At 48.1% G+C, this 57,671-nt stretch carries 51 protein-coding genes and 1 tRNA gene (2 of these 52 cut by a window edge); 27 read left to right on the forward strand and 25 right to left on the reverse strand.

Annotation, left to right across the window (positions count from 1 at the left end):
* The 4 genes from ASJ33_RS05940 to ASJ33_RS05955 form a co-directional block, all read right to left on the reverse strand.
* Window positions 1-25 carry the 5' end (the start) of an NAD(P)/FAD-dependent oxidoreductase gene (locus tag ASJ33_RS05940; RefSeq protein WP_023652469.1) on the reverse strand. 1,283 nt of this gene lie to the left of the window's left edge, so the window shows 25 of its 1,308 coding nt (coding positions 1-25); it begins with the start codon at window positions 23-25; its stop codon lies beyond the left edge, outside the window.
* Window positions 22-639: an imidazole glycerol phosphate synthase subunit HisH gene (gene hisH / locus ASJ33_RS05945; protein ID WP_023652470.1), complete on the reverse strand. Its 618-nt coding sequence runs from the start codon at window positions 637-639 to the stop codon at window positions 22-24. The genes ASJ33_RS05940 and hisH overlap by 4 nt, the downstream gene beginning before the upstream one ends.
* Before the next feature lie 15 nt (window positions 640-654).
* Complete coding sequence (locus tag ASJ33_RS05950; protein ID WP_010936826.1) at window positions 655-1,086, reverse strand: 4Fe-4S dicluster domain-containing protein; 432 nt, start codon at window positions 1,084-1,086, stop codon at window positions 655-657.
* Window positions 1,087-1,217: 131 nt separating this feature from the next.
* Complete coding sequence (locus tag ASJ33_RS05955; RefSeq protein WP_023652471.1) at window positions 1,218-1,799, reverse strand: manganese efflux pump MntP family protein; 582 nt, start codon at window positions 1,797-1,799, stop codon at window positions 1,218-1,220.
* Between the two features lie 117 nt (window positions 1,800-1,916).
* Here ASJ33_RS05955 and cysK point away from each other — a divergent pair, with 117 nt between their 5' ends.
* Window positions 1,917-2,879 (forward strand): cysteine synthase A, encoded by a 963-nt coding sequence (gene cysK, locus ASJ33_RS05960; RefSeq protein WP_023652472.1) that lies wholly within the window; start codon window positions 1,917-1,919, stop codon window positions 2,877-2,879.
* 80 nt (window positions 2,880-2,959) lie between these two features.
* Here the strand turns inward: cysK and ASJ33_RS05965 are convergent, their stop codons facing one another.
* Window positions 2,960-3,454: a hypothetical protein gene (locus ASJ33_RS05965; protein WP_236886584.1), complete on the reverse strand. Its 495-nt coding sequence runs from the start codon at window positions 3,452-3,454 to the stop codon at window positions 2,960-2,962.
* Window positions 3,455-3,632: 178 nt separating this feature from the next.
* On the opposite strand from ASJ33_RS05965, the gene ASJ33_RS05970 reads away from it, so the two are divergent.
* Genes ASJ33_RS05970 through ASJ33_RS05995 form a run of 6 tightly spaced genes read left to right on the forward strand, consistent with a single transcriptional unit; the run spans window position 3,633 to window position 8,935 of the window.
* Window positions 3,633-4,454, forward strand: coding sequence for a radical SAM protein (locus tag ASJ33_RS05970; protein ID WP_012882224.1), 822 nt, complete (start codon window positions 3,633-3,635; stop codon window positions 4,452-4,454).
* Between the two features lie 49 nt (window positions 4,455-4,503).
* Window positions 4,504-5,427 carry an adenosylcobinamide-phosphate synthase CbiB gene (gene cbiB / locus ASJ33_RS05975; RefSeq protein WP_041331116.1) on the forward strand — a complete coding sequence of 308 codons (924 nt, stop codon included), beginning with the start codon at window positions 4,504-4,506 and terminating at the stop codon, window positions 5,425-5,427.
* A gap of 33 nt (window positions 5,428-5,460) precedes the next feature.
* Window positions 5,461-6,009 (forward strand): cob(I)yrinic acid a,c-diamide adenosyltransferase, encoded by a 549-nt coding sequence (locus ASJ33_RS05980; protein ID WP_041331118.1) that lies wholly within the window; start codon window positions 5,461-5,463, stop codon window positions 6,007-6,009.
* A complete protein-coding gene (locus ASJ33_RS05985) occupies window positions 6,009-6,791 on the forward strand; it encodes a carbon-nitrogen hydrolase family protein (RefSeq protein WP_023652476.1) in 783 nt (260 codons plus the stop codon). The genes ASJ33_RS05980 and ASJ33_RS05985 overlap by 1 nt, the downstream gene beginning before the upstream one ends.
* Window positions 6,792-6,824: 33 nt before the next feature.
* Entirely contained in the window at window positions 6,825-8,264 is a 1,440-nt protein-coding gene (locus ASJ33_RS05990; protein WP_023652477.1) for a polysaccharide deacetylase family protein, read from the forward strand.
* 8 nt (window positions 8,265-8,272) lie between these two features.
* Window positions 8,273-8,935, forward strand: a complete 663-nt coding sequence (locus ASJ33_RS05995; protein WP_023652478.1) for a hypothetical protein — start codon at window positions 8,273-8,275, stop codon at window positions 8,933-8,935.
* Here ASJ33_RS05995 and ASJ33_RS06000 read toward each other — a convergent pair.
* Complete coding sequence (locus tag ASJ33_RS06000; protein ID WP_041331120.1) at window positions 8,932-9,753, reverse strand: PrsW family intramembrane metalloprotease; 822 nt, start codon at window positions 9,751-9,753, stop codon at window positions 8,932-8,934. The genes ASJ33_RS05995 and ASJ33_RS06000 overlap by 4 nt on opposite strands.
* Before the next feature lie 152 nt (window positions 9,754-9,905).
* Here ASJ33_RS06000 and ASJ33_RS06005 point away from each other — a divergent pair, with 152 nt between their 5' ends.
* On the forward strand, window positions 9,906-10,637 hold the full coding sequence (locus ASJ33_RS06005; protein WP_041331122.1) for a hypothetical protein: 732 nt from the start codon (window positions 9,906-9,908) through the stop codon (window positions 10,635-10,637).
* Window positions 10,638-10,731: 94 nt separating this feature from the next.
* On the opposite strand, the gene ASJ33_RS06010 is transcribed toward ASJ33_RS06005, so the two are convergent.
* Window positions 10,732-11,475: a response regulator transcription factor gene (locus ASJ33_RS06010; protein ID WP_023652481.1), complete on the reverse strand. Its 744-nt coding sequence runs from the start codon at window positions 11,473-11,475 to the stop codon at window positions 10,732-10,734.
* A gap of 217 nt (window positions 11,476-11,692) precedes the next feature.
* Window positions 11,693-14,368, reverse strand: coding sequence for a bifunctional acetate--CoA ligase family protein/GNAT family N-acetyltransferase (locus tag ASJ33_RS06015; protein WP_023652482.1), 2,676 nt, complete (start codon window positions 14,366-14,368; stop codon window positions 11,693-11,695).
* Window positions 14,369-14,851: 483 nt separating this feature from the next.
* On the opposite strand from ASJ33_RS06015, the gene ASJ33_RS08365 reads away from it, so the two are divergent.
* The gene (locus ASJ33_RS08365) at window positions 14,852-19,744 is read left to right on the forward strand and encodes an Ig-like domain-containing protein (RefSeq protein WP_080775291.1); all 4,893 of its coding nucleotides are present in this window, start codon (window positions 14,852-14,854) and stop codon (window positions 19,742-19,744) included.
* Between the two features lie 114 nt (window positions 19,745-19,858).
* Here the strand turns inward: ASJ33_RS08365 and ASJ33_RS06040 are convergent, their stop codons facing one another.
* Both ASJ33_RS06040 and ASJ33_RS06045 read right to left on the reverse strand, forming a co-directional pair.
* Window positions 19,859-20,266: a Fur family transcriptional regulator gene (locus ASJ33_RS06040; protein WP_023652485.1), complete on the reverse strand. Its 408-nt coding sequence runs from the start codon at window positions 20,264-20,266 to the stop codon at window positions 19,859-19,861.
* Window positions 20,267-20,382: 116 nt separating this feature from the next.
* The gene (locus ASJ33_RS06045) at window positions 20,383-21,201 is read right to left on the reverse strand and encodes an alpha/beta fold hydrolase (RefSeq protein ID WP_041331124.1); all 819 of its coding nucleotides are present in this window, start codon (window positions 21,199-21,201) and stop codon (window positions 20,383-20,385) included.
* Window positions 21,202-21,419: 218 nt separating this feature from the next.
* On the opposite strand from ASJ33_RS06045, the gene ASJ33_RS06050 reads away from it, so the two are divergent.
* From ASJ33_RS06050 to ASJ33_RS06065, 4 genes are all read left to right on the forward strand, one after another.
* The gene (locus tag ASJ33_RS06050) at window positions 21,420-21,815 is read left to right on the forward strand and encodes a MarR family winged helix-turn-helix transcriptional regulator (RefSeq protein WP_236886585.1); all 396 of its coding nucleotides are present in this window, start codon (window positions 21,420-21,422) and stop codon (window positions 21,813-21,815) included.
* 41 nt (window positions 21,816-21,856) lie between these two features.
* Window positions 21,857-24,082 (forward strand): ABC transporter ATP-binding protein, encoded by a 2,226-nt coding sequence (locus tag ASJ33_RS06055; protein WP_041331126.1) that lies wholly within the window; start codon window positions 21,857-21,859, stop codon window positions 24,080-24,082.
* Window positions 24,079-25,992 (forward strand): ABC transporter ATP-binding protein, encoded by a 1,914-nt coding sequence (locus ASJ33_RS06060; RefSeq protein ID WP_041331128.1) that lies wholly within the window; start codon window positions 24,079-24,081, stop codon window positions 25,990-25,992. The genes ASJ33_RS06055 and ASJ33_RS06060 overlap by 4 nt, the downstream gene beginning before the upstream one ends.
* A 77-nt stretch (window positions 25,993-26,069) precedes the next feature.
* Window positions 26,070-26,369 (forward strand): 4Fe-4S dicluster domain-containing protein, encoded by a 300-nt coding sequence (locus tag ASJ33_RS06065; protein ID WP_023652490.1) that lies wholly within the window; start codon window positions 26,070-26,072, stop codon window positions 26,367-26,369.
* Between the two features lie 285 nt (window positions 26,370-26,654).
* Here the strand turns inward: ASJ33_RS06065 and ASJ33_RS06070 are convergent.
* The 3 genes from ASJ33_RS06070 to ASJ33_RS06080 form a co-directional block, all read right to left on the reverse strand.
* Window positions 26,655-26,731: transfer RNA gene (locus ASJ33_RS06070), tRNA-Val, on the reverse strand.
* A 47-nt stretch (window positions 26,732-26,778) separates the two neighbouring features.
* On the reverse strand, window positions 26,779-27,426 hold the full coding sequence (locus tag ASJ33_RS06075) for a biotin transporter BioY (RefSeq protein WP_041331130.1): 648 nt from the start codon (window positions 27,424-27,426) through the stop codon (window positions 26,779-26,781).
* 48 nt (window positions 27,427-27,474) lie between these two features.
* Complete coding sequence (locus ASJ33_RS06080; protein ID WP_010936875.1) at window positions 27,475-27,711, reverse strand: hypothetical protein; 237 nt, start codon at window positions 27,709-27,711, stop codon at window positions 27,475-27,477.
* A gap of 143 nt (window positions 27,712-27,854) precedes the next feature.
* On the opposite strand from ASJ33_RS06080, the gene ASJ33_RS06085 reads away from it, so the two are divergent.
* Window positions 27,855-28,106, forward strand: coding sequence for an EF-Tu/IF-2/RF-3 family GTPase (locus tag ASJ33_RS06085; RefSeq protein ID WP_011929242.1), 252 nt, complete (start codon window positions 27,855-27,857; stop codon window positions 28,104-28,106).
* On the opposite strand, the gene ribE is transcribed toward ASJ33_RS06085, so the two are convergent.
* The 5 genes from ribE to ASJ33_RS06110 all read right to left on the reverse strand — a co-directional run bounded on the left by ribE (window position 28,103) and on the right by ASJ33_RS06110 (window position 32,470).
* Complete coding sequence (gene ribE / locus ASJ33_RS06090; RefSeq protein ID WP_010936877.1) at window positions 28,103-28,570, reverse strand: 6,7-dimethyl-8-ribityllumazine synthase; 468 nt, start codon at window positions 28,568-28,570, stop codon at window positions 28,103-28,105. The two genes, ASJ33_RS06085 and ribE, sit on opposite strands and share 4 nt — an antisense overlap.
* A 28-nt stretch (window positions 28,571-28,598) precedes the next feature.
* Window positions 28,599-29,810 carry a bifunctional 3,4-dihydroxy-2-butanone-4-phosphate synthase/GTP cyclohydrolase II gene (locus ASJ33_RS06095; protein ID WP_041331132.1) on the reverse strand — a complete coding sequence of 404 codons (1,212 nt, stop codon included), beginning with the start codon at window positions 29,808-29,810 and terminating at the stop codon, window positions 28,599-28,601.
* Window positions 29,811-29,842: 32 nt separating this feature from the next.
* On the reverse strand, window positions 29,843-30,460 hold the full coding sequence (locus tag ASJ33_RS06100) for a riboflavin synthase (protein ID WP_041331133.1): 618 nt from the start codon (window positions 30,458-30,460) through the stop codon (window positions 29,843-29,845).
* A 2-nt stretch (window positions 30,461-30,462) separates the two neighbouring features.
* Complete coding sequence (gene ribD / locus ASJ33_RS06105) at window positions 30,463-31,551, reverse strand: bifunctional diaminohydroxyphosphoribosylaminopyrimidine deaminase/5-amino-6-(5-phosphoribosylamino)uracil reductase RibD (RefSeq protein ID WP_236886586.1); 1,089 nt, start codon at window positions 31,549-31,551, stop codon at window positions 30,463-30,465.
* 154 nt (window positions 31,552-31,705) lie between these two features.
* A complete protein-coding gene (locus ASJ33_RS06110; RefSeq protein ID WP_023652497.1) occupies window positions 31,706-32,470 on the reverse strand; it encodes an SIMPL domain-containing protein in 765 nt (254 codons plus the stop codon).
* A gap of 121 nt (window positions 32,471-32,591) precedes the next feature.
* Here ASJ33_RS06110 and lepB point away from each other — a divergent pair, with 121 nt between their 5' ends.
* From lepB to ASJ33_RS06125, 3 genes are read left to right on the forward strand one after another with little or no spacing between them, the layout of a single operon-like run.
* A complete protein-coding gene (gene lepB, locus ASJ33_RS06115) occupies window positions 32,592-33,152 on the forward strand; it encodes a signal peptidase I (protein WP_023652498.1) in 561 nt (186 codons plus the stop codon).
* A 2-nt stretch (window positions 33,153-33,154) separates the two neighbouring features.
* On the forward strand, window positions 33,155-33,718 hold the full coding sequence (gene pyrE, locus ASJ33_RS06120; RefSeq protein WP_012882244.1) for an orotate phosphoribosyltransferase: 564 nt from the start codon (window positions 33,155-33,157) through the stop codon (window positions 33,716-33,718).
* A 27-nt stretch (window positions 33,719-33,745) separates the two neighbouring features.
* Window positions 33,746-34,273: a Holliday junction resolvase-like protein gene (locus tag ASJ33_RS06125; protein WP_023652499.1), complete on the forward strand. Its 528-nt coding sequence runs from the start codon at window positions 33,746-33,748 to the stop codon at window positions 34,271-34,273.
* On the opposite strand, the gene mutL is transcribed toward ASJ33_RS06125, so the two are convergent.
* Window positions 34,270-35,970, reverse strand: coding sequence for a DNA mismatch repair endonuclease MutL (mutL, locus tag ASJ33_RS06130; RefSeq protein WP_041331134.1), 1,701 nt, complete (start codon window positions 35,968-35,970; stop codon window positions 34,270-34,272). The genes ASJ33_RS06125 and mutL overlap by 4 nt on opposite strands.
* A 92-nt stretch (window positions 35,971-36,062) precedes the next feature.
* On the reverse strand, window positions 36,063-38,279 hold the full coding sequence (locus ASJ33_RS06135) for an ATP-dependent helicase (RefSeq protein ID WP_041331135.1): 2,217 nt from the start codon (window positions 38,277-38,279) through the stop codon (window positions 36,063-36,065).
* 267 nt (window positions 38,280-38,546) lie between these two features.
* Here ASJ33_RS06135 and pyrR point away from each other — a divergent pair, with 267 nt between their 5' ends.
* The 6 genes from pyrR to ASJ33_RS06170 are packed head-to-tail and all read left to right on the forward strand — an operon-like array spanning window position 38,547 to window position 46,602.
* Window positions 38,547-39,095 (forward strand): bifunctional pyr operon transcriptional regulator/uracil phosphoribosyltransferase PyrR, encoded by a 549-nt coding sequence (gene pyrR, locus ASJ33_RS06145; protein ID WP_010936888.1) that lies wholly within the window; start codon window positions 38,547-38,549, stop codon window positions 39,093-39,095.
* Between the two features lie 2 nt (window positions 39,096-39,097).
* A complete protein-coding gene (locus ASJ33_RS06150; RefSeq protein ID WP_041331139.1) occupies window positions 39,098-40,093 on the forward strand; it encodes an aspartate carbamoyltransferase catalytic subunit in 996 nt (331 codons plus the stop codon).
* 2 nt (window positions 40,094-40,095) lie between these two features.
* Window positions 40,096-41,379: a dihydroorotase gene (locus ASJ33_RS06155; RefSeq protein ID WP_041331140.1), complete on the forward strand. Its 1,284-nt coding sequence runs from the start codon at window positions 40,096-40,098 to the stop codon at window positions 41,377-41,379.
* Between the two features lie 38 nt (window positions 41,380-41,417).
* On the forward strand, window positions 41,418-42,512 hold the full coding sequence (gene carA, locus ASJ33_RS06160) for a glutamine-hydrolyzing carbamoyl-phosphate synthase small subunit (protein WP_041331142.1): 1,095 nt from the start codon (window positions 41,418-41,420) through the stop codon (window positions 42,510-42,512).
* Window positions 42,513-42,567: 55 nt separating this feature from the next.
* The gene (carB, locus tag ASJ33_RS06165) at window positions 42,568-45,807 is read left to right on the forward strand and encodes a carbamoyl-phosphate synthase large subunit (protein ID WP_041331145.1); all 3,240 of its coding nucleotides are present in this window, start codon (window positions 42,568-42,570) and stop codon (window positions 45,805-45,807) included.
* A 9-nt stretch (window positions 45,808-45,816) separates the two neighbouring features.
* Window positions 45,817-46,602 carry a dihydroorotate dehydrogenase electron transfer subunit gene (locus tag ASJ33_RS06170; RefSeq protein WP_041331146.1) on the forward strand — a complete coding sequence of 262 codons (786 nt, stop codon included), beginning with the start codon at window positions 45,817-45,819 and terminating at the stop codon, window positions 46,600-46,602.
* 71 nt (window positions 46,603-46,673) lie between these two features.
* Here the strand turns inward: ASJ33_RS06170 and folE are convergent, their stop codons facing one another.
* Genes folE through ASJ33_RS06190 form a run of 4 tightly spaced genes read right to left on the reverse strand, consistent with a single transcriptional unit; the run spans window position 46,674 to window position 50,919 of the window.
* Window positions 46,674-47,243 carry a GTP cyclohydrolase I FolE gene (gene folE / locus ASJ33_RS06175; RefSeq protein WP_012882254.1) on the reverse strand — a complete coding sequence of 190 codons (570 nt, stop codon included), beginning with the start codon at window positions 47,241-47,243 and terminating at the stop codon, window positions 46,674-46,676.
* 33 nt (window positions 47,244-47,276) lie between these two features.
* Window positions 47,277-48,323: a threonine synthase gene (gene thrC, locus ASJ33_RS06180; protein WP_023652509.1), complete on the reverse strand. Its 1,047-nt coding sequence runs from the start codon at window positions 48,321-48,323 to the stop codon at window positions 47,277-47,279.
* 8 nt (window positions 48,324-48,331) lie between these two features.
* A complete protein-coding gene (locus ASJ33_RS06185; protein ID WP_041331149.1) occupies window positions 48,332-49,633 on the reverse strand; it encodes a homoserine dehydrogenase in 1,302 nt (433 codons plus the stop codon).
* 20 nt (window positions 49,634-49,653) lie between these two features.
* A complete protein-coding gene (locus tag ASJ33_RS06190; protein ID WP_023652511.1) occupies window positions 49,654-50,919 on the reverse strand; it encodes a peptidylprolyl isomerase in 1,266 nt (421 codons plus the stop codon).
* A gap of 305 nt (window positions 50,920-51,224) precedes the next feature.
* On the opposite strand from ASJ33_RS06190, the gene ASJ33_RS06195 reads away from it, so the two are divergent.
* The 4 genes from ASJ33_RS06195 to prmC all read left to right on the forward strand — a co-directional run bounded on the left by ASJ33_RS06195 (window position 51,225) and on the right by prmC (window position 56,313).
* The gene (locus ASJ33_RS06195; protein ID WP_023652513.1) at window positions 51,225-52,310 is read left to right on the forward strand and encodes a nucleotidyltransferase family protein; all 1,086 of its coding nucleotides are present in this window, start codon (window positions 51,225-51,227) and stop codon (window positions 52,308-52,310) included.
* 24 nt (window positions 52,311-52,334) lie between these two features.
* A complete protein-coding gene (gene acs, locus ASJ33_RS06200) occupies window positions 52,335-54,293 on the forward strand; it encodes an acetate--CoA ligase (protein ID WP_023652514.1) in 1,959 nt (652 codons plus the stop codon).
* A 119-nt stretch (window positions 54,294-54,412) separates the two neighbouring features.
* A complete protein-coding gene (gene prfA, locus ASJ33_RS06205; RefSeq protein WP_041331151.1) occupies window positions 54,413-55,480 on the forward strand; it encodes a peptide chain release factor 1 in 1,068 nt (355 codons plus the stop codon).
* Window positions 55,480-56,313 (forward strand): peptide chain release factor N(5)-glutamine methyltransferase, encoded by an 834-nt coding sequence (prmC, locus tag ASJ33_RS06210; protein WP_041331153.1) that lies wholly within the window; start codon window positions 55,480-55,482, stop codon window positions 56,311-56,313. The genes prfA and prmC overlap by 1 nt, the downstream gene beginning before the upstream one ends.
* A gap of 78 nt (window positions 56,314-56,391) precedes the next feature.
* Here the strand turns inward: prmC and fusA are convergent, their stop codons facing one another.
* Window positions 56,392-57,671: the 3' portion of an elongation factor G gene (fusA, locus tag ASJ33_RS06215; RefSeq protein ID WP_041331155.1), read on the reverse strand. 772 nt of this gene lie beyond the right edge of the window; only the last 1,280 of its 2,052 coding nucleotides appear in the window; the start codon falls outside the window, past its right edge — the gene reads right to left on this strand; its stop codon occupies window positions 56,392-56,394.

The raw sequence follows: 57,671 nt of genomic DNA on the forward strand, positions 1-57,671 counted from the left end.
CTACAATCAAATAATCGGCTTTCATTTTTTATCTCCCAGAGCCATCTTAAAAAAGTTTTGATATAACTTTAAGCCGTAGCTACCGCTCTTTTCCGGATGGAACTGGGTAGCGATAAGGCGTTTACTGATAACCAGACTGCAAAAATCCACTCCGTAGTCTGTGGTTGCCCCTATAATATGTTTGTCAGCAGGGCTGGCATAATAACTGTGGACAAAATAAAAATCAGCCCCGTCAGGTATACCCTCAAATATGGGGTGTGAAACCCGCTGCTTGAGCTGATTCCAACCCATCTGGGGTATCTTTACCCCGTCAGGCAGGCGTTTTACTTTGCCTTTCAAAATACCAAGACACTTTGCTTTATTCCCCTCTTCGGTGGAGTCAAAAAGCACCTGCATACCCACGCATATAGCCAGCAGGGGGATATCTCTCTTTACCAGCTCTTTTATAGCTTCATCCAGCCCCTTTGCCTTCAGCCCGGCAACCGTATCAGCCGCCGCACCCACTCCGGGCAGGATAACTGCCTGAGCAGAAAGAAGCTCCTTTGGGTCTGAAGTCAGGGTAAACTCATATCCCAAAGCATATATGGCATTCGCCACACTCTTTAGGTTACCCCCTCCGTAATCAACAAGCGCAATCATCGTTTTACCAGCCTTTTAGCCGTCAACCAGCCCCAAGGCTTCATTTGGGCAGTTAGCTACACAGGCGGGTATTTCTTTACCGCCGCACAGATCACACTTGAGAATCACATGGTTTGCCTTGTCTTTTATAAGAGCACTGTTCGGGCAGGCCACAATGCATGTCCAACAGCCGATACATCTTTCAGGATCACTGGACACAATACCCGTTATAGGGTCACGGGTCATAGCCCCGCTGATGCAGGAATAAGCGCACCATGGCTCGTCACAGTGACGGCAGGGAACGGAGAAACTTATCTCACCCTTGCGTTCAACCCGTATTCTGGGTTTCTGATTTTCCTTTTTGACGGCCTTTATAACGTCATGGGAGACTGAGTGTTCGGTCTGACAGGCTACACGGCACAGGCCGCAGCCCATACAAAGTTCTTCTTTAATTTGTACCCTTTTCATACTTACCCCTACATACGGTATATAACTTCCGTATTTATATAAATTAGCACTTAGATAATCGCTTGTCAAATATCTGGCAAGCTAAATCAATGTAATTAATACATTATTATTTCGCAATCATTTCGCCTGTATTACACCAGTAGTTCCCAGCCAAGAGTATGTTCTGCTAGTATTTTTAAGCCTATTAAGACCAGCACCAACCCGCCTGCTATACCAACCCAACGGCTGGCAAAATGGCCGATACGGTTGCCCAGTTTAAAACCCATAAAGCTAACCGCGAGCGAAACCAAACCTATCAGCAAAGCCGCAAGCCCGATATTGGCATCTTCAACTGCAAACGCCAATCCGACAGCCAGCGCATCTATTGAAGTAGCCACCGCCACACCCAGTAAACCAAGCCCGCGGGTTAGGTCAAGCTTTACCAGCTTTTGGTCATCTTCACCCTGCACAGCTTCATATACCATGCGTACACCAATAACTGACAGCAGACCGAAAGCAATCCAATGATCAAAGGCAGATATAATATCTATGACACTCAGGCCGGCAAAATAGCCGATAGTAGCCATCCCAGCCTGAAATATACCGAAAGCACCGGCAACCCGCCACATGACATGGCTTTTAATGTTTGTATGGGTACATGCTATGCCGATTGATACGGCAAAACAATCAGCCGAAAGTCCCAGCGCAATAAACATAACCGATAATAAGCTCATAATGAAGTAGTAGTATAACACGCATTAGGCTATTTTTAAAACATTCTTGACAAACCTGGGTTCATGCCCGACAATCCTATTTATACTAGTTTTAAATATTGGTCTAAAGGGGTCCGTATGGAAAACAGAGCATCTGAACCCAATACCCGCAAGGGATGCGGTATTGCCTCAAATATTACGGAACTTATCGGCAACACACCGCTGGTTCGCTTAAACAAGATAGGCAGCGGGCTGAAAGCCGAAATCATACTGAAACTGGAATCGTTCAATCCCACTCACAGCGCCAAAGACCGTCCGGCTCTGCATATGATAGAAAAGGCGGAACAAGAAGGTAAGCTCTCACCCGGAGGCATCATAATAGAATCAACCAGCGGCAATACAGGTATAGCATTAGCCGCCGTTTGTGCCGCTAAAGGTTACCGTCTGATGCTTACCATGCCTGAAAACTTTTCGGTTGAGCGACGGCGTCTACTCCGTCTGCTGGGAGCTGAACTAGTGCTTACCCCGGCAGAATTAGGTATGCAGGGGGCGATAGAAAAAGCATCTGAATTAAAAAGCAGATTGCCGCAGGCCTTCATTCCAAACCAGTTTGAAAACCCGGCTAATCCCGAAAGCCACTACCGAACCACTGCTGAGGAAATTTGGCGGGATACCGACGGCAGGATAGATATATTGGTAGCAGGCGTAGGTACGGGCGGCACTTTAAGCGGCACAGCCAGAGGATTAAAGGCCGCCAAACCATCTATACAGATAGTAGCGGTAGAGCCGGCTGAATCACCTGTAATTTCCGGCGGGAAACCCCATTCTCACCTTATCCAGGGTATAGGTGCAGGCTTTATACCCCGCATACTGTCACTTGAACTGATAGACAAAGTTATACGTGTACCCGGTGAAGAAGCCGTAAAAATGGCACTGCGTTTAGCTAGCGAAGAAGGTATCATGGCAGGCATTTCATCCGGGGCAGCACTCTGGGCGGCACTGGAAACCGCCAAACAAGCTGAAAACTCCGGCAAACTTATTGTTGCCATTATGCCTGATAGCGGAGAACGCTATCTCTCCAGCCTGCCTCTTGGTGACTAGATGCATCTTTATATGTGTGTTAAAAATTGAAGGGGTATTTACACCCCCTTCAATACGATAAACTTCCCGACAGGCACTTTTCATCCTAAACCGAATATGCCTTTTTTTATATCCAGCTTATCCCCCAGAACAGCTTCAAACAAACCTACCATTTCCTTGCTGGTACCATCAATAAAATATTCCTGTTTCCCGCTTGCAGTTTCAATCTTTATCTCGGTAGTGTCCGCCAGATTTTCATCGCCTGTTTTTTTCTTTACAATTACCTTTGAAATATTATCAAGCTGCAGCTGGAAATTCTCTTTGCTCTCCTCCAGTATAGACTCGACAGGCATATTATAGTACTTTTGATAAAGAGTAAATCCGCTTTTTATCTGGTCACCCCAGCGGGCAAAAAAACCTTTCCCTGCTTCTTTAGCGTTTTTCTGGGCTTCAGCAGCAGCATCTTTTACCATCTGGCTAGTCATTAAAGCAAATATAAAGCTCTGGTCTGTAACCACCAAAGAGTATGTATCCCATCTTCCCCATGACTTGGACTTCTTAAAATTAGGTACTACACCAAGGATTTTTTCTTCCACAGGGCACCTCATACAAAAAGATTATCCATTTATAATAACAACCCCTTTCCCTTTTGCCAATACTTGCACAAAATGCATCTGAAAATCATTTAAAATTGTATATTTTCAAAACTCCAAAACTATTTCGGGGGAATATTGTGCTATAATATTAGATAATTTTTTGTAGGAATATATATTTATGACCGCAAATTCTCATACACCACGTATTATGCCTAACCGCCAAGCCAACCCGGAAATGACCAATGTTTATCATATAGCCTATGCTCCCGGCATAAAAAAAGCCTATCTGTTTCATTGGAACTGCAACTTGAAATGCCGCGGCTGTCTATGCAAAAAAGAAATCAACTGTCTGGCCCTGGAAGAAAATCTGGACGTGGTCTCACGTGACCCCCATTTGTCACCACCCCGTGGTCCGGAATCGTTCCTGAGTTTAGACGGGATTATGGAAACCCTGCGCAAAGTAGAGCTCAAAGAAGTTCTATTTGAAGGGCAGGAAGCGACCATAGACCCCCATTTCGAAGAAATATGCCGCCGCCTTAAAGCCGAGTTTGGCGTCTATATAACCTTAAACACAAATGGGTTGAAACTGCCTGATCTTTCCAACATAGACGAGGTAGTTTTCAGCCTCAAAGCGGTTACTCCGAAACTCTATCTGGATTACACCGAAGTATCCAATACTAAAATGCTGAAAAATTTTGAAGCTATTTTCCGTTCGGGCAAAAAGCTTAGAGCCGAAATGGTATTTATACCCGGTTATATAGACTTGGCTGAAACAGAAGCTATTGCCAAGCATATTGCCAGTCTCAGCCCGAATATTCCCCTGAGGATAGATGCATATTTTGAATGCGGTGATAATACATGGCGAAGAGCTACTCAGGAAGAAATGAGCCAGGCAGTAGCTCTTGCAAAAAAATATCTCAGCACCGTTACCTGCACCCAGCAAACCACTGACAATCTGGATAAAAAAGACCTCTTTTTTGAGGTAAAACGGCTATTCTAAGCAAACTACCCTTTTAAAAATGTTAATCAGGTATAAATATTAGCTAACTGTGGAAACTGTATATATAATTGTACTTGCCATTGCTTTAGACTTGGTACTGGGTGAATATCCCGCACCTCTTCACCCGGTAGTTTGGCTTGGCAAATTCATATCCTTTCTGGATCGCTTCAGCCCGTCCCGCAATCCTAAAACCCAGTTTATTTACGGGGCATTCTTAAGCATACTAACCGTAAGCATATCCTTTACAGCGGTATTCTTCATTCTGGGATATCTAAAAGATTTTAACACCCTGATCTATGTGTTTGCGGGAGGGCTGATACTTAAACCCGCTTTTTGCCTTCGTGAGCAGTGGGCAATAGCACTTAAAATAAAAAAACTGCTTGAAAAAAACAGCTCCGGTGCTCCGCCTAAAGAACTGGAAACCCTGCTGGGCACAGTCCCGCATGATAAAGAAAGCCTTAGCCGTGAGGATATTATCTCCGCTTCCATACGCTCCATCTCAGAAAATGCCAGTGATTTTTTCGTTGCCCCCTTATTTTACTTTATACTTTTGGGCATACCGGGAGCATTTGCCTACCGTGCTATAAACACGCTGGACAGCATGATAGGTTTTCACGGCAAATACGAATATCGGGGCAAATTTGCCGCCCGTCTGGACGACGTGGCTAATTTCATCCCGGCCCGGCTGACTGCTCTACTTTTTATAACCGGTGCATTTATCATTCACCAGAATCATAAACAGGCACTTCGTTCTGCCATTTCAGACCATGCCAAGACTACCTCCCCAAATGCAGGCTGGCCGATGGCCGCCATGGCAGGGGCATTGGATGTTTCATTGAAAAAGGCCAGGTGCTACACTATGGGTAAATCTCTCCGTCCGCTAAGTACCCTATGTCTGAGTAGAGCGGCCAGACTTTATAAAACCAGCATGTTTATCTGGGCAGGCATATGCATAGCCATAGTCTGGATATAAATAATATCCCCTAATATATGCAGGAGTTGAAAAGTGAATGACACCCGGCAGACTACTAAATACAATACAGGTCTTGTCCAGATATTTACCGGAGACGGCCGCGGCAAAACTTCGGCGGCACTGGGGACAGTTATGCGGGCATCCGGATACGGGCTGAAAGTTTATATAGTCTTTTTTATGAAGGGTATTCACGAAGGCGGTGAATATAACTCACTTAAGCGTCTGCCGGGTATAGATTACGCCATTTTCGGCCGCAGTGATTTTATGGGCCCGCAGTATACCACTCAAGCAGACTTGGATTACGCCCAAAAAGCCCTGGCTGAAGCAAAAAAAGTGATTTCCAGCGGTGAGTATGATGTAGTAATGCTGGATGAAATAAACACAGCCTCCGCCTGGAAACTAATAAATGTAGACGAGGTGGTTGAACTGGTAAAATCCAAACCCCCAAAAATAGAGCTGATACTGACCGGACGCCATGCGGATACCCGTCTAGTGGTGCTGGCAGATCAGGTAACCGAACTGGTCAACCGTAAACACCCGTTTGAAAAAGGGGTGGACGCAAGACAAGGGATAGACTACTGATGACCAGAATTATAAAAGTAGCCATGTTGCACATTGAACCCAGAACAGCGGATATAGACACGAACCGCACCTTAATCTCCAATGCCCTCCGTAAAGCTGCTCAGGCCGGGGTAAAATGGGTGCTCACGCCAGAGATGGCTGTTTCAGGCTATTTTTTTGAAGAAGTTATCGGTACAAAATGGATATCCCCCCAACCTGACTCATGGCTTAAAAAGATATTGGAGTTATGCAAATCTTTAGATGTGGGGTTGTTCCTTTCCTACCCTGAAAAAGACCCGTCAAGCGGCAAATGCTATAACTGTCTGTTTGCCGTAAACCGCCAGGGAGAACTTGTCGGCAAACACTGCAAAATAGAGGTACACCCCGGTACAGAAGAAGGCTGGTCAAGCCCCGGATGCCGCCTTTCCGTCTTTGAAATGGACGGTTGCAAGCTGGGTATGCTTATCTGCGCAGATACCTACGATGGTGAACATGCCAAGATACTTGCAAAACATGGTGCCGAAATTATTATTGTGGCTGCAGCCTGGGGAAATAAATACCCGCCGGAAGAGCGCTGGAAAAAACGTTCAGCTGAAACAGGCCTGCCGCTTTGGGTTTGCAACCGCACAGGCAAAGAAAACCAGGTGGATTTCACTCAAGCCAGAAGCGTGGTAGTTGAAGACGGGTGTGAAAAGCTGGTTTACCTTGGAGAAACCCCTGCCATGCTTGTTTATGATTTTGATACGGCTACCAAAAAAACCCTCAGCCGATCTTTCACGGTTATTGACATGCCCCTGCTATGACATGTTTTGACATATAGGCTATAATAACACCGTATGATCAGTGTTGTATTGCCTGCTTGCAATGAGGAGCTATTTCTTCCGCGTTGTCTTGACAGCATATGCCGACAGGACTTTGACAGCTATGAAATCATAGTAGTGGTAAACGGCAGTACAGACAAAACCGCACTGGTTGCCCGCAAATACCCCGTAAAAATACTGCATTGTGAAAAACACAGCGCTTTTTATGCCCGCCAGATAGGTGCGGCAGCCGCGGTAGGTGAAATAATTGTTCAGGCCGATGCCGATACCATTTACCCCCGGGACTGGCTATCCCGCATATACGCAGACTTTAAACACCAGCCTTCAGCGGTAGCGGTCGCTGGTATATACAGATATGCAGACCCTCCGTGGTGGGCATTTCTGGAGTATCTGCTGCGCCTGATATGCAACGCCTATACCTGCCTGTTTCACGGCCGCCCCATGCTTATTTCCGGGGCTAACTTTGCCTTTAAACGCCACGTATTTGAACGGATTGGCGGCTACCATGTAAGTACCTTTTCGGCAGACCAGTATGATATATCCACCCGGCTTAGCCGGCAGGGTAAAGTACTCCTTGACCGCCGTTTGGTAGCCACTACTTCCGCCCGAAGAGTACACAAGCCATTTTTCAGAATACTCCGTGATGTATTTAAGAATATAGCCATGGTAACCGGCTGGGTTTTTCAGCATATCGGACAATTTTTCCACCGTTTGTACCGCAGCCCCTTATTTTTCCGTTCAGCGAAAAATACTCTACCCATACTCGGCTTAGTGGGCATACTCTTCTGGGGATACGCCAGCCCATCTTCCCAGCTGTTCGGCAAGGTGTATTTTGAAGGTGAAGGGCATACAAAGATTATAGCTCTTACGTTTGATGATGGTCCCAATCCCGAATACACCCCCGAAATACTGGCTATCCTGGATAAATATGGCATAAAAGCCACCTTTTTTGTGGTGGGCAAAAATGTAGAGACCTACCCTGAACTAACCAGAGAAATACTTGAGCGCGGGCATATACTGGGCAACCATTCTTACTGCCATAATGCCAACCATGCCCTGTCTGATTTCGGGGCAAAAGATATACTGCGATGTGCGGAGGTTATCTGTAAATCCACTGGCGTTACCCCTTGTCTTTATCGCCCGCCATATGGAAAAAGGTCTCCCTGGGAATTGTCAGCCGCAAGCGAAATGCAGATAGTAACCATCAGCTGGGGATATGCAGTGGAAGGTAAAAGTCTGGGTGAAACAGACAATGCTCTTTCAAAGATACTCGATAAAATCAGCCCCGGCTGTATTCTGCTGTTCCATGACGGATATGGCGTAGACTCAAACAGCCTTCAATCTGACTGCCAGCTGACTGTTAAGGTACTGGATAGCTTGATATCAAACCTGCTCCATCAGGGCTATAAATTTATTACTGTGCCCGAAATGCTGGGGCTGAGTGCTTACAATTAGGTATTGCAGTGGATTTTGAAGCGCTAATCACCCAGAGTGTTGCCATGCTCTCGGAATTTAATCTGGTAGTATTGGTGATACTGTTCGGTATCTGTTTTATCAGTGAAACTGTCGGTCTCACCATACCTTATCTTTTGGAAACAGCCTGGCTGATGGGCGGCTATCAGGCAGCTAACGGAGAGTTGTCTATATGGCTTCTGATACTTTTGATACTGGTAGCTCAGGCTGGCCGCCAGATAGGGGCTTTAGCTCTATCACGTTTGGGCAGAGTAGGCAGCGGCCCCATTGAAAGGTTTATTACTTTTCTGCGTACCAGAACCCCTCTTAAGAAAATGTCCGAATCACCTGCCCTCCAGAAAATAAACTTTTATTCCCCCTTTGCCATAGCTGTAGGCAGATTTATGTGGCTGCGTATACCGCTGACCCTGCTTATGGGTGCTAAACGCAAAACCAAAGTACTGATGCTTGGGGTGTTGATATCCGGTTTATTTTATGATGCCCTGTATGTTATCTTCGGAGCAGTCGTAGGAAAGGTATTTACGTTAAACCCTGTCCAAATGGTAATCATCTTCACGAGTGCATTGACCGTTCTTTATATAGGCACTTTTGCTATCCAGCAGATTGTAAGCCGCTTGAAAAAGAAACCCGCAAAAACTCTGCCGCCGGTCTAAAATAATAAATCTTTCCGCCGCAGTTGGTAACGGGCATGACGTATAGCCCTTATAAGTAGAAGCAGACTTAAAACAGCCACCGCCAGCAGCACTATTGCCGCCCAGACAACAGGTAGATTCAACCCGCTGGCTATATCCCATACAATATGGAGACCCACTGCCAGTATAAATGCGCCAATAACCGCCAGATTTAGAGGCCCTCTGTTATATTCAACTCGTTGCCTCCACAAAACAGCACAGACTATACCCGTCCAGGCGGCATGTCCGGCAGGAGATAATAACCCCCTGAAAAGAAGCACCTGCTCCAGAAGGTTTATATCCCCCTGACTCTGGATAAGGCTGACTACCCCATAACCCATAGTTTCCAAAGCTGCAAAACCCATACCGGCCGCCACTCCAAACAAAACCCCGTTAGCCTCAGCCCTGAAACCTCCACCCCAGAAAAGCATCATCGGGAATATTAGTTTGGCTGCTTCCTCTATAACCCCCACTGTCAGCAGTCCGGACGGACTCAGACTGGAAACAGTGGCATATTCCAGCATGCCGGCCATCAAAAGTCCAATTATTCCGCCCACAAAGAAACTGGCCAGCACCCAGCGGATATTTATATTTGCCAGTGGCAGGCGTTCATATATAAAAACCACGAAAGTTACCGGCATAATGAAAGCGCCCAAAACTACCAACAGCGGCAAAAAATTAGTCCCGTGGGTCAGTTTGATAAGCTGCTCGGCACCTAAAAACAAACCTAACCCGCCTATCAGCACCCATATCCAGCGGTAGGTAGTCAGATATATTTTAATATTCTTCAGATAATTCATATCCGTAAATATAAGCGTAACATCAAAAAGGCGCGCCTTCAATCACCCATATGGCTAAAATATAAATATACGCCATATCTATTGAATAACCCAACTGGAACACTTATAATCCCTTCATCTTTAAAAATTATAACGAACGGGAGGGTTAATAGATGGTAAAAGGTATTGTTACCGCTATCATAACATTTGCGGTACTTATACTGGCCGCCGCAGTGCTGATTATGGGCTATCTGGGTATAATGCCGGGTGTTTCCAGCTTGATGGGATCAGACAAACCGCGTGATTTGGGTGTAACCGCCACCAGTCAGGACTATCAAACTATGGTTTCTAAAAGCGGTGTTACTATAGGTACTTTACCATCTGACACCCCTCCGGCAGACAGCATTATTTTTTCAGGCTCCCGCATCGTTAATACCTCTTACACTGCTGAGGAATTGACCGCTTTCGTAAATCAAACTAATTACAGGTACACACCGGTAAAAAATTTTCAGGTAAGAATAAACAATGACGGGACAGTAGAATGTTCCGGAATTTTTGATATACAAGTAATTCAGGATTTTATTACTGCTATGGACGGCAATGCCGAAGTTTCTGAGTACTGGAACAAATACAGCCGCTATTTTATATCCAATCCTGCTTTTTATGTTAAATGCACACCATCCATGACCAATAACCATCTATCCTTGCAGCTAGAAAAATTTGAGCTAGGCAGGTTTTCCATACCACAGGCTGCTTTGGATGAATTTAGCAGCAAACTCATCACCCTGACAGATGGTCTCATCAGCCATATACCCGGCCTTTCCGTCAATTCTATTACCATGGTAAACGGCAAAGCTGTATTCAATATGATCGGCCACAAGTATATATCTATAGCCACGCCATAAATGCCGTTTGTACTGAAAACAAAAAAGGGGGAAGCGTATACGCTTCCCCCTTTTGACTAATATCCCGCATCATCAATAATACAATCTAATAAAGCTAAACAAGTCCGAATTTCACAGCCGCAATACCTGCCAGAGTACGGTTAGAAACATTTAGTTTCGTCATAATACCTTTTACATATTTTTTAATGGTAATTTCAGCATAATCCAAATTAACACTGATTTCCTTGTTGGTATAGCCGCGGGCAACCATAATAAGTATCTCCAATTCACGCGGAGAGAGTACATCTTGCGGTATTATACTGACCGCAGCAGATGAATATTCATTTACCATGTTCCGGCTGACAGTCTTTTCATTTACAAAGCAGGCAAGATTCTTAGAGGCAATTTCAAGCAAATTTCCCTGCCAGACACTGCCGCCGCAAGCTACTACCCTAATAGCATTGGAAAGAAGCTCAAGCGGGCAATCTTTGGTTAAAAACCCGTTCATTCCGCTAGACAAAGCCTCTGTTGCGTATTGTTCTGCTTCATAGCCGGTAAGGATTATAACCTTTATCGGGGGATAGATTGTTTTCAACTGCTGACGAAGTTCACACCCGCCGGTACCGGAGATTTTTATATCGGTTAAGACAACCTGCGGTTTTAATTCTGCTGCCAGCCTAAGTGTATCCGGGACATTGTCAGCTTCGCCTATTATCTCAATATCTGATTCAGAGTGTAGGATCTTTCTCAGCCCTTCTCTGGCAACTTCGTGATCATCTACAAGTAATACCCGAACGGGTGAAGTGCAATGACCTGTTTTGGGAGAGGATTTGCTGGGTTTCAAAATTATTTTTTCCACGGCCATCCCTTAATTTTCAGGTATACAAAAAGACAAGAATACAACCAGTATCCATACAATCAAAGCATTTCTCATGATACTACGCATAAGCACGGAATAAAAGCCCTAAATTTTATTTCGGGTTGTTATTTTTGTTTGAATCAAACTGATAAATACAAGAAAGCGGCTCCGTGTACACGGAGCCGCTTCAATCAATGATTGTTCTTGCAGTCTGGTTTTAGAGTTCCAGATTAACTTTATATTCGGTGGATTTATCCTTCTTAACGTTAAAGCCGAAATCCTTGCACAGGTTCAGCATAACCACGTTTTCAGCCAACACCACACCGTAGAAATTCTTCAAACCTTTTTCGCGGGCAATACCAATCAGCATATCCAGCAGTTTAGCGCCCAGTTCATGGTGCTGGAAATCATCAGCCACCAGTACCGAGAACTCACCGCCCAATCCGCTGTGATCAATAATCAAACGGCCTACACCCACATTGCGTTTTTTACCCTTGTCGTTATACTCGGCAATAATGGCCATTTCGCGGTCATAATCAATATTGCAGAAACGCACCAGCAGGGAATGGTTGATGTCCTTGAGTATGTGGAAGAAGCGCATACGTGAAGATTCTTCGGACAAACCTTCCAGCAGGGCTTTTTCCATAGGCTCGTCTTCAGGGCGGATAGGCCTGAGGATAACATCACGTCCGTCCTTGGTATGCCACGGTTTGATATACTTGGCCGGATACGGGGTAATAATAAGATGGTTATGATCACCCGCCGGATTTTTAATGTATTCTTCGTCTATGATTATGCGGGCATCCAGGGCAATGGCCTCTGAACCCAGCAGTGCCAGCGGGTTAATATCAATCTCCATAATCTCAGGGAAATCCACCAGCAAGTTGGAGAACTTAACCAGAGTTTCCTCAAGCAAACGTAAGTTCGCCGGGGGTTTGGTGCGGAAACCCTTGTAAAGCATTTCGTAGATTTTAGTGCCTTCCATGACCCGTCTGGCAAGTACCTGATTAAGGGGCGGCAGACCTACAGCCACATCTTTTTGGAATTCGGCTTCAATACCGCCGGAGCCGAACAGGATAACCGGCCCGAAGACAGGGTCTTTCTTTGAGCCGATAATCAGCTCGTAGTCATATTTGTCTACCATTCGCTGCAGGGTTACACCTTCAATACTGGCCGCAGGACAAGCTGCCTTTACATTTTCCATCATGGTGGTAAAGGCTTTTTCAACTTCAGCCTCAGTTTTAAGCCCAAGGATAACCCCACCCACGTCTGATTTATGGGAAATATCCGGCGAAGCAATCTTCATCACTACCGGGAAACGCAGAGCGGATGCAATCTGGGCGGCATCTTTGGCATCCCGTGCCAGAAACGGTACGGTTGCATCAATGCCGTAGGCCTGAAGAAACTTTTTGGATTCAGTTTCGGAAAGAAGGGTGCGTCCTTCACTAGCCACCTTCTTGAGAATAGTACGGATATATTCCTTGGAGGGGTCTACATCCACTGCCAGCTCTTCAGGGGTTTCATAAAGGTTTTCAAGTCCGCGAGCATAGCGGTACATGAAAATATAGCCCTTAACCGCCTCTTCAGGAAATTCAAAACTGGGTATATTATTCTGATAGAAGAGTTTTCTGGCATCAGCCACGTTGGCATCACCCATCCACGAAGTAAGCACAGGTTTCTTGCTCTTCTTGGCAATTTTGACAATGGTTTTAGCAATATCCAAAGGATTAGCCGCACCCTGGGGAGTGTAAATTACCACTACGCCATCCACCCCGGGGTCTTTAATGGCAGCTTCAAGGGTGACTGCATACCTTTCGGGGTCTGCATCTCCCAGAATATCCATGGGATTGCCTTTGCTCCATGAAGGAGGCAGAACCGGATTCAAAGCGGTAACAGTATCGTCAGATATATGAGCCAGTTTGCCCTTCTGTTCCATAAGGGAATCAGTAGCCAACACAGCAGGGCCGCCGGCGTTGGTTACAATAGCCAGATTCGGTCCTTTTGGCAGATTTGAAGTATTCAAAATGGCGGCGCAGCTGAAAAGGTCACCAATGTTGTCTACCCGAACCACGCCTGCCCGCTGGAAAATGGCGTCTACAAACATGGCATTACCCACCATGGAACCTGTGTGGGATTTGGCTGCCTGAGCGCTCTCTTCAAAGCGGCCGGGTTTGATAACGATAATAGGTTTGGTGCGGGCAAAACCGCGGGCGGCACTCATAAATTTTTTAGCTTCGCCCATGGTCTCCAGATATACAATAATACTCTTGGTATTTTCATCAGTACCGAAGTAGTCAATAAGGTCACCAAAGTTGACGTCCATCATAGAGCCGATAGAAGCAAACCCTGAAAAGCCCACATTCCGGGCAATAGCCCAGTCAAGCACGGCTGAACCCAAAGCACCGCTCTGTGACAGGAAAGCCACGTTGCCTGTTTTGGGCATTTCCATACGGGCAAAGGTAGCATTGAAACCGCTTGCGGGGCTCATAGTACCCATACAGTTGGGGCCTATGATCCGGATACCATACTGTTTAGAAATTTCGGCAATTTTGTCTTCAAGGGCTTTACCCTCAGGCCCAACCTCTTTGAAGCCGGCCGAGATGATAATAACAGACTTAGTGCCCACTTTACCGGCATCTTCAATAACCTGGGGTACAAACTTGGCAGGGACTACCACCAGTACCAAATCAGGTACTTCGGGCAAGTCTTTCAGAGTAGGATAGCATTTCTGTTCCAGTACAGACTCACGGTTCGGGTTAACCGGATAAACAGCCCTTCGGTCTTTACCTTTGATAAGATTCTGAAGGATAATTTTACCGGTTGAACCTTCTTTGTCTGTTGCGCCTACCAGAGCTACACTCTTAGGGTTGAAAAATAGCTTGATTTTGTCCACGTTTCTCCTCTAGTAAATTACTTGTGGGCAAAGAGGCTGATAAGTCCGCTCAGGGAAGATTATTACGGGAAAAAATAAAAAAACTTCCCCCACGGTATTTTTCTGCCCAGCGCCGATGTGCAATAGAATACCATGACCCATACCCACTTTTCAAAGTTTTGCCTCAGTTATTTAAATATTTTAAGTCATTTTTCAAGGTTTATACCTAAATATCAGAATATTCACCGTAAATGCCGGAAAATATTTTTCACCCACAGCAATATTTCATTACCATCCAGCATCAAATCTCATATTGAACAAATCTTAACCGGAAATATTCAATGGACTTTTAGTAATTTTGAGACATATTACCTATATCTTTCTATTGACACCGGCAATATAATAAGGGGTAACAATATATTGGGAATATATGGTATGTCCATTTGTGACCTCTGCTGATTAAGAAATAAATATTCCAATAAACCAGGATGAGGAGTATGAGATATGATTTTGAAGCAAGGCCTGAAACTGTTTAGCCGTTTAGTACTCACTTTTGCCCTGCTGTTTCCCACTCTGCTGGCTGTTACCCCTGCCAGTACCATTTCTGCCAATACCTTTGCCGAATCAAGCCAGCTTTCGGTAACAGACGGGGTTTACACTGATTGGGGAAGTATGGCAACCCCCAGTCAGGGAGTGCATGTCTGCACAGATTATTCCAATAACGGCGTTGGTGACGGGTCTGGCTTTACCAATACCAGCAGCGATATAACCAATATCTGGGTAGCTCTTTCGAGCAGTTCAAACGGGCTTCTTCCGGCCAGTCCTTCCAATCTTATAGAAAATATTTACTACCGTATAGACACCCGCGGTACTTCTATGAATCCCGGACAGAGTTATTTTATCCAGCTGAATCTGGGCATAGCCCCGGCAGGCAAAGCTGACCACCTGCTGCAGATATGGGCTCACAGTACCGAAACCCCCCAAATTAAAATCGTACTTTACCAGTACCAATCACCCTACCCCAATATAGGGGCTTTTACCAGCGGCAATTTTATTGGACTGCTATCCAACGTGGCTAATCCGTTCCCCGGTTTTACCGGCACGGTAGATGCCAATGCCGCCGGACGGCTGGCGATTTCTGACGGAATCCACTATAGTTTTGAAGCAAAAATACCATTTAACTGGTATACAGATAACGGCACAGTCACCGATGACGGCAGCGGCATGGCAACTATGATAACTGCTATTTATACCGCCACTGGCTCCATAGGGGCAGTGGGAACAGTAAAAGACACTGTCACCAACAGTTTTGGAGAAACCTGTGCCGCCAAAATTGATGTCACTACCGGTGATGTAAGCCTGCTTACCCCGTATATGATTTTCACTACTTCTCCCCAAACAGTTGGGGCGGGACTTTCATCATCTATTATTACCGTACGGCTTAATGATTCCTTCGGCAACCCCAAAAATTACGCCGCAGATACTTATTTAAACCTTACCAGTTCTTCACCTACCGGCGTTTTCAGCCTGACCCCACTAGGTGCGGCAATAACCCAGATACTCACAAATTCCAGCCAGTCAACTGTGTCTTTCTATTACCGTGATACTACGGCAGGGACTTACACTATAGAAGCGTCTGAAACACCCTCCAGAGGTTATACAGACACCACCCAATCCATTATCATAACTACAGGCGCACCGGCATCTCTGACACTAAGCCCGGCTGCATCAAGCAACAATATTTATACTTCCAGCAATTATGCGGCCCGCCTAACCGATGCTTACGGTAACCCCATAGCCGGTGCGGCTATAGATTTTTCACTAAGCGGCACAGGCAGCATAACCTATGAAGACAGCCTGACGGATTCACAGGGATATGCCCATGCCATACTTTTTTCTACTGCCGCGGGTACTGCCACCCTGACAGTGACCTCAGGTTTGCTTAGCGACACCTCTGACCAAACATGGGTCGGGGTTGACCATTTTGAGGTTATTGTAAGCCCCACACCTGATATTGTGGCCGGGGAAGATTTCAGCATAACAGTAAATGCCAGAACAGCAGATAACAGCCTGCTGGACACTTATAACGGACCGGTTACACTCTCAGATATTACCGGCACTTTGAGCACACTCAGCATCACTCTGGTTAACGGCACTGCTACCATTACTGATGCCACTGTTACCCAGGCCTATGAACATGACACGATAACTGCCACGGACGGTCTGGTAAGCGGTACAAGCACCCAGTTTAACGTAATAGCCGCGGACATATATTCTTTGATACTGACCGCTTCGGATACAAATCCTTATGCAAATACTACCGTGCTTATTACCGCCACCGCCACAGATTACTTCGGAAATCCGGTACCCGGAAAAACTATTACCTGGGAAGCACTGGCAGATGACGGTATACTAGTCCCCTTGGATACAATAACTGATACCAACGGGGAGGTACACGCCAACCTAAGCTGGAATACAACCGGTGTTTCCACCGTTCAGGCAACATACGGCTCACTCACACCATCTGTTGTTGTAACATGGCAGGCAGGAACACTTTCCTATTTTGCATTTGACTATATCAACAACGTAACTGCCGGTACTGATGTGGTTTGTGTTATCTATGCCAAAGACTCAGCCGGCAATACCCTGCCAGGATATACCGGCCCGGCTACCCTTACCTTTTACAGCCTTACCGGCGGAGCATTACTTAACTACCCGTCCCTAGGTTTTACTGCGGGAAGCGTTACTCTCAATATCAGCTACACTACAGCCGGAACAAACTATTATCTGATTGCAGTTGACAATGCCGACCCCGCTATAACCGGCCAGAGCAACTACTTTGACATCACTGCCGGTGCTGCCGCCAATATAACCCTTACCCCTGCCGCCAGCGCAGATTTGGTAGGCAACACTCAGCACTTTACCGCCACCGTGACTGATGCATATGGCAATCCTGTTTCCGGCGAAGCGGTAAGCTGGTCTCAGACCGGCTCAAATACTATTAACTACTCCGAGAGTTTTACAGATGCAAATGGACAGGCACACGCCAGTATTATCTCAGCTGTCATTACATCATCCAGCGGTTCAATTACCGCTACTATCACAGCTGACAATGACAGCTCCAGTGTAGACTGGATAGCGGTAGACCATTTTGAAGTTATTGTCAGCCCTACTCCGGATATTGTAGCCGGGGAAAATTTCAGCATAACGGTAAATGCACTTGATGACACGGATACTCTGATAACCATTTACAACGGAACAGTCAATCTTTCAGAAATGACCGGCTTCCTCAGCCCGCTCACTATTACGCTGGTAAACGGTACCGCTACCATTACAAATGCTGCTATCACCAAAGCATACGAGCATGACCAGATATTTGCCACAGACGGAATAGCAGACGGAGTAAGCAACTTATTTAATATTATCACAGGTGCAGCAGCCACTCTTGACCTTACCCCTGATATTGCCAGTGTTGTTGCCGGCAGCCTGCAAACAGTACAGGTAAGCGTTTATGACGCCTACGGCAATCTGGTTACCGGTTATACAGGCACAGTTGTGTTTACTTCCACAGATACGCTGGCAACCCTGCCCTTTGATTATACTTTTACGGCGGCAGATGCCGGCACACATACCTTCAGCGGTGAACTTATACTCCGCACCGCTTCTTCAGTTACCCTGACTGCAGATGATTCGTCTATGTCAGATACCTCTAACTATACTGTAGGCACTGCCGAAATGGCCCATTTTATATTTACCCCCATATACAGCCATCAGGACGCAGGCGTACCTTTTGATATTACCGTACTTGCCAAAGATGAATTCGGCAATACTATTACCGGCTATAACGGACCGGTAACTATAATAGATCAAACTGGCAGCCTATCCCCCCAGACTATTACCCTGACAAACGGCACAGGCACTATAAGCATCAGCATCACCACTGCCTATCTGGGAGATTTCCTGAATGCTACAGACGGCACTTACAACGGTAAAAGCGGCAACTTTGATGTATACGCCGGAGCTCCTTTCAGCCTGAGCCTTAACCCCGAAACCGCAAGCGGCTATACCGGCGGAACCACCACTCTTACGGCTTTGCTGACAGACCAGTACGGCAACCCAGTACCAAACGAATCTATTGACTGGGAGATTATCAGCGGTTCGGGTATTTTCCCTGACAGCGGTACTACCACCCATAGCACTGCCACAGACCTTAACGGGCAATCAGTGGTGGCAGTTCAATCCAACGCTATTGGTACTACCACTATACAGGTAACCCATGCGGCTCTAAACGATACTTCCGTGATAAATTGGGATATCAATTATATTTACCATATCCAGTTCACTATCATACCCGGTACGGTAAGTGCAGGGGTGCCATTTTCCGTAACTATCAGCATAGTTGACCAGTTTGGCAACATAGCCACCGGATTTAACGGGCCGCTTACCCTTTCCGACCTTAGCGGCAGTCTATCACCGACAATAGTAAATTTGGTAAACGGAATAGCTATAGTCAACCTCACTATCAACACTCCGTTTAGTTCTGACTACATCACAGCAAACGGTTTCGGCATGAGCGGCACAAGCAATTCCTTTAATGTAGTAGCAGGTGCGGCACCTGCCTACCGTTTAGATCTCACCCCGAACAGCGGTACAGCCACTGCAGGAAGTCCTGTAAGCGTTACTGTGACCGTCTATGACCAGTTTGGACAGATAGCCAGCACCTATACAGGCACCATCCATTTCAGTTCGTCAGACTTGTCAGCCCTGCTGCCTGCCGATTACACATTTACTGCCGCAGATGGAGGTGTCCATACTTTCATTCTGGGAGTTACCTTTAATACCAACGGCACACAAACTCTGACGGCCACAGATATAAACACCTCATCACTTACAGATACCTCAAGCTGGGTTATTACAGGCGCTGACGGCCCCTCACAACCTCCCGTCACTCCGCCTGTAACACCGCCAGTTAACCCTCCGGTAAATCCTCCGGTTACGCCACCAGTGACACCTCCGGTAACACCGCCTGATACATCTTCAACTTCCGGTTTACCGGTTTGGGGCTGGATACTGATAGCACTGGTGACTATCCCGATTCTGCTGTTAGGTATCGTTTATATCCGAAGTGGCGTTTACGGGCACGTACGCTGTACCAGTGAAAACAAGCTGATAAAAGATGCCCGCGTTATTCTGAAAGATTCAAAGGGGAATGTAATAAGAGAAGCTATTACTGATGCCAACGGATATTTCTACTTTGGAGGGCTCAAATCCCAGGTATACTACCTTACCGCTACCTATCCCACCTGTAACCCCAGCCCGGCCAATGAGGGAATGGTAGAAACAGGAAAACTGAAACGCATCCACCATGACCTCACATTGGTAATGCCAAAAGAGTAGCTTTAGGCAAAATAAAATATATTAAGGGGCGGAAATGAAAGTTTCCGCCCCTTCTTTATCGAATGCAATAATCTATACTATCTGTTTTAAATGAATATACTTTCAGCCACACACTTATTTGCGGCAATCAGAGCAAATACCGTTTATAACCATGTGGCTCAGATTCGGGGTGAAACCGTATTCTGACTGGATATCACAGCGAAGTTTTGCCAGCATCTCGTCACTGCATTCTATCCGTTGTCCGCAGCGGCTGCATATAAGGTGATGATGATGCCCTTCGTCAGAATGGTGATATACAGTCTGGTCATCTATCTTGCTCTTAACCACACAACCAATACTCTCCAGCAAATCCAGCGTGCGGTAGACAGTGGAGCGATTGATATCAGGAAACTGCTCCTGAACCTTGTTTATTATCTCTTCAGCAGTCACATGGGCAGGAACAGAATGGATAACATCAACTACCAGCTTACGCTGGAGAGTCAGCTTATAACCGGACTGCTTTATAGTATTTAAACAACTCATCTCAGTTTCACCTTGTTGCATTATAACAAGCATCAGGCATATGTCAAGAATAACTATCGTTGTTGCCCTGTCTGCTTTTGTAAGTTTTCCAAAGCACTAACACTGCCGCTCAGGCGTCAATTTTCGGTATTTGAGTGATATCGGATTTCCTCTTTCAGCAAAGCTATGAATTCTTCCCTCGCATACGTTTCATGCCACGGGCAATGACCGCACCGCCTGAGCAAAACCGGAGAAAACTCCGTCAGATTGTTTACTAAATATTCGAAGACTGGTTTTGCAGGGTGAGGATCATAGTCCCCGTGAATAGCAATCACCGGACATTCCAGCAAAGCCAGATACCCTTCAAACTTATTTCCCTGTCGCAAAGAAAGCGCTTCCTGCCAGACAGATTTATACGTTTGGTAACTGCACTCTGCCGCTGTATCAGGCAGATTCAGGGAAGAATATGTATCCGCCTGCAGAAACAGTTTCCCGACCTCAGCCATAGCCTCATCAGCAACAGCAGTATTATCAGCTTCAGCCAGCAGCTGATTCAAAGCTGTTAATCTACTCCTCTGTTCTGTATTCAACCGCCCCAGGCGGATATCAGCAATGCCATTTGCCTCTGTCTGACAGAATGGCGGGCAAGATACCAGTATCAGCTTTGAAATATACTGCGGGCAGGCCGCTGCCAATATAATGCCCAGCCATGCTCCCCATGAATGACCCAACAGCAGCACTTTTCGCTGCCCTATACTGGCAATAACATCCCGCAGATAATCTATCTGTGCCTTTATGCTGAGACTGTAAAGATGCGGCTCAATAACCCCCTTTATTTGGCTTATATCCTCTGCCAAGTGGGCCAATTCCCCGCCTGCACCCGGCCCGCCGTGCAAAAACATCAAAGTGTATGGCGGTTTTCCGTGAAGGACAAAACTGTCAGTTAAAATACTCATACCCGAATATTAACACTATCAGCCATAAAACCAAATGATTCTTTTAAGCAAACTAATCACCCGCTTGACAAATTTCTATTTAGCTACTAAATTATATAGTAACTAAACTATAAAAGGAAGGACTCTAAAAGCAGATGCCCGAAAAGCAACTCCGGAAAGAAACTGATACGGTAAGAGATGAGCTGTTACAGCAACTTCTTTTACGTATGTTTTCTTTAATGAAAAATGTTCAGCGGGATGCTTCTGTAATAAAGCCCTCCCTCAGCCCTCCCCAAGCCAGATTGGTCTTGATAATCAGCAGGTACAATGATGCGGGAATATCCGTCAAGGAGCTAGCCCGCCTGACTTCAGTAACCCCCGGTGCCATTACCCAATTTATAAATACATTAGTCGATAAAAAACTGATAACAAGGGAAACAGACCCGGCTGACAGACGCAGTATAAAGATAAAACTGACCCCGTCTGCCAGAAATGAAATCCATCAGTTTAAAAATGAACTTTTCAGCTCTGCGATCAAAAAATTTGACGTTCTGAACACTGATGAACTTAAAGAGCTAACCAGAATAATTGCCAAGGTCAGCCCTGAAATAGTCACCAAAGAAGAAATGTTCTAGCTCCTTAACAGATAGACTGCCTTTTCAGGAGGAGATACCCTTTGTGGAAATTAATTAAATCGCTTAAACCGTTTACCTTGTCTATCATATTTATTTTTATCCTGCTGCTGGGTCAGGCTATGAGTGACTTGTCTTTGCCGGACCTTATGTCAAAAATTATAAACATAGGCGTACAGCAACAGGGCATTGAAAATGCCACCCCTACGGCTATACGTTCCAGTGAAATGTCCCGCATACTCCTTTTTGTAGACAGTGAAGACAAGGCAGCGGTCACCGGGTACTACATACTGCTGGATAAAGATTTGCTGCCTGCCGCTGAATATAACCAATACCTGGAATCCTATCCCGGTTTGGCAAACGAACCTATATACAAGCTGAATACTGATGATGAAAATGCCCTAAACCGCTTAAACACCGTTATGCCTCTGTCGATACTGATGGTATCGTATATTGAAAATGGAACGGCGGCTGATATCCTGGGCGACCAGTTTGAACTGCCTGACGGAGCAGATATATTTGAGGCACTGGCAAATTTACCGGCAGAACAGCTTGATGCCATTATCCAGAGTGCCAAAAGCCATCTGTCCGCTATACCCGAAAGTATGGTTGCCCAATCCGCCGTAAGTTATCTGGCCACAGAGTATCAAACTATCGGCATTGACCTGAACAGGCTGCAAATGAACTATATGTTCAGAATCGGCGGACTGATGCTGCTGCTTACACTGGTCAGTGTAACCCTTTCGGTTACCGTGGGGTTTCTGTCCGCAAGGGTAGCCGCAGGCTTCGGCAGGGACACACGCCGCAAGGTTTTTACTAAGGTGGAAAGTTATTCCAACAGTGAATTTGATAAATTTTCTACGGCCTCGCTGATAACCCGCTCTACCAATGATATCCAGCAGATACAAATGATACTGGTCATGCTGCTCAGGATTGTATTCTATGCCCCTATTATGGGTGTAGGCGGCATAATCAAAGCTCTGGGACAGGATGTCTCCATGTCATGGATTATTGCCTCCGCCGTAATGGCAATACTGGCTATGATAGGCGTAGTTTTCGCAGTAGCAATACCCAAGTTCAGAATAATCCAGAAGTTTGTTGATAAATTAAATCTGGTTACCCGTGAGATGCTAAGCGGACTGATGGTTGTGCGCGCATTCAACAAGCAGCAACTGGAAGAAACAAAATTTGAAAAAGCCAACGCAGACCTTACTAAAACATCTCTGTTTATCAACCGGGTAATGGTATTTATGATGCCGGCCATGATGCTGATAATGAACGGGGTAGGAGTGCTGATTATCTGGGTGGGAGCACATCAGATAGATGCAGGTGCCATGCAGGTAGGCAATATGATGGCCTTTATGCAATACTCCATGCAGATTATTATGGCCTTCCTTATGGTCTCCATGGTATTTGTCATGATGCCCAGAGCTACCGTATCCGCCCAACGCATTGCAGAGGTACTGGAAACTGAACCAGCCATCAAGGACCCCGAAAACCCCATAAGCTTTGATACCGATACCAGAGGCACAGTGGAATTTCAAAAGGTAGGTTTTAAATACCCCGGCGCAGATGATTATGTCCTGAAGGATATTTCTTTTGCGACCAAACTCGGGCAAACTACCGCCATTGTAGGCGGCACAGGCAGCGGCAAATCAACTCTGGTTAATCTCATTCCCCGCTTTTACGATATAACCGAAGGCCAGATTTTGATAGATAACACTGACATACGCAGTGTCACCCAGTATGCCTTGCGGGATAAAATCGGATACATCCCCCAAAAAGCCGGCTTATTCTCCGGCACTATAGAGAGCAATATAGGGTATGGAAATGAAAATGCGGATGAAGATTTACTAAAAAAAGCCGCCCGGATTGCCCAGCTGACAGAATATATTGACACTGCTGAAAACAGCCTCCAAACACCTATCTCGCAGGGAGGGGCAAATATATCCGGCGGTCAAAAACAAAGGATGGCTATTGCCAGAGCCGTAGCCAAGCAACCAGAAATATATATCTTTGATGACAGCTTCTCCGCCATTGATTTCAAGACAGATGCGGCTCTGAGAAAAGCCCTCAAAAAAGAGACTCACAATGCTACGGTCTTGATTGTAGCCCAAAGGATAAATACCGTTATGCATGCCGAGCAGATTATCGTGCTGGACAACGGGCGGATTGCCGGAAAAGGCACCCATAAAGAGCTGATGGAAAACTGCACAGTATACCGCGAATTGGCCCTCTCACAGCTATCCATGGAGGAGTTATCAGCATGAGCCAGAACAGAAATACCCCCCGAACCCAAATGCCGGTGAGCGGCGGACCTATGGGCGGCGGCATGCACATGGGCGGCGGTCCTATGGGCGGAATGCGTATGGCTCATTCAGGTGAAAAAGCCAGAAATTTTAAGGACACCATGGCCAGCCTTTTGAAATACCTGACACCGTACCGTTTTACGCTTATTATTGCTCTGGTATTAGCCATTTTGGGTACGGTATTTACCATTATCGGCCCGAAACTGTTAGGCAATGCAACCACCAAGCTTTTTGAAGGTTTGGTCAGTAAAGTTACTAATGCAGTAGGTGCCGGCATTGATTTTACCTATATTGGCAATATCGTACTGATTCTGGTTGGGCTATACGCAATCAGTGCCATATGCAGCTATATTATGGGCTACATAATGACCGGCGTATCCATCAAGGTTACTTATGACCTGCGTAAGCAGATAGCCGAAAAAATAAACCGCCTGCCAATGAAATTCTTTGACAACAAGACCTACGGCGAAGTGCTGAGCCACGTAACCAACGATGTTGATTTGATATCCAACACCCTGACCCAGAGCATGTCACAAATGGTCACCTCTATAGTTACCATACTGGGCGTACTGGTGATGATGTTCACTATAAACTGGGTTATGGCACTGGCTTCACTGATAATAGTCCCCGTCTCTATAGGCCTGATTTCCATGATAGTCGGGCGGTCCCAAAAATATTTCCGCAAACAACAGGACTATCTGGGTCATATAAACGGCCATGTGGAAGAAATGTATTCCGCCCACAATGTCATGAAAGCCTTTAACGGTGAGGCAAAATCCATAGCTAAATTCAAAGGGCTAAATGAAGAGCTATACGGTGCATCCTGGAAAGCCCAGTTTTTATCCAGCATTATGATGCCCATGATGAACTTCATAGGCAACCTGAGTTATGTGGTTGTATGTATCTTGGGCGGCTTTTTGGCCATACAAAAGACTATTCAGGTAGGCGACATACTGGCCTTTGTCCAGTATGTCAGGTCATTTACCCAGCCGCTGGCACAAACCGCCAATATTGTGAACGTACTCCAGTCTACAGCGGCAGCAGCCGAGCGTATTTTTGAATTTCTGGGAGAAGGCGAGGAAGTACCCGAACCGTCTAACCCTGTTAGCCTGAAGGATATTTCAGGTGCTGTCAGCTTTAAAGATGTGTCCTTTGGCTACAGCCCGGCTAAAACTATAATTAAAGATTTCAATGCAGATATAAAACCCGGCCAGCGGGTAGCCATTGTAGGCCCTACGGGTGCAGGTAAAACTACCATGGTCAAACTGCTGATGCGCTTTTACGACGTAAACAGCGGGGCAATTCTGGTAGACGGGGTAAATATCCAGGATATAAAGAGACAGGAATACCGGAGTGCTTTCGGCATGGTACTTCAGGATACCTGGCTCTTTAATGGCAGCATTATGGATAATATCCGCTTCGGCAAGCTGGACGCAACTGACGAAGAGGTTTATACCGCAGCCAAAACTGCCTACGTAGACCATTTTATACACACCCTGCCCAGCGGGTATGAAATGATAATGAACGAGGAGTCCAGCAATATTTCCCAAGGTCAAAAACAGTTGCTGACCATTGCCAGAGCCGTTTTGGCCAACCCCAAGATTTTAATTTTGGACGAAGCTACCAGCTCGGTAGATACCAGAACCGAAATGCTGATACAGCAGGCTATGGAAAATCTGATGAAAGGCCGTACCGCATTTATAATTGCCCACCGCCTGTCCACAATCCGCAACGCAGATATAATCCTTGTAATGAAAACCGGCGAGATTGTGGAACAAGGTAACCATACAAAACTGCTCGAAGCAAACGGATTTTATGCTTCACTATATAACAGCCAGTTTGAATCAGGAATGGCAGAAGCAGACTCTTAATCTGATTTTTACCCCGGTATAACCCCGCTTTCAGACTTTGCGGCAAGCTAATTATATATATTTTAGAAAGGCAAAACATGCAGTCAAATAGCCATAAACATAATCCCGGTGATTTTACCCCGGCAATAAACACTTCAAAATGCGAGGGAGACGGAGAATGCACCATGGTATGCCCCAATAGCGTATTTGAAATATATCACCTATCTGCGGAAGAAAAAGGCCGTCTGTCCTTTATAGCCAGACTGAAAGTATCGGCACATGGCGGTAAACAAGCCCGTTTAATTCATGCGGAACGCTGTGAAGGCTGTGGCAATTGCGTAAGCGCCTGCCATGAAAAAGCCGTTAAATTAAAGAAAAACCAGACAGCTGATACTTAAAAATAACCGGCAAAAGCCCAAGGGGCGTTTTATATTCAGATGGTTGCGAGGAAGCGGCAGCGGATTATTGACCAAGCAGGATGCCATATCCTAAACTCTGTTCCAGCCTTATAAGTAAATAACACACCATTGATAATAAATATGTCTGAACTAGGTGAACACAGCTAAACCCGATATGTGGGGCTTTGTAAAACTATGCTGAAGAAGGTAATAAAACCGCTTTAGAATACTCAAACCGTTTGTTGCGGCAAATACAGAAAGTGCAAATATACCTATTGTACAGGATGGTGGGCGGTAGTGGGGTCGAACCACTGACCTCAGCGATGTCAACGCTGCGCTCTAACCAACTGAGCTAACCGCCCAAGAGAAACATATTTTACTAGCTTAGCACCTTAGCGTCAAATGAGACTTAGAAGATATTCCAGCCCGCCATTTTATGGGCATCCAGTTCGTTACCGAAAGCCTTTTTAGGAGTGACACCCTTTACAATAAGGGCGGCTACACCTATCTTGATAATATCCCCGGCAATAAAAGGCACAAGCCCCATAGACAGCAAAGCAGTAAAGCTGACAGGCTGCCCGACAACAGATGACAGCCAGTAATTAAGCCAGAAAAGACCGGGTATATATACCAGGGCAAAGTTTGCAAATAGCATCAGGCCAAACATGGTGGTAAAACTGCGCGCCCGTATATATCTGTCAGCAAAATAGCCCAGGAAAAGAGACAGGCAAACAAATCCCGCCAGATACCCGGCTGTGGCGGTTACACCGGCACTCCAGCCGTTGAAAACAGGCATACCAGCCCAACCGGCAACTGCATACATGGCAACAGCTGCACCGCCCCACCACCTGCCCAGCAAAACAGCTGAAAGCAAGATGGCAAAAGTATGCAGTGTAACAGGTATGGGAGTCCACGGCAGGGGCAGTTTTATCTGGGCGGACAGAGCAATCAAGCCCGCAGCTGCCAAAGTCAGCCCTATTTTAGCCCATATATTTAAGGCACTACGCCGCTTAAAGACATCATAACGGAACTGACTGAGCGTACCTGTCATTTGCATATGTACATACCTCCCATAACATGATAATGAAAAGTGATGCAGGAAAATCTACTTGGATACAGTGGGTCTGCGGTTGCCTACCAGAGCAATATCCAGATTCTTGCCGCAGTGGGGGCAAGTAGTGGATATAGTTATCGGCTGGCTCATCACCCGTTCAACCACTGCTGAAACTACCGAATCAATATTATCCAGCCTTTGGTCAAAAAGCTCCAGACGGTTATTGATATCGTCCAGGCTTATATCGTCACTGTGCTTTTTCATGGAGGGCTTGTCTTTGTTTGCCAAGTGATACCTCCGTTCAGATTTAACCCATTATAAGTAAGAAAGCAGAACATGTCAAAACATTTAGCGGGTTTTCGAACAAGGGTATTGCCTGCGGGTGTATGCAGTTTTATACTGAAAGCGAGAGGGCGGAAACGGATAAGGAAATGCCTGAACTGCTGGTAGGTACGGTTTCCGATTATTTTGCCCATCCCGGGGTGGCCGGTATAGACCTGATAGACCAGCTCAAAGTGGGGGATACCATACGTATAGAAGGCCATACCACTGACTTTGAGCAGGAAGTAGATTCCATCCAAATAAATCATGCCAACCTTACCGAGGCCAAAGCCGGCGATAGTGTTGGCATAAGAGTCTGCGACCGGGTACGGCCGGGAGACATGGTTTATAAAGTTACTTAGCCGAGGTTTTTCATCAAATTGGCCACTTCAATAGCCTGAGTAGCCGCATCAAAGCCCTTGTTGCCCATCTTGGTGCCTGCCCGCTCAATGGCCTGTTCAATGCTATCTGCGGTTATAACCCCGAATATCACCGGCAGAGACGCATCCAGCCCTACTCTGGCAATACCCTTGGACACTTCGCTGGATACATATTCAAAATGGGGGGTACTGCCACGGATAACCGCCCCCAGACAAATAACCGCATCGTAGCGGCCGCTCTTGGCCAGTTTCTGAGCTACAAGCGGAATTTCAAAAGCACCCGGAACCCAGGCTACGTCCGTATTGTCGGCACTCACCCCGTGGCGTTCCAAGCTGTCTTTTGCCCCTGACAGTAGCTTTGAAGTAATAAATTCGTTAAAGCGGGACACCACCAGAGCCACTTTCAAGCCCTGCCCGTTTAAAACACCCGAAAACTCTTTACCCATTTTGCATACTCCTTAAGATGTATCTCTCTTAGTTTACCTTATCTACGTGTAAAATATGACCCATTTTTTTCTGTTTGGTCTCCAGATAATGGCGGTTATAGTTGTTGGGTTCAACAATTATCGGAACAGTTTCCACTACTTTAATGCCGTAACCTTCCAGACCAACCACCTTTTTGGGGTTATTGGTCATCATACGGATTTTACTTAAGCCCAAATCTACCAATATCTGAGCACCTATACCGTATTCACGCAGGTCTGGTGCAAAACCAAGTTCAATATTAGCCTCAACAGTATCCAGACCCTTGTCCTGCAGGGCATATGCGCACAGCTTGTTATGCAGGCCTATGCCGCGGCCTTCCTGCCGCATATAAAGCAGCACTCCCCGCCCGGCTTTGGCTATTTGATTAAGCGCCATATCCAACTGCTCACCGCAATCACAGCGCTTGCTGCCAAAGACATCACCGGTGATACATTCGCTGTGTACCCTGACCAAAACCGGCTCCGGGCCGGAGATATCTCCCATTACCAGAGCAATATGTTCGTCAGCATCAAACTGGCTTTTATAGGCAACCGCTTTAAACAAGCCGTGCGAAGTAGGCAGTTCGGCTTCGGTTATCTTTTTAACCATTTTCTCAGTGCGGCGGCGATAGGAAATTATGTCCTTGACGCTTATTATCTTGATACCCCATTCGGCGGCTTTCGCTTCAAGCTGGGGCAGACGGGCCATAGTGCCGTCATCATTCATAATCTCACAAAGCACACCCGAAGGATACAACCCCGCCATACGGGCTAAATCCATAGAGGCTTCGGTATGTCCCGCCCTTACCAGCACTCCACCCTCGCGGGCGCGCAGGGGAAACATATGACCGGGCATGGCAATATCTTCACGGGTAGCTGCCGTGTCAATCAAAACCTGAACGGTAGCCGCCCTGTCAGCCGCCGAAATACCGGTAGTAACTTTTTTACGGGCTTCTACCGAAACTGTAAAACCGGTGCTGTAAGGCGAGGTATTTTCCGTAACCATCATGGGTATTTTCAGCTGTTCAAGCCTTTCGGCAGTAAGTGAAACACAAATAAGGCCGCGGGCATTTTTAGCCATAAAATTTATGACATCAGGCGTGACCATTTCAGATGCCATGACCAAATCACCTTCATTTTCGCGGTCATAGTCATCTACTACAATAACAAACCGGCCTGCTTTTATATCTGCAATGGCGTCTTCAACACGGGCATTAGGCATAAGATATACTCCCCCTGCAAAGTTAAACGTACCTAAAAACCGTTTTCGGCCAGAAATTGCGGGCTGATACCCTGTTCTGTCCGGCACAGTTTCTCCACGTATTTACCTATTATATCAGTTTCTATGTTTACCGTATCCCCCGACTTAAGCAGCCCCAGATTGGTTGATTTACGGCTCAGGTTTACCAGAGAAATGGAAAAGCGTCTTTCCTGCAAACTTGTGATAGTCAGACTAACCCCGTTTACCGCTACAAAACCCTTGTGAACCATATAACGAGTCAAGTTTGCTTCGCCTTCAAAGGTAAGCACATAGGCATTACCCTCAGGCACTGAGGAAATTAACCTGGCAGTGCCGTCTACGTGCCCCTGCACCAGATGCCCGCCCATTCGGCTGTTAGGAGTAAGGGCACGTTCCAGATTTAGAGGGGAATTAGAGGGCAATTTGCCCAGATTTGAAAGACGCAGGGTTTCGGGCATGATATCCGCATGAAAAGAAGAGCTATCAAAACGGGTGACTGTCAGGCAGACGCCATTAACCGCTATGCTGTCACCTACTTTCAGCGATTCCAGCACCAGCTTTGCCCCAATATGTAAACCGGCGGGGCTTTGGGTTTTGAAAAACCCAAGTTCCTCAACTATGCCTGTAAACACGGTTACTCCTTAATAACGTAACCGGAAATCAAAACGTCCTGTCCAAAGGCAGTGGTGGTAATATCCCGAAGTTTGGCCGAATCTGTAATTAGCTCTGCTCCCAAACCCGCAACCGGAATCTTGGCATCCTTGCCGCCTATGATGATAGGAGCGACAAATACCAAAACCTTGTCTACCAGTTTCAGGTCAAAAAGCGAACCCAGCACAATGCCGCCGCCTTCCACCAACACACTGGTTACCCCATTTTGCCCCAGATAACGCAGCAGGGCTTTTAAATCTACCAGCCCCCGTTCATCAGGCAGCTCCACCACTTTCGCCCCAACTTCATCATACGCCTGTTTTTCCTCAGGGGTAAGCCCCTTGGCTACAGCTACAATGGTATTGCCGGGAACATGAAAAACGTTTGAACTCAAAGGCGCCCGGCCGTTATCGTCAATAATTACCCTGGTAGGCTGACTGTGTGAAGTACCACCCCGCCCGCAGTTTACTCTGGCTGTCAGATGGGGATCATCTTTGAGTATGGTATTAAGCCCGGCCATAATCACATCTGATATATGGCGGATATAATGGGCAAAATGACGGGATTCTTCGTTGGAAATCCATTTGGAATCACCGGTGCGGGTACCCGTTTTGCCGTCAAGGCTCATAGCGTATTTGGCAGTCACAAAGGGCATGCCGGTGGTAATATACTTGAAATAGGCTTCATTCATCTGGCGAGCTTCACGCTCCATCATGCCCAGATGCACCTTGATACCGGCATTTTCCAGCTCTTTTTTACCTTTCCCGGAAACCAAAGGATTATCATCCAGGGTGGCAATATAAACCTCTTTGATGCCTGATTCTATAATAGCCACAGCGCAGGGCGGAGTTCGCCCATGGTGGCAGCACGGCTCTAAAGTCACATATAAAGCAGCCCCTTTGGCCTTTTCAGCCGCCTGCTTCAAAGCTACTATCTCAGCGTGGTCACCGCCGGGCGGCTGGGTGAAACCTTGACCGACCACTTCGCCGTTTTTAACAATAACAGCCCCCACCGACGGATTGGGGCTAACCTGACCAATGGCCAGCTTGGCAAGTGATAAAGCTTGAGACATATATTTCATAATGCTGGCATTCTAGCATCAAATCTTCATTTTTTGCAAACCTGCACTGGTATTAATGCATTGCCGAATATCCATATAATATACACTAAAAACCCGGAGCCGCCCTCAAAGGCGGCTCCGAATCAGCTAGTTGGATATTCCGAATTTATTTTATACTGTAAACGGCCTGAACAGTTACCGTTACCGTGGTTTCCCCTGAAGTAATCGGGGTGATTTCGGGAGCAGAGCTTACCATACCTGCATCTTTAGTGTAGTCCCAGCGGGGTATATAATTGCTGGTTTCAGAGATGTAAATAAGTTTGCCCAAGCTTATGCCAGCCACGGAAGCCATTTGTTCAGCCTTGGCCTTGGCATCCTGAATGGCAAGGGCACGAGCCTGTTCATAGGCAGCAGAGGGGTCATCTATTGAGAAATACAGACCGTTTACACGGCTGTCATTTCCACCAGCTCGGACTGCATCATCAAGAATACTGCCAGTCTGGGCAATCTCGCGGATTTTTACTTCTGCCTGATTGCTTACCCTATAACCCACAATAGTAGACTTGTTATCAACCCATTCGGTAACAGGGTAGATATAATAGCTGCTGGTTTTGATATCTTTTTCCAGCACACCGTTGGCCTTAAGGGAGTTTATCATGGCATTCATGGCCTGAGCGGCCTGAGCCTGGGCTGTCTCTATGCTGATACCCGTGCTTTCTACTCCAAGAGTCAAAATGGCTACATCAGGGCTGACGGTGACCGCACCGCTTCCGTTTACCCAAACACCGGTATTTTGCTGGCTCCAGATAACGCCGGGGCTGTCCGTATTATCTGTTTCGTCAGTGGTAGTAGAAGCACACCCTGCTATGCCTCCGGCCAGTGAAACTACCAGTAAACCGCTTACTATGGGCAATAATATTTTTTTGTTCATCTTTACCTCCTTGATATTCAAATAATATAACGCCCCCATCAAAAAGAAGTTAGCACCGTTTTAAAAAATGGATGGATTTTTTGTAGAATGAATATGAGAAAGGTTGTATAATTTGCCACAGATGAATATTGCAAACGTGAAAAGCCTCCTGCTGGAACTAGCCGGTATAATTTTGGTTGCCATGGTTATATTCGGAATATCCAAAGCTACCCTGTCCTACTCTATTGTAGACGGAAGCAGCATGGACCCCACCCTGAAAGATGAACAACGCCTGCTGGTAAATAAGGTTTCCTATTTATTCGGGGAACCCCAGCGGGGTGATATTATTGTCTTTCCCCCTCCCGCCCAGTATCCCTATGAAAATGACTTTATCAAACGGATTATAGGGCTGCCTGGTGAATCTGTAGAAGTAAAGGCAGACGGCACGGTATATATAAATGACCAGCCCCTGTCAGAACCTTATGTTGTTTATCCTAAAGCCTTCCCCACTGCCAAGGTATATGTGCCGGAAGGACAGTACTATGTAATGGGAGACAACCGTGTGGTAAGCCTTGACTCCCGTTACGGATTTTTCGTTTCCCGGGAGGATATTGTCGGCAAAGCCTGGGTATCGGTCTGGCCTCTGGGTGAATTTCACTTTTTGGCCGTTTTGCCTATTTTATTAATAATGAAACGGGATTAGTGATGGAAGACGTAGAAACACTCTTTGAAAAGACCGGAGCGATACTGAAGGGTCATTTCCTGTTGACTTCGGGACTGCACTCCCCCATTTACTGGGAAAAATTCAGAATCATTGAAAATCCGGAATATAACCAGCAGCTTTGCGGCATGATAGCCGAGCATTACAAAGACAAAGGGATAGAACTGGTAGCCGGACCTACCACCGGGGGTATAGTTCTGGCCCATGAAATAGCCCGCCAGATGGGGCTGAAATGTGTCTTCGCCGAAAAAATTGCCGACAGCGAGCGCGGTTTCCGGCGGGGTTTCGTAATAAAACCGGGAGCCAAAGTACTGGTGGTAGATGATATATTAACCACCGGCAAATCTGTCCGCGAGGTGCTGGCCGCAGTTAAAAAAGCCGGGGGTGAAGTGGCAGGCATAGGCGTACTGGTAGACCGCTCGGATACCGCTCTGGAATTTAACGCTCCCGTTTTCAGCTGTCTGCGTTCAGCCACTACCACCTATAAACCGGATGATTGCCCGCTCTGCCGTCAGGGTCTGCCCCTGACCAAACACGGCAGCAGCTAAAACCCTTTCAGAAAGGTTTTAAGAAGTATGGACACGCCCTTAATAGTAGCCCTTATTGTGGTAATTACCGCCATACTTTCAATATTCGCGGTTTATTATTATATGCGCTGGTCTTTTGAAAGGCGTTTTAAACGCTGGCAGGATGCGGCGGTAATTCTCTGGCAAAAAGACATGGAGCGGGTACAAAAACAATCTGTTACCCAAAGCCGTGCCACTCTGGGAGGCCGCTTTGCCGAACAGATGACCCCTTACCTGCCCGAATTCAAATATGACCCCACCGAAGCCCGTTTTCTGGGCAGCCCCATAGACCTTATAGTCTTTCCAGGGCTGGCACAGGGCAATCCCCGTGAGATAGTTATTGTGGAAGTCAAAACCGGCAAACACTGCCAGCTCACAGATTCCGAAAAGAAAATTCGCCAGCTTATAGAAGACGGCATGGTACGCTGGGAGCTTATTCAGCCGGGGGTACTGCTTGAAAAACCCCTGCAGGAACTGCTGGACAGGAACACCCCTGAAGGAGACTGCCCCAGAGAGCCGCTGGCAGATACAGACTAAGTACGCTTGAAATCTTTTTCAAGCTGGCTGAAGTCTATCTTTACAATAGTGGGGCGCCCGTGAGGGCAGTGGCCGGGTACAGCGGTTTTCTCCAATTTGAGCAGCAGTTCACGCATCTCCACCTCGGTAAGCACCTGTCCTGCCCGAACTGCAGTATGGCAAGCCATCAGTCGTCTCAAACGTTCCTTTATCTCTGCCGGGGCATCTTTTGGGTTATCAACAAGCTCTGCAAGAAGTGCTTTGGCCTGGGGTGCGGTAAAACCGGCTGGGATTGATTGCACACGGTAGACTCTGCGGCCGAATTCTTCTATTTCAAACCCCATTAAATCCAGCTCTGATTTGCATTTTTCAATCATGGCTTCCTGCACCGGGTTTAGTTCCAGTATAAACGGAGCAAGAAGGCTCTGGCGCGCATTTTCAGAGGGGGTTTGTGAGGCAATTTCTTCATAACGGATACGCTCATGGGCGGCGTGCTGGTCTATTATGTAAAGCCCATCCGGCCCTTCGGCCAGCAGGTAAAGGCCGCCTATCTGCCCCACCAGCCGCAGCAGCGGCAAAGAAGATGTTTTGGCACTTTGGATAAGGGGCGAAGCATACTGCTGGGTAACACCGATGGGTTTTGGAATATCACCCCAGATTAGCTCTTGTCTGGCAGATTCCTGCAGGTAAACAGACGCTTCTTCGGCTATATGAGGGATGGGCGGTTTTTCCACCAGTGCCGTGCGGACTGCCCGCTGGACAGAGGTAAAGACGGCACTTTCATCTGAAAACTTCACTTCTGCCTTAGTGGGGTGAATATTTACATCTACCAGCGCCCCATCCAGCCATATATTTATAACCCCCATAGGGTAACGCCCCACCGTAAGCAAGCCGCTGTAGGCCTGTTCCACCGCTTTTTGCAAAGCCCTGCTCTGGATAAGACGGCGGTTAACAAAGAAATGGAGAGAATTACGGTTGGAACGGCTGATTTCAGGCGGGCTTACCAGACCGCTGATATTTATGGCAGATGAACGGTAAGAGTCTGTTTCCAAATCCAGCATTTTACTTGCAACGTCGTTTCCGTATATTTCCAGCACGGCATCCCGCAGTTTGCCGTTACCGGGGGTATTTAAGGTATTCCGCCCGTCAATGCTCAGAGTAAACTTCACCTCAGGGTAAGCCAAAGCATAGCTCAGCACCACTTCCGACACTTTGGAAGCTTCGTGCTGGGGGGTTTTAAGGAATTTCAGGCGGGCAGGCACCCGGCTGAAAAGGCGGGTGAGCTTTATAGTAGTACCGGGTGAACGTGCCATATGGGTATGCTTAACCATTTCGCCGCCGGACAAAGACAAATAAGTGCCGCATTCTTCAGTTCGGGCAGCCGTCAGCATTTCCAAATCTGCCACCGCCGCAATACTGGGCAGGGCTTCACCCCTGAAACCCAGACTAGAGATGGCATAAATATCTTCAAAGCTGGAAAGCTTGCTGGTGGCATGGCGTTCAAAGGCCAGCAAAACTTCCGAAAAAACTATGCCGCACCCGTCATCACTTACTTCTATGTAGCCAATGCCGCCTTCGCGGATAACAATATCCACCCGTTTAGCCCCGGCATCAAGAGAGTTTTCCAGCAGCTCTTTGACCACTGAAGACGGCCTTTCAATGACCTCCCCGGCGGCTATGCGGGCAATAGTTGCCTTGTCCAGCAGTTTTATAGGCATAAAATACTTTCTTTCTTAGAAAATATATTTAATTCTAAACTCTAAGCGGAGTTTGGTAAATAGGTGAAGGTGAAACAGGCGGCAGAAACTGCCTAGTTTTCCAGTTTGATCAGGCGGGCAAAGCTGAGCATCAGGCGTTTCATGCCTACCGAATGGAAAGATATCATAACCTCGGCATCATTTTTTACCCGGTTGATACTGGTTACAATCCCTTCGCCAAACTGGGGGTGCAGCACCTTATCACCCGCTTCCAGTTCCAGCAGTTTGGGGGCGGGAGCAGCGGCAGACTTAATGGGCATACCCGCACTTTGCAGATGCTGTTTGATAACAGGTGAAGCTGCCGAAGCGGCAGTATGCTGCCCGGACAAGGGCTGTTTTTCACGGCCTTTGGTGATACCCTGGGGTATATCCTTAAGATAACGTGATGGTTCGTTTACATTGCTCTGCCCCATAAGGGAGCGGCGGAAAGCCCGCACCAGGTAAAGCCGTTTGCGAGCACGGGTTACACCCACATAACACAGGCGGCGTTCTTCCTGCATCTGGGCGGGGTCATCAAACGAACGGCTGTGCGGCAGGACACCCTCTTCCATACCCACCATGAAAACCACCGGGTACTCCAGCCCTTTGGCCTGATGCAGGGTGATAAGGGTAACAGCCGAAACACCTTCTTCAAGGCTGTCTAAATCTGATACCAATGCCACGCTTTCCAGAAAAGCCGAAAGCCCTTCGGGCGGGGATATTTCCTGATACTGCTGGGCAACTGTCCGCAGTTCTAGTATATTATCCCAGCGCTCCTCCCCGTCTTCGGAGGCAAACAGGAATTCGCGGTAATTTATACCCTCAAGCAGTCTGTCCAGCAGGTTTAAAAGGGGCAGATTACGGGCATCCGCCACCAGTGACTTCAGTAAAAGACCGAAGTCAGTCAGGGGTTTTAAGCCCCGGCTGGGTATGGGCGGTTTGGGGGCATTTTCATCTGATAAATTTACAAGTGATTCATACAGGCTGATATCCTGCTCTCTGGCAAACTGGCCCAAATCAGAAAGGGTTTTAGCCCCTATTCCGCGGGTGGGTATATTTATAACCCTCTGGAGGCTGACGCTATCCTGAGGGTTTTGCAGCAAACGCAGATAAGCCACAATATCTTTAACCTCACGCCGCTGGTAAAAGCGGGTGCCGGAAACCAGACGGTAAGGCATGCCGTAACGGATAAATGCTTCTTCCAGGGCCCGTGACTGGGCATTAGTGCGGTAAAGAATAGCTATATCACCAGAACTGAACTTTTCATACCGGGTCAGTTTTTCAATTTCAGAAACTACAAACTGGGCTTCTTCCTGCTCGTTAAAGGTTTCAACTACTGCTATAGGCTGGCCGGATTCATTTTCAGTCCACAAAGTGATAGGTTTACGCCCGCTGTTCGGGGCAATTACACACGAAGCCGCTTCCAGAATATTTTTGGTAGAGCGGTAATTCTGCTCCAGCAAAATCACTTTGGCACCCGGATTGTCTGTTTCAAAATTAAAGACATTTCTCAGGTCTGCCGAACGCCACGAATAAATGGACTGGTCAGGGTCACCCACCACACAGATATTTTTGTACTTGGCAGACAGCATCTTTACCAGCTCATACTGAACCAGATTGGTATCCTGAAACTCATCTACCATTACATGCAGATAACGTTCCTGATACCTGGCCAGCACCTCAGGGTGCTGCTTAAACAGTTGAACAACCTTCAGCAGCAGGTCATCAAAATCCAGTGCCTTGTTCTGCTTAAGGCGTTTTTCGTAGAGTTCGTAAACCCTGCCTACCACCTCTTCAAAATAGCTCCGGCCTTTTTCAAAGTAATACGCCGGAAGCACCAGCTGGCTTTTGGCCTGACTGATGGCATTTCTGATAGAAGCGGGAGGATAACGCTTGGGGTCCAGCTCCAGCTCGGCCATAGCCTGCTTGATAAGGCTTTGCTGGTCATCATCATCGTATATTACAAAGTCAGCCGGCACACCTAAAGGCAGACCGTCCTGCCTGAGTATGCGGGCGCAGATAGCGTGAAAAGTGCCCATAGTCAGGCGTCCCACCGCTGAGGGAGCCAGCAGGTTTAAGCGGGTCTCCATTTCGCGGGCGGCCTTGTTGGTAAAGGTAACAGCCATAATGCGGTGAGGGTTTATACCTACTACTTTAATCAGGTAGGCAATCCGGTGGGTAATAACCCTGGTTTTACCGCTGCCCGGACCGGCCAGTATAAGCACCGGCCCTTCCACGGCTTCAACGGCCTGTTTTTGAGCGGGGTTTAGCCCTGTAAGTATGTCTTGCATGAAACAGGGGTATTATAGCATTATTATCACCCCAAGGTCATTTCGCCCGCAGTCTGGCCCAAACCTGAAGATAAACTATTTTTGCTTTTCAAATATTTTTTATAAACTGAAAATAAATTTGCCCGTCTTGACCGGAGGTGATATAATACTGGCAGTAAATTACATACAGGGTTACCTTTAAGCTGGTCCTGAGAGGCCGGTAAGGGATTTTAGACAAAGAAGTGTCTTTTGACCTCTTGCCGGCAAATGTTGGTAAGAGGTTTTTTTATGGCACAAAAAGTAATACTGGGCGCCGAAGATATCCGCCGCACTTTGGCCCGTATTGCCCATGAAATACTGGAAAGAAACCATTCCAGCCGTGACCTTGTTATTATCGGCATGTATACCCGGGGTGTACCTCTGGCAAACCGCCTGGCCGAAAATATCCTCCGCTTTGAAGGGCTGGAAATACCGGTGGGGACACTGGACTTTTCACTTTACCGTGATGACCTTGATTCCCAGCGTTTTCACCCCACCATTAAAAATACCGACATCCCTTTCAGCATAAACAACAAAATAGTGGTGCTGGTAGATGACGTCCTCTTTACCGGGCGTTCCACCCGGGCGGCTATGGATGCCCTGATAGATTACGGACGCCCCAAAGCTATTCAGCTGGCAGTGCTGGTAGACAGAGGCCACCGCGAACTGCCGGTACGGGCGGATTATATAGGCAAGAATATACCCAGCTCACGTGACGAGAAGATAAAAGTGCGCCTGACCGAAACAGACGGACGGGATGAAATACTTATACTGGATAATGAAGCAGGTGAGGTATAAACATGACGAACACCCCCAAAACCCCCGCAGAAACTGAAACCCTGCTTTCCGAGGTACGAGGCTGGAAACACCGCCATGTGCTGGATTTGGATAACTTCAGCCGCGAAGAACTGGACATGGTTATGCAAACAGCCGGTGTCATGCTGGATATTTTATCCCGCCCGGTAAAGAAAGTGCCGGCCCTGAAAGGCAAGACTATAGCCACCCTCTTTTACGAACCCTCCACCCGCACCCGTTCATCATTTGAGCTGGCGGCCAAAAGTTTATCTGCTGATGTATTAAACCTGAATGTCTCCCAGAGCAGCGTTTCCAAGGGGGAAAGCCTGCTGGATACGCTGGATACACTGGAAGCACTGGGGGCGGATATGGTAGTCATGCGCCACCCCCTGTCAGGAGCGCCTTATCTGGCGGCAAACCACTGCCGGGCAAACATTATAAACGCCGGTGACGGCTGGCATGCCCACCCCAGCCAGGCCCTGCTGGATATATTTACCATACTAAGGCACAAACCAGCCCTGGAAGGGCTGAAAATAACCCTGATAGGGGATATAAAACACAGCCGGGTAGCCCACTCCAATATCTGGGGGCTAAGCAAAATGGGGGCTGAAATCACCCTGTGCGCCCCCTATACCCTGCTGCCGGAGGGCTTAAATACCGACAGCCAAATATTCCCTGAAGTAACGGTAAAAACAGATATAAAACAGGCAGTCAGCGGGGCTGACGTGGTAATGGGGCTGCGCCTTCAGCGTGAACGCCAGCAAAGCGGGCTTCTGCCGGGAATACGGGAATACGCCCAGTACTTTCAGCTGAATGCAGAAATACTCAAACTGGCCAAACCGGACGCACTGGTGATGCACCCCGGCCCGGTAAATGAAGATATAGAACTTTCGCAATCTGTGGTACACGGAGAGCAATCTGTCATAAACGAACAGGTAAAAAACGGGGTAGCCATACGCATGGCCCTCTTTTACCTGTGCAGCGGAAGCAAGGAAATATAGATATGAAAATACTGATTAAAAACGGGCGCATCATAGACCCTGCCGGAGGCACAGACCAAGTGGCAGACCTGCTGCTGGAAAACGGGTTGGTTGCCGGAATAAACAATAATATACCCTCAGATAAAGCCGATGAAGTTATAGATGCCAAAGGCAAAGTGGTTTGCCCCGGTTTTATAGACCTGCACGTACACTTGCGTGAGCCGGGTTTTGAAGGCAAAGAGACTATTGAAAGCGGCTGCAAGGCTGCCGCAGCCGGAGGGTTCACCACCATCTGCCCCATGCCCAATACCAATCCCGCAGCTGACAATCTGCCGGTGATAGACTTTGTTAAAAACACCGCCGCCAAGGTTTCGCCCATACGTGTGCTGCCCATAGCCGCCATTACCAAAGGGCGCAAAGGACAGGAACTTTCACCCATGGGAGAACTGGCCGAAGCAGGAGTGGCCGGTTTTTCAGATGACGGTGACTACGTATCAAACAGCTCACTGCTCCTCCATGCCCTGCTTTACAGCCGCACTTTTGACCTACCCGTTATGGAACACTGCGAAGAGCCGTGTCTGGCGGAAGGCGGGGCAATGAACGAAGGGCTTTTAGCCTGCCGTTTGGGATTAAAAGGTATACCTGATGCCGCTGAAGAAATTGCCCTAAGCCGGGATATTGCCCTGGCCAAAGAAAGCGGCGGGCGGCTGCACCTTTGCCATATCAGCACTGCCGGTTCGGTGGAACTGGTACGCAGAGCCAAAGCCGCAGGCATACGGGTAAGCACAGAGGTTACCCCCCACCACCTGACCCTGACCGAATCTGAAGTAAGCGGCTACAACACCAGTGCCAAAGTCAACCCGCCGCTTCGCACCCAGAGTGATATTGAGGCATTGATAACAGGGCTGAAAGACGGCACTATAGATGCCATTGCCACAGACCATGCCCCCCACACCGCCAATGACAAACTGTGTGAATTCGGTCTGGCCGCAAACGGCATTTCGGGGCTGGAAACCGCATTTGCCAGCCTGATGGGGCTGGTACACTCAGGCTCTATCAGCCTAAACCTGCTTATAGAAAAGCTGACACTTGGCCCCCGGCAGGTACTGGGCGAAAAACACAAAAACATCGGCAATTTGAAACCAGGCTCAAGTGCAGATGTGGTTATATTTGACCCTGACGAAGAATGGACGGTAGATACCGCCAGATTCTTCTCCAAGGGCAAAAATACTCCCCTTGAGGGACGCAGGCTGAAAGGCAGGGTAAAAGCCACCATTGCCTGCGGCCGGATAGCATACCGGGAATAACAGACTTGCCAGTTTAGAAAGTGAGAAGGATAGATTAAATGACAAATACAGCATACCTGGTACTGGAGGACGGAACAGTATTCAGCGGAAAAAGCTTCGGGGCGGAAACCGAAGCCATAGGCGAAGTGGTCTTTAATACAAGCATGAACGGATATCAGGAAATGCTGACTGACCCTTCGTATACCGGCCAGATTATTATCCCCACTTACCCTCTTATCGGCAATTACGGGGTAAACCCCTTTGATAACGAATCCGCCTGCATCAGGGCAACAGCCTTTGGGGTACATGAGGAATGCCTGCTGCCAAACCACTACCAGAATAACCAAACCATTCACTCCTTTCTGGAAGAATCCGGCATACCCGGCATAAGCGGCATAGATACCCGCGCCATTACCCGCAAGCTGCGCTCTGCCGGGGTAATGAGGGGCATGATAACCACTACCAAAACCCCTGAAGAAGCCTTTAAAACTATCCGCAGCGCACCTGACTACGGGCAGATTGACTTTGTACGCAAGATAAGCACACCCGCAGCCTACGAATGGCAAAAGGAAAAACCCTCTTTTGCCGGGTTTCATATAGCGGTACTGGACTGCGGGCTTAAGTACTCTATACTTAACCAGCTGAAATCCCACGGCTGCAAGGTAAGCGTTTTGCCCTGCACTGCCAGCCCGCAAGACATAGATGCCCTTAATCCCGACGGGGTGCTTCTTTCACCCGGCCCCGGCAACCCTGAACTGTTGGACTATCTGGTAAATACAGTCAGATACGCCTGTGAAAAATACCCGGTCATGGGCATATGTCTGGGAAACCAGCTGATAGGCAAAGTCTTCGGTGCTAAAACATTCAAACTGAAGTTCGGCCACAGGGGCGGAAACCACCCGGTTAAAGACCTTACCAGCGGGCGGGTATATATAACCTCACAAAATCACGGCTACTCCCTTGACCCCGCCACCCTGAAAGAAGGGCTGGAGGTCAGCCACATAAACCTGAATGACGGCACGGTGGAAGGGCTTCGCCACCGCGAACTGCCAGTGTTCTCCATACAGTACCACTCCGAAGCTTCACCCGGCCCGATGGATTCCACCTACCTGTTCAAACAGTTTGTGGAAACGATAAAACAAACCAAAAAGTAGCTGACACCACTCAGAGATGGATTAGTTGAGAAAGCAAAAAGGAATATTAGAAGTGATGAATAAACCCAAAAAAGTTCTTATTATCGGCTCCGGCCCGATTATCATCGGCCAGGCTGCCGAATTTGATTACGCCGGTACCCAGGCCTGCAAAGCCATGCGCGAAGAAGGAGTGGAATCCATACTGGTAAATTCCAACCCGGCCACTATTATGACTGACGAAAATGTTGCGGACAGGGTGTATATTGAACCCCTGACTGTTGAATCTATAACCAAAATCATTGAAAAAGAACGGCCTGACGGTTTGCTGCCTACTTTAGGCGGGCAGACCGGGCTCAACCTGGCGGTAGACCTGGCAGATGCGGGCGTGCTTGCCAAGTACAATGTCCGTTCCCTGGGCACACCCATAAATACCATCCGCACTGCCGAAGACCGCGAACTTTTTAAAGAACTGCTGGCCAAAATAGGCGAACCTGTCCCCCCTTCGGAGACAGTAACCACCGCCGAAGACGCACTTAAAGTCGCCCGTAAAATAGGCCTGCCGGTAGTAATACGCCCGGCTTATACCCTAGGCGGTACAGGCGGCGGTTTTGCCCACAATTGGGATGAAGTTGAGGAAGTAGCCCAAACGGGACTGAATGCCTCCCCCATCCACCAGATACTGGTGGAAAAATCGGTTGCCGGCTGGAAGGAAATTGAATATGAAGTAATGCGTGACGGGGCGGACAACTGCATTACCATATGCAACATGGAAAACTTTGACCCCATGGGAGTCCATACCGGAGACAGTATTGTAGTTGTCCCGGTGCAAACCCTTACCAACAAAGAATCCCAGATGCTGCGCACCGCTTCCATAAAGATAATACGGGCACTTGGTATTGAAGGAGGCTGTAACGTACAGCTTTCTTTAAACCCGAACGGCAATGAATATTATGTAATTGAGGTTAATCCCAGAGTATCCCGTTCATCAGCCCTGGCCAGCAAGGCTACCGGCTACCCCATTGCCAGAGTGGCGTCTAAAATAGCCATCGGCAAGCGGCTGGACGAAATACCAAACGCAGTTACCGGAAAGACATTGGCCTGCTTTGAGCCGGCCGTAGACTATATAGTAGCCAAAATCCCCCGCTTCCCCTTTGACAAGTTTGCACTCGGTGACCGCGGACTTGGCACCCAGATGAAAGCCACCGGCGAAGTAATGGCCATTGACCGCAGCTTTGAAGCGGCTATCCACAAATCTATCCGCTCTCTGGAGTTCGGCAAGAAAACCATACTCTGGGAAGACAGAAGCTGGATAATGGGGGATGATCTTTCCACCTATCCCCTGCACGCCCATGATACCCGCTTATGGGCAATACTGGCCGCTCTGCGCCGCGGGCATACACCCGAAGCTATTCATGAAAAAACCAAGATAGACAACTGGTTTTTATACAAACTTAAAAACATTACCGATATGGAAAAACGCCTGCTTAAGGAAAACCTGACCCCGGAGCTGATGCTTCAAGCCAAAAAACTGGGTTTTTCTGATGAAGAAATAGCCACCCTGTCAGGCAAACTGGCCGAACAGATACGCCAGACACGCCTGGAGTGGAATATAAAACCGGTATTCAAAATGGTAGACACCTGTGCCGCCGAATTTGATGCCGCCACCCCTTACTTCTACTCCACTTATGACGAAGAAAATGAAGCTCTGCCTGAGAATATTAAAAAGGCCGTAGTCATAGGTTCAGGGCCTATCCGCATAGGTCAGGGTATAGAGTTTGACTACTGCTCGGTTCATGCCGCCTGGGCCTTGGAAAAGGCCGGCTTGCAGAGCATTATGATAAACTCCAACCCCGAAACGGTATCTACAGATTTTGATACCTCAAACCGGCTTTATTTTGAATCTCTGGACGAAGAGAGTGTCCGGGATATACTGGAAAATGAAAACATTTCCGCCCCCGAATCCACCCCCAGCATTGTCCAGTTCGGCGGGCAGACAGCTATAAATCTGGCCTCACCCCTTACCCGCAGCGGCAACCCCATTATCGGCTCATCAGCCGAAGCTATAGATTTAGCCGAAGACCGCCGCCGCTTTGAACGGCTGCTTTCGGAAATGGGTATACCCCAGGCGCCGGGTGCCGGCATAACCACTCTGGACGAAGCCCTGAGCATAGCTGAAAGCATTGGCTACCCGGTAGTAGTCCGCCCAAGTTACGTACTGGGGGGACGGGCTATGGAAATAGTCAGTGACGCATCTGACTTGATACGTTATATGAGCGCCGCCATAGAGCTGAATACCGGACACCCCATTTTGATAGACAAATATTTGGTGGGCAAGGAAGTGGAAGTTGACGCCATTGCAGACGGGGAAACCGTGTTTATCCCCGGCGTTATGGAACATATTGAACGGGCCGGCGTCCACAGCGGGGACTCTATGGCAGTCTATCCCACCCAAAACCTGAATGCCCATGACCTGGCCACCATTTCGGACTATACCATACGCATAGGCAAAGCCCTGAACGTACGCGGGCTGATGAATATCCAGTTTGTAGTCTCCAAAGACCCCGAAGGCGGAGATAATATAGTGTATGTGCTGGAAGTAAATCCCAGAGGTTCACGCACTGTACCCTTCCTCTCAAAAGTAACCGGCATACCCATGGTTGACATCGCAGTGAACATAATGCTTGGTAAAACTATTAAAGAACAGGGTTATCAAAACGGGATTATGCCCAATACAGATTTGGTAGCCATAAAAGCGCCCGTTTTCTCCATGGCCAAGCTGATTGGGGTAGATACTTACCTTGGACCGGAAATGAAATCCACCGGCGAAGTCATGGGTGTTGACCACACCTTTAATAAAGCCCTGGTAAAAACCCTTCAGGCGGCATCTATAATGCTGCCCGAAAAAGGCACTCTTCTTTTCAGCGTAGCTGACCGTGACAAGGCCGAAGCCTTGCCCCTTATCCGCACCCTGCACGGGCTGGGATATAATTTCTACGCCACCGAAGGCACTGCCGCCATGATGACCGCCGCCGGTATAACCGTTAAACAGATAAGCAAGAAGCTGGATGAGGGCCACCCCAATATTGTAGATATTATCCGCAACGGCACCGTCTGCGGGGTGATAAATACCATGACCGGCGGCCGGGTACCCCTTAGGGACGGCTTTTATATCCGCCGGGCAGCCGCCGAACGCAAAGTGCCTTGCTTTACTTCTATGGATACCGCTAAAGCCGCAGTGGAAGCTTTGGCAAACGGCAACCGCCAGATAACGGTCTTGCCGCTGAATGAATACCGCCAGGGCAAAAGCGGCAGTTAGGAAAGTATTGTGACAACTACCCAGCTAAACCAGCTTTCAGCCAGTGTAATTGAAAATGAAGAGGTCATGCCCGGAATATACCGGATGTGGCTTGAAGCACCCGAAATAGCGGCTTCTGCCCGTCCGGGGCAGTTTGCCATGCTGTCCTGCGGCGGTGAAAACCTGCTCAGGAGGCCTATTTCCATCCACCAGTGCCACCAGGAAAACGGGCTTATCGCCCTGATGTATGCGGTGGTGGGAAAAGGCACAGACTGGCTTAGCAAACTTCAAACAGGAGACAGCCTTTCGGTGCTGGGCCCTTTGGGAAACGGCTTTCGGGTAAATGAGGAAAGCCGTCACCTGCTGCTCCTGGGGGGCGGGCTGGGTATCGCCCCGCTCCGTTTTCTGGCAGACGAAGCTTTAAAACAAGGCAAGCGGGTTAGTCTGATACAAGGTGCCAGAACCGAGCTTCAGGTCTGCCCTTCCCATTTGCTGCCGGAAGATGCCAGCTGCCATGTCACCACTGAAAACGGGACTATAGGCAAAAAAGGGCTTATTACCCACCATCTGGCGGAGTTTCTGCCGGATACAGACCAGATAATTGCCTGCGGGCCTATGCCCATGCTAAAAGCCCTGGCAAAAGAACCCCAGTTGGGGAGCAAAGATGTACAGGTTTCCCTGGAAGTACGCATGGCCTGCGGTCTGGGTATCTGCTACGGCTGTGCTGTAAAAACTGTCAAAGGCATGAAAACTGTCTGCCATGACGGGCCGGTATTTGATATACGGGATATCCACTGGGACGAAGTAAAAATATAACACCGTCACTGATTACCTGATAAATAAAAAGGGGCTTTTAAAAGCCCCTTTCATTTTTCTTCTAAAAATCCTCAGCTTTTGTGCTGGATAAGTGAGAGAAACTCTGCTCTGGCAGCGGGTGACTTATGGAAACTGCCCCGCAGTGCCGAGGTTATTACCCGGCTGCCGGGCTTTTTGATGCCCCGCATCACCATGCACATATGCTCAGCCTCTATCACCACCGCCACCCCGTCACACTTCAGCCCATCTATAATAGCATCTGCAATCTGGGTAGCCATACGTTCCTGTATCTGGGGGCGTTTGGCATAAATTTCCACTACTCTGGCAAGTTTGCTTATACCCACTACCCGCCCGTCAATATTGGGTATGTATCCTATATGAACCACCCCTGAGAAGGGCAGCAGGTGATGCTCACACATAGAGTAAAAGGGTATATCTTTTATAATCACCATCTCACGGTGGCCAAGCTCATAGCCCACCCGCAAGACTTCGGCTGGGTCTTGGTTCATACCCGAAAACAGTTCGGCATACATCTGGGCTACCCGTCTGGGAGTTTCCTTAAGACCTTCCCGGTCAGGGTCTTCGCCAATAGCTAAGAGCATGTTTTGCACCGACTGTTTTATTGCCTGTTCATCAAACATTTATCAGTTCTCCAGAATTATTAAGCCGGAAACCTACCAGCCCAGTACTTTTTCCACTGCCCCAAGGCTGGCTTCGGTTTCGGAAAAACCGCCCGCCCCTTTTATGGCAATATCGCTGTCCTTAAGGCCGTTTCCGGTAACCACACATACAACCTGGCTTGAGGAAAAATCCTGCCCGCCCTTAATACGTTTTATCAGCCCAGCCAAAGGTGCGGCCGAGGCCGGCTCACCGAAAATACCGGCTGATGCCATTTTATGATAAGCAGCCATTATTTCGGCATCTGAAACCATATCTATAATCCCGCCTGACTGGTCTCTGGCTTCCTCGGCCTTTTTCCAGGAAGCAGGATTACCTATGCGGATAGCAGTGGCCAGTGTTTCAGGCTCGGCAATAGCATGGCCGCGGACAATGGGGGCGGCCCCTTCGGCCTGAAAACCCATCATTTTGGGCAGGGAAGCGGCTTTACCCAGCTGGTGGTATTCTTTAAAACCTTTCCAGTAGGCAGTAATATTGCCGGCATTACCCACCGGTATAAACAAAAAGTCAGGCGCTTTGCCTAAAGCGTCTACAATCTCAAAAGCAGATGTTTTCTGGCCTTCTATACGGTATGGATTAACCGAGTTAACCAGCGCCACCTTGTGCTTCTCAGTCAGTTTGAAGACTATCTGCAGGGCTTGGTCAAAGTTGCCTTTTATCTGGATGATTTTTGCCCCGTAAACAATTGCCTGAGCCAGCTTGCCCAGGGCTATTTTGCCGGACGGGATAATTATAATGGATTCAAGCCCGCTGGCAGCCGCATAGGCGGTAGCCGAAGCGCTGGTATTGCCGGTGGAAGCACAAACTACTGCTTTAAAACCATCTTCAATAGCCTTGGCAACCGCCATGACCATACCCCGGTCCTTGAAAGAGCCGGTGGGATTACAGCCTTCCAGCTTGAAATAAAGCTCGGCTATTCCCAGTTCTTTTTCCAGCTTGGGGCAGCGCACCAGAGGCGTATCACCCTCCCCCAGCGTAAGTGAGGGGGTTTTATCTGTAACCGGCAGATATTTCCGGTAATGCTCAATGACACCCTGTTTCATATATTCTCCTAAATACCTACCCGAACAAAATTATTTATATCCTTTACTTTATCCAGCCCGCCCAGCTCTACCAGCGCCTGCTGGACAGAGGCTTCTTTGGCGGGGTGGGTCATGATAACTATCTCGGCAGTCAGGTTTTCTTCGTCTGTTTCTTTCTGAATTACCGACGAAATGCTGATATTATGGTCACCCAGCACCTTGGCAATAAGGGCCAGCACACCCGGAGAATCGGTCACTGTCATCCGCAGGTAATAACGGGTGAGAATATCGCTCATGGGTTTTACGCCCAGAGGTTTGTCCATATTCCAGCGCATGCGGTTACCCACCCCCAGGTGGATATCCTGCGCCGCCGCCAGCACATCCGCCACCACCGCACTGGAAGTGGCCGAAGCACCAGCCCCCTGTCCCTGAAAGAGCACCGGCCCGACTAAATCACCCTCTACCAATACGGCATTGAAAACCCCGTCCACCTTGGCCAGCCACTCATCCTTGGGCAAAAAGACCGGGTGAACCCTGGCTTCTATCTGGCCGTTGCCGGGTTTGGTGATAGCCAGCAGCTTTATGTTAAACCCAAGCTCATCCGCATAGCAGAAATCACGGCTGGTCAGGCGGGAGATACCTTCACGGTAAATATCTTCCGGTTTAACCTTACACTGAAAGTTTATGGAAGCCATAATGGCCAGTTTATAAACAGCATCCGTGCCTTCTATGTCATTAGACGGGTTGGCTTCGGCATAACCCAGAGACTGGGCCTGTTTCAGGGCAGTCTCAAAGTCCAGCCCTTCTTTGGCCATACGGGTCAGGATATAGTTGGTAGTCCCGTTGATAATGGCATAAATGCCATTTATATGGTTGGCGGCTAAATCATACTGAAAGGGGGAGATAAGCGGTATTCCCCCGCCCACGCTGGCTTCGCAGCGCAGGCCGGTATTATTTTCCCTGGCCAGTTTGACCAGTTCCGGAGCATGCTTGGCAATAACCTCTTTATTGGAGGTAACCACACATTTACCCATTTTCAGCCCGCGGGAAAGCAGGTTGAAAGCGGGGTATTCCCCGCCTATAGCTTCCACCACAATATCCAGACCGGGGGTATTAAAAAAGTCATCCTCATCAGTAGTAAGCACGCCTTCGGGCAAGACCTTTGCCAGAGGGCGGTTCATATCCTGAGGGAGAACCTTTACCTTTTTCAGTTTCAGGGGGAAGCCCAGCTGGGCAGAAAGGAATCCTTCCCTTTCATGGAGCACTTTGGACACCTGTCCGGCTACTACTCCCAGACCGATAACTCCTACCCCTATATACTTTTTTTCCATTGAAATTGTCCCCTATCCTATTAGTCCAGCTGGTTTATAGCAAAGGTAATAAGATCATCACTAAATGTATTGGTCAGCTTATCCAGATTGGCATTTTTAAGATCAGTGGTCCACTGTTCAAGTTTGTTATTTATAAGAAGGGTGCGGTCATCTTCGCTGAGCTCACGGTTTTCGTCAATACTCTTCAGACGGACTATCCAGCACCCGCCGCGGGTGTAATTGGTATCATCCTGAATGGGGTCAAGAACAGTATTCAGCTCTACGTCCGTGGCAAAAATGATATCAGCCACGTTTTCCGGTACGCTAGAGAAGGTTATCCAGTCCATATCCCCCCGGTTTTCTTCAACATTGGCCAGCTGTGAATACTCGACCGCCAAATCACCCCAGTCTTCACCGGCTTCCAAACGAGCTTTCACCTCAAGTGCCACCTGTTCCGAAGGAAGCAGCATGCCCAGGGTGTGAATCTGCTCTGAATCAGTCTTGCGTTCCAATACTTCTATCAGCCAGTAAGCCCTTTGCTTGCTTACGTCAGCATCCTGTACCAGAGTATAATCGTACCCTGTAGTTGAAAAAATATACTTTTCCAATATCGCTGAACCATAGAGTGACGTTATGGTATTGGCAGGTTTAAAGTCTATAGCGCCTTCGTCAGTTTTGGTATTGGATTCCAAAGACAATTCGGCAGCCTTAGCGGCAAACTCTTCATCAGTAGTTATACCTGCCAGTACTTCACTGGCGGCATTTTCGCTTTCAAGGAGCATAGCCAGCGCTTCGCGCTGTTCAGTCGTTTGGGGTACCTGCGGGTCAAAATATTCGGTCTTCAGCAGGTTAGTCAGCAGGCTTGCCCGGACAATATCCCGCACAGCAGGCACATCATTCAAACTATTTTCCTCTATAGCGGTATCAATCTCATCTTCAGATATGGTGTAACCCATTTCAGCCGCTTTTTCCACCATAAGCTGGTTCAGCTGAATTCTCTCCGCCACTGCGTCTATAAAATAATAGGCATAGGTGGAATCACCACCTGTAAAATGCTTAAGGGCATCTACGAAATAAGCTACATTGTATTTGGTATCACCAACGGTAAGCACGGTGGTATGCATGGGTTTATACTGTTCTACATACCAGCCTTTGTATACACCTATACCCACCAGAGCCAAAACAATGCCTATTACCGAAAGCCCGGTGGCAAAGATTATCCTCTGGCGTTTCTTTTGAGCTTCAAATTTAGCTACCTGATGTTTGCTGTAATGGCGTTTTACGGGTTGCTGCGGTTTCTTGGCCAATTTTGTTTATCCCCCTAATACTATCCTGGTACTTAAAACAACCCTCGTCATAAAAAGGGCAGTTTGTTGTCCATAAATCCCTTCTCCGCTTTTGTTTTCACACCTCTGCGGAAAGAAAGTCACATAATTATAGATTCTACCAATATATAACGCAACGCATCAGTTTTGGTTAAACTTGATTTAACCGCCCCGAATATATTAAGATAAGCTCTCATTACTAATATACACTTATCCATTCGTTATCCTTTTTTCTGTACCCTATCCCTCTTAGCTTGTAGAATTTGCTTGGAAGAGAACAAGAACCGATGAAAGCTATTATTCTGGTCGGTGGGCAGGGCACAAGGCTTCGGCCACTGAGCATAAACACGCCAAAATCCATGGTTCCGGTACTTAACGTACCTTTCTTAAGCCATGTTTTGCGTTACCTGTCTTCTTACGGCATCAAAGATATTATCCTTACCCAGGGGCATTTGGCCGCCCCTATTGAGCAGTATTTCGGTAATGGCCAAAGTCTGGGTGTAAACCTGGTATATTCGGTTGAACACGAGGCTTTAGGCACAGCCGGGGCTATCAAAAATGCCGAACGCTACTTTGATGACACTTTCATAACTTTGAACGGGGATATATTTACCCATCTGGATTTGTCTGCCATGCTGCGCGCCCACCGGGATAAAAAAGCACTGGTCAGCATAGCCTTAACACCAGTAGATGACCCTACCAAATACGGGCTGGTGGAAACCGCGGACGGCGGCAGGGTAAGCCGCTTTCTGGAAAAACCTTCACCCGCCCAGATAACAACCAATATGATAAATGCAGGTACATATATAATTGAACCTGAAGTCCTCAGATACATACCTGAGGGTGAAAACCACAGCTTTGAAAGACAGCTTTTCCCCCGTCTGCTTAATGAATGCCAGGCGGTTTATGCCTACCCGTCCAGTGCGTACTGGATAGACATTGGCAGCCCCGAAAAATACTCCCAGCTAAACAGGGATTTACTCTGCGGCGAGGGCGGAGATTTTGGTTTCAGCCGGGGTAATGAAATAGTCATTGGCCGCGGTTGCCAGCTTCACCCCACAGCCCGAATCTGCGGGCCGGTACTGGTGGGAGAAGATTGTGTTATAGGCGCAAATGCCTGTATCACAGGGCCAGTAGTTATCGGCGCGGAATGCCGGATTGAAGATGAGGCTACCCTTACCGAATCTGTTATCTGGCAAAATGTGACCATAGGAACCGAATGTAAAGTTGTTTCGTCCATCATTGCCGATCATTGCCACCTGAAAGCAGGCGGCAAATATGAAAACGTGGTGTTGGGAGACAATGTGACCGCCAAATGCGGTTGCGCGCCGGAGCCCGGAAGCAAAATCAATCCGGGTATCCTTATGATCTAAACAGAGACAAGAGGAGGAAAAGACATGAGTACCGAAGAAAAGAAGTTTGACACGCAAAACCTGCCTACCAAGACTTATTTCTGGCCGCTGAAAAGATACCAGGACCTTTATAACAGCTCACTGGCTGACCCGGAGGCTTTCTGGGCCAAACACTCAGACGTGCTTTCATGGGAAAAACCTTGGGAAAAAGTACTGGACTGGAATCCGCCTTACGCCCGCTGGTTTGTAGGCGGCAAGCTGAATATGTCTTACCAATGCGTAGACCGCCATGCCAAAAGCTGGCGTAAGAGCAAGGTAGCTATCTATTGGGAAGGCGAAAACGGGGATACCCAGACCATAAGCTATTCAGACCTCTACGAAAATGTAAACCGTTATGCATCCGTCCTGAAAAAGCTGGGCATAGGCAAGGGTGACAGGGTAACTGTCTACCTGCCCATGATACCTGAAATGGTCTATATTTTATTAGCCTGCAACCGGGTTGGAGCCGTCCATAACGTAATATTCTCAGGTTTCTCTTCCCAGTCTATCGCAGACAGGGTAAATGACTCCGGTTCTAAAATGGTTGTTACCGCCAGCGGCGGACACCGCCGCGGTAAGATACTGCCTCTTAAAGAAATCGTAGACGAGGCTGTAAAATCCACCCCGACTATAGAACATGTACTGGTTATTAAATATACCGGCCACGAAGTAGCCATGGACCCCACCAGAGACGTATGGGCACATGACCTGTTGAAAGATGCAGATAAATACGTAGCCCCTGAAGCTATGGAATCCACCGACCCGCTTTTTATCCTGTACACCTCAGGCACTACCGGTAAACCGAAGGGTATTCTGCATGGTACCGGCGGCTACGGCGTCTGGGCGTGCAATACCCTTAAGTGGGCTTTCAAACCCACGGATGAATCAGTCTTCTGGTGCACGGCAGACGTAGGCTGGATTACCGGGCACACATATGTTGTATATGCCCCGCTGGCGCTGGGACTTACCCAGGTTATTTACGAGGGAGCTCCGGATTATCCTTCAGTAGACCGCTGGTGGGAGATTATTGATAAATACGGGGTTAGTATATTCTATACCTCACCTACCGCCATACGCATGTTTATGCGCCACGGCGAGGAGTTGCCTGCCAGACACGACCTTGGCACTCTGGAAATGCTGGGAAGCGTGGGCGAACCCATTAACCCTGAAGCCTGGGAATGGTATTACAAGAATATAGGCCATGAGAACTGCCCCATTTCCGATACCTGGTGGCAGACCGAAACAGGCGGCTTCATGATTACCCCCTGCCCCGGTATACAGTCCTTCCCGCTCAAACCGGGCTCAGCCACTTTGCCTCTGCCGGGAGTTGACCCGGTAGTGGTAGATGCTGAAGGCAAGGAACTGCCGGCTAATGAAACCGGGTTTATTGCCATCCGCAAACCTTGGCCGGGCATAATGCTGGGTATATATAACGGTGATGAACTTTATAAAAAGACCTACTGGAGCCGTTTCCCCGGCTGGTATTGTCCGGGAGACTTTTCCATGAAAGATTCTGACGGATATCTGTGGCTGCTGGGACGGGCTGACGAAGTTATCAAGGTAGCCGGTCACCGCATAAGCACCGCCGAATTGGAGCATGCTCTGGTAGGCCACAGTTCAGTTGCCGAAGCGGCAGTAGCTTCCCGCCCTGACGAAGTAAAGGGTGAAGCAATTGTAGTTTTCGTCACCCTGAAAAAAGGAGTGGAAGCCTCTGCGGAAGTAAAGAGAGAGCTTACTCATCACCTCCGCTCTGCCATCGGCACTATAGCCACCCCGGAAGAGATCATTTTCGTGGAGAAACTGCCCAAAACCCGTTCGGGCAAGATTATGCGCCGCCTGCTGAAGGCCGTTGCCAACGAAGTACCCATTGGTGATACCACTACACTTGATGATGAGACTTCGGTAAATGAGGCCAGAGCAGCTTTTGATGAACTGCTGGCAGCACGTAAACACCACAAACACTAACAAACGGTTTTAATGGTAATCAGGCGGGTACAGTTTCGGCTGTACCCGCTCTCTTTTGTAAAATTTTGGGCTATAGGATAATATTTTAACTGTCATCAAAGAAATAAGGGTTTGGGACAATGCTTGAAAGATTAGAAAACTGCGAAAAACGCTTCCGGGAAATTGAAGAGGAAATAAGCAAACCGGAAGTTATAAATGATGCCCGGCTGGTGCGTACTCTGGCCCAGGAGCGGGCTGATTTGCAGACCAAAGTGGAAATGTACCGCCGCTATAAAGCCATGTCCAAAGAGCTGGAAGACGCCAAAAATCTGCTTGAGATTGAAAAAGACGAAGACATGCGGGATATGGTTCGTGGGGAGATTGAGAATCTTGAAAAATCCATGGCAAACCTCTACGAACAAATGACCCTTGAGCTTCTGCCCAAAGACCCCAATGATGACAAAAGTATTATCATGGAAATACGGGCAGGCACAGGCGGTGACGAAGCAGGTCTGTTTGCAGCAGACCTTTATAAGATGTATACCCGCTATGCCCTGCTTAAAAACTGGAAAACCGAAGTTATTGACATAAACGGCAACGTAGCCGGCATTATCAAAGAAGTAGTCTTTGAGGTAAACGGCAAAGGAGCTTTCAGCCGCTTGAAGTATGAACGTGGCGTCCACCGGGTACAGCGTGTCCCCCAGACCGAGGCTTCCGGCCGTATCCATACCTCTACCGCCACCGTAGCCGTACTACCCCAGGCAGAGGAGGTAGACATAGATATAAACATGGACGATGTACGGGTGGATATTTTCCATTCCAGCGGCGCCGGCGGACAGAACGTCCAGAAAGTGGCTACCGCTATCCGCCTTACCCATATACCCACAGGCTTGGTTGTCTGCTGTCAGGACGAACGCTCACAGCTGAAAAACAAAAACAAGGCCTTTGCAGTGCTGCGTGCCAGACTGCTGGAACTGGAACAAAGCAAGGTGGACGAAGAACGCACTGAAAGTCGCCGTGCCCAGGTGGGACAGGCAGACCGCAGCGAAAAAATACGCACTTACAATTTCCCCCAGGACCGCCTGACAGACCACCGAATAGGGCTTACCGCCCACAACCTGCCCCACATACTGGAAGGATATTTAGACGAAATTATTGATACTTTGGCTACTCACGAACAGACCGAACTTCTAAAGGGCGAAGATTAGTGAAATACCGGGAGGCATGGCAGAAAGCCGCCGGTCTCCTTGAGGACAGCGGGCTGGAAGAAGCCCGTCTGGAAGCTGAAATTCTTTTAAGGTATACTCTGGGCATCAGCCGAGTGCAGCTTCATCTGGAACTGGAACGGGAACTACACCCGAACAAAGAAACCGCCTATTTCCAAACCCTAAAGCACCGACTTGAAGGTGTGCCCAGTGCCTATATCACAGGTGAAAAGGAGTTTTACGGCCGCACTTTTCAGGTGGATAAAAGGGTACTTATACCCAGACCCGAAACCGAACACCTTATAGAAAAAGCCCTCCGAATTGCCCGCAGTTATGAAAGCCCCTATATTGCAGATATCGGCACAGGCAGCGGGGCAATTGCCATCACTCTGGCACTTGAGCTGAAAGATGCTTATGTATATGCCACTGACATATCCGCAGAGGCTCTGGAAGTAGCCCGGAATAACGCCGCTGAATACCGGCTGGAAAAGCGCCTCATATTTTACCGGGGAGACCTGCTGGAAAGCCTGCCCGAAATGGTAGATATACTAACTGCAAACCTGCCCTACGTGCCCACCACCGAAGCCAAACTGCTAAAAGGTGAACCACTCTTGGCACTAGACGGGGGAGCAGACGGGTTGGATATATACCGCCGCCTGATACCCGTTTTACCCGATAAACTCCGCCCCGGCGGCACTGCCCTGCTGGAAATAGGCATACACCAGTCAGAAGTACTGGCAAAATATATAAAAGAGTATCTGCCTCAGGCGGCAGTTGAGATAAGCCCTGATTATGCCGGCATACCCAGAGTAGTCGGTATAACCCTACCCTCCTGAAAACTGTACTTCTAACATATTCCTCTAAATAAAAAGAGGGGCTTTCGCCCCCCTTGAAAAACCCCAAACCCTGTGAAACTAAACTTTTTCCGCCTCCAGTTGTACCTGCCTCTCGGTAACCAGTTTTTGGGCAATATGGGCAGGAACCTGCTGGTAATGGGCAAAATCCATCTTGAAATGTCCGCGTCCCTGGGTAATGGATTTTAAGTCTATGGCATAGTGCTGGACTTCGCCTAGCGGTGCCTGGGCAATAACTACACTTTCATCACCTTCGGTATCCATACCCTGCACCTGAGCCCGCTTGGTATTCAGATCACCTATCACCGCCCCCATATAATCTTTGGGAACGATAATCCGCATGTTTTCAATAGGCTCAAGAAGTATAGGCTGAGCCTCGGAAAGCCCTTTCTTAAGCGCACCTGCGGCTGCAATCTTAAAAGCCATTTCAGAGGAGTCCACCGGGTGTGAACTGCCATCCACCAATGTTACTTTCACATCTACCAGTGGATAACCTGCCATCGGGCCTTCATGGGCAGCTTCACGGATACCCTTTTCAACTGCCGGAATAAAGTTGCGGGGTACAGAGCCGCCAACCACCGCATCTACAAACTCAATCCCGCTGCCCGGCTCTACTTTGATAACCACATGCCCGTACTGGCCATGGCCGCCGCTCTGTTTTTTATGTTTGTAATCCGCACCGGCTGTACCCAGTATGGTCTCGCGGTAAGGTACGCGGGGAGCAGCCAGATCCACCGCTACCCCAAATTTGCGGCCCATCCGCTCTGCCATTACTTCCAGCTGGGCCTCACCCAAACCGGCAGCAATAGTCTCACCGGTATCCGCGTCACGATGCACATGGAGGGTCAAATCCTCTTCGCAGAGTCTAGCCAGCGCATTGCCCAGTTTATCCACGTCAGCCTTGCTCTTGGGGAAAACCGCCACCTTGTAACTGGGTAAGGGCATTTCAAACCCGCAAAGCAAGGCGGTATGCCCCTGAACACCCAGAGTATCCCCGGTAGCGGTTACCGTCAGCTTAGCTACCGCCCCCATGTCGCCGGGGCCTATCTCATTTACCGTTTCCTGAGTTTTACCCCTAAGTGAAAACAACTGCCCAACCCTTTCGGGGGCATTTTTATTTATATTCCAAACCTGTGAATTCGAATGCAAAACACCGGTAATAACCCTAAGGTAAGTCAGTTTACCTACATACGGGTCAGCCGATGTTTTGTAAACCAGCACCGAAAGCGGTGCTTCGGCATTTACTTTTATATCCTCACCCTCGGCGGTTTGGCAAAGGCGGTCAAGCGGGCTTGGCAAATATTTGCAGATATCATCACATAAAAGGTCTATAGCAGTAT

The sequence above is a fragment of the Dehalococcoides mccartyi genome (assembly GCF_001889305.1).
Lineage (GTDB): Bacteria > Chloroflexota > Dehalococcoidia > Dehalococcoidales > Dehalococcoidaceae > Dehalococcoides > Dehalococcoides mccartyi_A.

Bases quoted from the DNA above. Each gene is read 5' to 3' on its own strand.
- hisH (WP_023652470.1), bottom strand. From the start codon at position 639: ATGATTGCGCTTGTTGATTACGGAGGGGGTAACCTAAAGAGTGTGGCG.
- ASJ33_RS05950 (WP_010936826.1), bottom strand. From the start codon at position 1,086: ATGAAAAGGGTACAAATTAAAGAAGAACTTTGTATGGGCTGCGGCCTG.
- ASJ33_RS05955 (WP_023652471.1), bottom strand. From the start codon at position 1,799: ATGAGCTTATTATCGGTTATGTTTATTGCGCTGGGACTTTCGGCTGAT.
- cysK (WP_023652472.1), top strand. From the start codon at position 1,917: ATGGAAAACAGAGCATCTGAACCCAATACCCGCAAGGGATGCGGTATT.
- ASJ33_RS05970 (WP_012882224.1), top strand. From the start codon at position 3,633: ATGACCGCAAATTCTCATACACCACGTATTATGCCTAACCGCCAAGCC.
- ASJ33_RS05985 (WP_023652476.1), top strand. From the start codon at position 6,009: ATGACCAGAATTATAAAAGTAGCCATGTTGCACATTGAACCCAGAACA.
- ASJ33_RS05990 (WP_023652477.1), top strand. From the start codon at position 6,825: ATGATCAGTGTTGTATTGCCTGCTTGCAATGAGGAGCTATTTCTTCCG.
- ASJ33_RS06000 (WP_041331120.1), bottom strand. From the start codon at position 9,753: ATGAATTATCTGAAGAATATTAAAATATATCTGACTACCTACCGCTGG.
- ASJ33_RS06005 (WP_041331122.1), top strand. From the start codon at position 9,906: ATGGTAAAAGGTATTGTTACCGCTATCATAACATTTGCGGTACTTATA.
- ASJ33_RS08365 (WP_080775291.1), top strand. From the start codon at position 14,852: ATGATTTTGAAGCAAGGCCTGAAACTGTTTAGCCGTTTAGTACTCACT.
- ASJ33_RS06040 (WP_023652485.1), bottom strand. From the start codon at position 20,266: ATGAGTTGTTTAAATACTATAAAGCAGTCCGGTTATAAGCTGACTCTC.
- ASJ33_RS06045 (WP_041331124.1), bottom strand. From the start codon at position 21,201: ATGAGTATTTTAACTGACAGTTTTGTCCTTCACGGAAAACCGCCATAC.
- ASJ33_RS06050 (WP_236886585.1), top strand. From the start codon at position 21,420: ATGAAAAATGTTCAGCGGGATGCTTCTGTAATAAAGCCCTCCCTCAGC.
- ASJ33_RS06060 (WP_041331128.1), top strand. From the start codon at position 24,079: ATGAGCCAGAACAGAAATACCCCCCGAACCCAAATGCCGGTGAGCGGC.
- ASJ33_RS06065 (WP_023652490.1), top strand. From the start codon at position 26,070: ATGCAGTCAAATAGCCATAAACATAATCCCGGTGATTTTACCCCGGCA.
- ASJ33_RS06075 (WP_041331130.1), bottom strand. From the start codon at position 27,426: ATGCAAATGACAGGTACGCTCAGTCAGTTCCGTTATGATGTCTTTAAG.
- ASJ33_RS06085 (WP_011929242.1), top strand. From the start codon at position 27,855: ATGCCTGAACTGCTGGTAGGTACGGTTTCCGATTATTTTGCCCATCCC.
- ribE (WP_010936877.1), bottom strand. From the start codon at position 28,570: ATGGGTAAAGAGTTTTCGGGTGTTTTAAACGGGCAGGGCTTGAAAGTG.
- ASJ33_RS06095 (WP_041331132.1), bottom strand. From the start codon at position 29,810: ATGCCTAATGCCCGTGTTGAAGACGCCATTGCAGATATAAAAGCAGGC.
- ribD (WP_236886586.1), bottom strand. From the start codon at position 31,551: ATGTCTCAAGCTTTATCACTTGCCAAGCTGGCCATTGGTCAGGTTAGC.
- ASJ33_RS06110 (WP_023652497.1), bottom strand. From the start codon at position 32,470: ATGAACAAAAAAATATTATTGCCCATAGTAAGCGGTTTACTGGTAGTT.
- lepB (WP_023652498.1), top strand. From the start codon at position 32,592: ATGAATATTGCAAACGTGAAAAGCCTCCTGCTGGAACTAGCCGGTATA.
- pyrE (WP_012882244.1), top strand. From the start codon at position 33,155: ATGGAAGACGTAGAAACACTCTTTGAAAAGACCGGAGCGATACTGAAG.
- ASJ33_RS06125 (WP_023652499.1), top strand. From the start codon at position 33,746: ATGGACACGCCCTTAATAGTAGCCCTTATTGTGGTAATTACCGCCATA.
- mutL (WP_041331134.1), bottom strand. From the start codon at position 35,970: ATGCCTATAAAACTGCTGGACAAGGCAACTATTGCCCGCATAGCCGCC.
- ASJ33_RS06135 (WP_041331135.1), bottom strand. From the start codon at position 38,279: ATGCAAGACATACTTACAGGGCTAAACCCCGCTCAAAAACAGGCCGTT.
- pyrR (WP_010936888.1), top strand. From the start codon at position 38,547: ATGGCACAAAAAGTAATACTGGGCGCCGAAGATATCCGCCGCACTTTG.
- ASJ33_RS06150 (WP_041331139.1), top strand. From the start codon at position 39,098: ATGACGAACACCCCCAAAACCCCCGCAGAAACTGAAACCCTGCTTTCC.
- ASJ33_RS06155 (WP_041331140.1), top strand. From the start codon at position 40,096: ATGAAAATACTGATTAAAAACGGGCGCATCATAGACCCTGCCGGAGGC.
- carA (WP_041331142.1), top strand. From the start codon at position 41,418: ATGACAAATACAGCATACCTGGTACTGGAGGACGGAACAGTATTCAGC.
- carB (WP_041331145.1), top strand. From the start codon at position 42,568: ATGAATAAACCCAAAAAAGTTCTTATTATCGGCTCCGGCCCGATTATC.
- folE (WP_012882254.1), bottom strand. From the start codon at position 47,243: ATGTTTGATGAACAGGCAATAAAACAGTCGGTGCAAAACATGCTCTTA.
- thrC (WP_023652509.1), bottom strand. From the start codon at position 48,323: ATGAAACAGGGTGTCATTGAGCATTACCGGAAATATCTGCCGGTTACA.
- ASJ33_RS06185 (WP_041331149.1), bottom strand. From the start codon at position 49,633: ATGGAAAAAAAGTATATAGGGGTAGGAGTTATCGGTCTGGGAGTAGTA.
- ASJ33_RS06195 (WP_023652513.1), top strand. From the start codon at position 51,225: ATGAAAGCTATTATTCTGGTCGGTGGGCAGGGCACAAGGCTTCGGCCA.
- acs (WP_023652514.1), top strand. From the start codon at position 52,335: ATGAGTACCGAAGAAAAGAAGTTTGACACGCAAAACCTGCCTACCAAG.
- prfA (WP_041331151.1), top strand. From the start codon at position 54,413: ATGCTTGAAAGATTAGAAAACTGCGAAAAACGCTTCCGGGAAATTGAA.